48 protein-coding genes and 1 pseudogene are annotated in these 43,471 nt (G+C 72.3%); 30 read left to right on the top strand and 19 right to left on the bottom strand.

The window, feature by feature from the left end:
• Window positions 1-168: pseudogene (locus HN013_RS28870) on the bottom strand (nucleopolyhedrovirus P10 family protein); the annotation flags it as partial.
• A 279-nt stretch (window positions 169-447) separates the two neighbouring features.
• Between HN013_RS28870 and HN013_RS28865 the strand changes: the two are divergent.
• Genes HN013_RS28865 through amaP form a run of 5 tightly spaced genes read left to right on the top strand, consistent with a single transcriptional unit; the run spans window position 448 to window position 2,776 of the window.
• Window positions 448-930, top strand: coding sequence for an Asp23/Gls24 family envelope stress response protein (locus tag HN013_RS28865; protein ID WP_171171414.1), 483 nt, complete (start codon window positions 448-450; stop codon window positions 928-930).
• Between the two features lie 55 nt (window positions 931-985).
• Window positions 986-1,189: a hypothetical protein gene (locus HN013_RS28860; protein WP_171171412.1), complete on the top strand. Its 204-nt coding sequence runs from the start codon at window positions 986-988 to the stop codon at window positions 1,187-1,189.
• A 12-nt stretch (window positions 1,190-1,201) separates the two neighbouring features.
• Window positions 1,202-1,567, top strand: a complete 366-nt coding sequence (locus HN013_RS28855) for a hypothetical protein (protein WP_398980941.1) — start codon at window positions 1,202-1,204, stop codon at window positions 1,565-1,567.
• On the top strand, window positions 1,564-2,172 hold the full coding sequence (locus HN013_RS28850; protein ID WP_171171409.1) for a DUF6286 domain-containing protein: 609 nt from the start codon (window positions 1,564-1,566) through the stop codon (window positions 2,170-2,172). The genes HN013_RS28855 and HN013_RS28850 overlap by 4 nt, the downstream gene beginning before the upstream one ends.
• A gap of 7 nt (window positions 2,173-2,179) precedes the next feature.
• On the top strand, window positions 2,180-2,776 hold the full coding sequence (gene amaP / locus HN013_RS28845; RefSeq protein WP_171171407.1) for an alkaline shock response membrane anchor protein AmaP: 597 nt from the start codon (window positions 2,180-2,182) through the stop codon (window positions 2,774-2,776).
• Window positions 2,777-3,102: 326 nt separating this feature from the next.
• Here amaP and HN013_RS28840 read toward each other — a convergent pair whose 3' ends face one another.
• From HN013_RS28840 to HN013_RS28830, 3 genes are read right to left on the bottom strand one after another with little or no spacing between them, the layout of a single operon-like run.
• The gene (locus HN013_RS28840) at window positions 3,103-3,858 is read right to left on the bottom strand and encodes an SDR family oxidoreductase (protein WP_171171405.1); all 756 of its coding nucleotides are present in this window, start codon (window positions 3,856-3,858) and stop codon (window positions 3,103-3,105) included.
• A 31-nt stretch (window positions 3,859-3,889) separates the two neighbouring features.
• Entirely contained in the window at window positions 3,890-4,750 is an 861-nt protein-coding gene (locus HN013_RS28835; protein WP_171171402.1) for an SURF1 family protein, read from the bottom strand.
• A gap of 35 nt (window positions 4,751-4,785) precedes the next feature.
• Window positions 4,786-5,973 (bottom strand): DEDDh family exonuclease, encoded by a 1,188-nt coding sequence (locus HN013_RS28830; RefSeq protein ID WP_249375536.1) that lies wholly within the window; start codon window positions 5,971-5,973, stop codon window positions 4,786-4,788.
• A 175-nt stretch (window positions 5,974-6,148) separates the two neighbouring features.
• Here HN013_RS28830 and HN013_RS28825 point away from each other — a divergent pair, with 175 nt between their 5' ends.
• On the top strand, window positions 6,149-7,036 hold the full coding sequence (locus HN013_RS28825) for a sterol desaturase family protein (protein WP_171171400.1): 888 nt from the start codon (window positions 6,149-6,151) through the stop codon (window positions 7,034-7,036).
• The gene (locus HN013_RS28820) at window positions 7,033-7,749 is read left to right on the top strand and encodes a lysoplasmalogenase (protein WP_171171398.1); all 717 of its coding nucleotides are present in this window, start codon (window positions 7,033-7,035) and stop codon (window positions 7,747-7,749) included. The genes HN013_RS28825 and HN013_RS28820 overlap by 4 nt, the downstream gene beginning before the upstream one ends.
• On the opposite strand, the gene HN013_RS28815 is transcribed toward HN013_RS28820, so the two are convergent.
• A complete protein-coding gene (locus HN013_RS28815; RefSeq protein ID WP_171171396.1) occupies window positions 7,710-9,227 on the bottom strand; it encodes a S8 family serine peptidase in 1,518 nt (505 codons plus the stop codon). The genes HN013_RS28820 and HN013_RS28815 overlap by 40 nt on opposite strands.
• A gap of 666 nt (window positions 9,228-9,893) precedes the next feature.
• Between HN013_RS28815 and HN013_RS28805 the strand changes: the two genes are divergently transcribed.
• The 3 genes from HN013_RS28805 (at window position 9,894) to moaA (ending at window position 12,962) form a co-directional block, all read left to right on the top strand.
• Window positions 9,894-10,211, top strand: coding sequence for a DUF485 domain-containing protein (locus tag HN013_RS28805; protein ID WP_171171425.1), 318 nt, complete (start codon window positions 9,894-9,896; stop codon window positions 10,209-10,211).
• Window positions 10,208-11,848, top strand: coding sequence for a cation acetate symporter (locus HN013_RS28800; RefSeq protein WP_171171391.1), 1,641 nt, complete (start codon window positions 10,208-10,210; stop codon window positions 11,846-11,848). The genes HN013_RS28805 and HN013_RS28800 overlap by 4 nt, the downstream gene beginning before the upstream one ends.
• 115 nt (window positions 11,849-11,963) lie before the next feature.
• A complete protein-coding gene (gene moaA / locus HN013_RS28795) occupies window positions 11,964-12,962 on the top strand; it encodes a GTP 3',8-cyclase MoaA (protein ID WP_171171390.1) in 999 nt (332 codons plus the stop codon).
• 10 nt (window positions 12,963-12,972) lie between these two features.
• Here the strand turns inward: moaA and HN013_RS28790 are convergent, their stop codons facing one another.
• Together HN013_RS28790 and HN013_RS28785 are read right to left on the bottom strand one after the other, a co-directional pair.
• Window positions 12,973-13,200 (bottom strand): hypothetical protein, encoded by a 228-nt coding sequence (locus tag HN013_RS28790; protein ID WP_171171388.1) that lies wholly within the window; start codon window positions 13,198-13,200, stop codon window positions 12,973-12,975.
• A 224-nt stretch (window positions 13,201-13,424) separates the two neighbouring features.
• On the bottom strand, window positions 13,425-13,787 hold the full coding sequence (locus tag HN013_RS28785; RefSeq protein ID WP_171171386.1) for a DUF3099 domain-containing protein: 363 nt from the start codon (window positions 13,785-13,787) through the stop codon (window positions 13,425-13,427).
• A 235-nt stretch (window positions 13,788-14,022) separates the two neighbouring features.
• On the opposite strand from HN013_RS28785, the gene HN013_RS28780 reads away from it, so the two are divergent.
• Window positions 14,023-14,301 (top strand): GlsB/YeaQ/YmgE family stress response membrane protein, encoded by a 279-nt coding sequence (locus tag HN013_RS28780; RefSeq protein ID WP_171171384.1) that lies wholly within the window; start codon window positions 14,023-14,025, stop codon window positions 14,299-14,301.
• A gap of 110 nt (window positions 14,302-14,411) precedes the next feature.
• Here HN013_RS28780 and tyrS read toward each other — a convergent pair whose 3' ends face one another.
• From tyrS to HN013_RS28765, 3 genes are all read right to left on the bottom strand, one after another.
• The gene (gene tyrS / locus HN013_RS28775; protein WP_171171382.1) at window positions 14,412-15,830 is read right to left on the bottom strand and encodes a tyrosine--tRNA ligase; all 1,419 of its coding nucleotides are present in this window, start codon (window positions 15,828-15,830) and stop codon (window positions 14,412-14,414) included.
• 128 nt (window positions 15,831-15,958) lie between these two features.
• Complete coding sequence (locus tag HN013_RS28770; protein ID WP_171171380.1) at window positions 15,959-17,365, bottom strand: metallopeptidase TldD-related protein; 1,407 nt, start codon at window positions 17,363-17,365, stop codon at window positions 15,959-15,961.
• A 49-nt stretch (window positions 17,366-17,414) separates the two neighbouring features.
• Window positions 17,415-18,935, bottom strand: a complete 1,521-nt coding sequence (locus tag HN013_RS28765; RefSeq protein WP_171171378.1) for a TldD/PmbA family protein — start codon at window positions 18,933-18,935, stop codon at window positions 17,415-17,417.
• Between the two features lie 193 nt (window positions 18,936-19,128).
• On the opposite strand from HN013_RS28765, the gene fabG reads away from it, so the two are divergent.
• From fabG to HN013_RS28750, 3 genes are all read left to right on the top strand, one after another.
• A complete protein-coding gene (fabG, locus tag HN013_RS28760; RefSeq protein WP_171171376.1) occupies window positions 19,129-19,848 on the top strand; it encodes a 3-oxoacyl-[acyl-carrier-protein] reductase in 720 nt (239 codons plus the stop codon).
• Window positions 19,849-19,853: 5 nt separating this feature from the next.
• Window positions 19,854-20,624, top strand: a complete 771-nt coding sequence (fabI, locus tag HN013_RS28755) for an enoyl-ACP reductase FabI (RefSeq protein WP_171171374.1) — start codon at window positions 19,854-19,856, stop codon at window positions 20,622-20,624.
• A gap of 188 nt (window positions 20,625-20,812) precedes the next feature.
• Window positions 20,813-21,244 carry a hypothetical protein gene (locus HN013_RS28750; RefSeq protein WP_312018746.1) on the top strand — a complete coding sequence of 144 codons (432 nt, stop codon included), beginning with the start codon at window positions 20,813-20,815 and terminating at the stop codon, window positions 21,242-21,244.
• Here HN013_RS28750 and HN013_RS28745 read toward each other — a convergent pair.
• The gene (locus HN013_RS28745; RefSeq protein WP_171171372.1) at window positions 21,229-21,954 is read right to left on the bottom strand and encodes a FadR/GntR family transcriptional regulator; all 726 of its coding nucleotides are present in this window, start codon (window positions 21,952-21,954) and stop codon (window positions 21,229-21,231) included. The two genes, HN013_RS28750 and HN013_RS28745, sit on opposite strands and share 16 nt — an antisense overlap.
• 37 nt (window positions 21,955-21,991) lie before the next feature.
• On the opposite strand from HN013_RS28745, the gene HN013_RS28740 reads away from it, so the two are divergent.
• From HN013_RS28740 to HN013_RS28730, 4 genes are all read left to right on the top strand, one after another.
• Window positions 21,992-23,332 (top strand): MFS transporter, encoded by a 1,341-nt coding sequence (locus HN013_RS28740; protein WP_171171370.1) that lies wholly within the window; start codon window positions 21,992-21,994, stop codon window positions 23,330-23,332.
• Between the two features lie 33 nt (window positions 23,333-23,365).
• Complete coding sequence (locus HN013_RS33800; RefSeq protein ID WP_283247723.1) at window positions 23,366-23,482, top strand: SGM_5486 family transporter-associated protein; 117 nt, start codon at window positions 23,366-23,368, stop codon at window positions 23,480-23,482.
• A 265-nt stretch (window positions 23,483-23,747) separates the two neighbouring features.
• On the top strand, window positions 23,748-24,020 hold the full coding sequence (locus tag HN013_RS28735) for a hypothetical protein (protein WP_171171327.1): 273 nt from the start codon (window positions 23,748-23,750) through the stop codon (window positions 24,018-24,020).
• A 73-nt stretch (window positions 24,021-24,093) separates the two neighbouring features.
• On the top strand, window positions 24,094-24,612 hold the full coding sequence (locus HN013_RS28730; RefSeq protein ID WP_171171368.1) for a histidine phosphatase family protein: 519 nt from the start codon (window positions 24,094-24,096) through the stop codon (window positions 24,610-24,612).
• Between the two features lie 218 nt (window positions 24,613-24,830).
• Here HN013_RS28730 and serB read toward each other — a convergent pair whose 3' ends face one another.
• Together serB and HN013_RS28720 are read right to left on the bottom strand one after the other, a co-directional pair.
• A complete protein-coding gene (gene serB, locus HN013_RS28725) occupies window positions 24,831-26,063 on the bottom strand; it encodes a phosphoserine phosphatase SerB (protein WP_171171366.1) in 1,233 nt (410 codons plus the stop codon).
• A gap of 77 nt (window positions 26,064-26,140) precedes the next feature.
• Entirely contained in the window at window positions 26,141-27,835 is a 1,695-nt protein-coding gene (locus tag HN013_RS28720; protein WP_171171363.1) for a streptophobe family protein, read from the bottom strand.
• 232 nt (window positions 27,836-28,067) lie between these two features.
• Between HN013_RS28720 and HN013_RS28715 the strand changes: the two genes are divergently transcribed.
• Entirely contained in the window at window positions 28,068-30,668 is a 2,601-nt protein-coding gene (locus HN013_RS28715) for an FHA domain-containing protein (protein WP_171171361.1), read from the top strand.
• 117 nt (window positions 30,669-30,785) lie between these two features.
• Here HN013_RS28715 and HN013_RS28710 read toward each other — a convergent pair whose 3' ends face one another.
• Window positions 30,786-31,508 carry a transglycosylase SLT domain-containing protein gene (locus tag HN013_RS28710; protein ID WP_171171360.1) on the bottom strand — a complete coding sequence of 241 codons (723 nt, stop codon included), beginning with the start codon at window positions 31,506-31,508 and terminating at the stop codon, window positions 30,786-30,788.
• A gap of 362 nt (window positions 31,509-31,870) precedes the next feature.
• Window positions 31,871-32,569, bottom strand: a complete 699-nt coding sequence (locus HN013_RS28705) for a nitroreductase family protein (RefSeq protein ID WP_171171350.1) — start codon at window positions 32,567-32,569, stop codon at window positions 31,871-31,873.
• A 107-nt stretch (window positions 32,570-32,676) separates the two neighbouring features.
• Between HN013_RS28705 and HN013_RS28700 the strand changes: the two genes are divergently transcribed.
• The 4 genes from HN013_RS28700 (at window position 32,677) to HN013_RS28685 (ending at window position 35,366) form a co-directional block, all read left to right on the top strand.
• Window positions 32,677-33,840, top strand: a complete 1,164-nt coding sequence (locus HN013_RS28700; RefSeq protein WP_171171348.1) for a GAF domain-containing sensor histidine kinase — start codon at window positions 32,677-32,679, stop codon at window positions 33,838-33,840.
• A complete protein-coding gene (locus HN013_RS28695) occupies window positions 33,833-34,516 on the top strand; it encodes a response regulator (protein WP_398980928.1) in 684 nt (227 codons plus the stop codon). The genes HN013_RS28700 and HN013_RS28695 overlap by 8 nt, the downstream gene beginning before the upstream one ends.
• A gap of 166 nt (window positions 34,517-34,682) precedes the next feature.
• A complete protein-coding gene (locus HN013_RS28690; protein ID WP_171171346.1) occupies window positions 34,683-34,931 on the top strand; it encodes a chaplin in 249 nt (82 codons plus the stop codon).
• Between the two features lie 186 nt (window positions 34,932-35,117).
• Window positions 35,118-35,366, top strand: a complete 249-nt coding sequence (locus tag HN013_RS28685; protein ID WP_171171344.1) for a chaplin — start codon at window positions 35,118-35,120, stop codon at window positions 35,364-35,366.
• Window positions 35,367-35,435: 69 nt separating this feature from the next.
• Here HN013_RS28685 and HN013_RS28680 read toward each other — a convergent pair whose 3' ends face one another.
• Complete coding sequence (locus HN013_RS28680; protein ID WP_171171342.1) at window positions 35,436-36,251, bottom strand: hypothetical protein; 816 nt, start codon at window positions 36,249-36,251, stop codon at window positions 35,436-35,438.
• A gap of 90 nt (window positions 36,252-36,341) precedes the next feature.
• Here HN013_RS28680 and HN013_RS28675 point away from each other — a divergent pair, with 90 nt between their 5' ends.
• The 4 genes from HN013_RS28675 (at window position 36,342) to HN013_RS28660 (ending at window position 39,666) form a co-directional block, all read left to right on the top strand.
• Complete coding sequence (locus tag HN013_RS28675) at window positions 36,342-37,151, top strand: ABC transporter ATP-binding protein (protein WP_171171340.1); 810 nt, start codon at window positions 36,342-36,344, stop codon at window positions 37,149-37,151.
• A 71-nt stretch (window positions 37,152-37,222) separates the two neighbouring features.
• Complete coding sequence (locus HN013_RS28670; RefSeq protein ID WP_312018745.1) at window positions 37,223-37,645, top strand: NfeD family protein; 423 nt, start codon at window positions 37,223-37,225, stop codon at window positions 37,643-37,645.
• Between the two features lie 147 nt (window positions 37,646-37,792).
• Window positions 37,793-38,728 (top strand): SPFH domain-containing protein, encoded by a 936-nt coding sequence (locus HN013_RS28665; protein ID WP_171171338.1) that lies wholly within the window; start codon window positions 37,793-37,795, stop codon window positions 38,726-38,728.
• Between the two features lie 161 nt (window positions 38,729-38,889).
• Window positions 38,890-39,666 carry a sulfite exporter TauE/SafE family protein gene (locus HN013_RS28660; protein WP_171171336.1) on the top strand — a complete coding sequence of 259 codons (777 nt, stop codon included), beginning with the start codon at window positions 38,890-38,892 and terminating at the stop codon, window positions 39,664-39,666.
• A 36-nt stretch (window positions 39,667-39,702) separates the two neighbouring features.
• Here the strand turns inward: HN013_RS28660 and HN013_RS28655 are convergent, their stop codons facing one another.
• Together HN013_RS28655 and HN013_RS28650 are read right to left on the bottom strand one after the other, a co-directional pair.
• Window positions 39,703-40,209 (bottom strand): HNH endonuclease, encoded by a 507-nt coding sequence (locus HN013_RS28655; protein ID WP_171171335.1) that lies wholly within the window; start codon window positions 40,207-40,209, stop codon window positions 39,703-39,705.
• Window positions 40,210-40,702: 493 nt separating this feature from the next.
• A complete protein-coding gene (locus HN013_RS28650; RefSeq protein ID WP_312018744.1) occupies window positions 40,703-41,245 on the bottom strand; it encodes a YbhB/YbcL family Raf kinase inhibitor-like protein in 543 nt (180 codons plus the stop codon).
• A gap of 115 nt (window positions 41,246-41,360) precedes the next feature.
• On the opposite strand from HN013_RS28650, the gene HN013_RS33410 reads away from it, so the two are divergent.
• The 3 genes from HN013_RS33410 to HN013_RS28635 all read left to right on the top strand — a co-directional run bounded on the left by HN013_RS33410 (window position 41,361) and on the right by HN013_RS28635 (window position 43,022).
• Window positions 41,361-41,837 (top strand): ribonuclease domain-containing protein, encoded by a 477-nt coding sequence (locus tag HN013_RS33410; protein ID WP_312018743.1) that lies wholly within the window; start codon window positions 41,361-41,363, stop codon window positions 41,835-41,837.
• Window positions 41,834-42,274 carry a barstar family protein gene (locus tag HN013_RS28640; protein WP_171171331.1) on the top strand — a complete coding sequence of 147 codons (441 nt, stop codon included), beginning with the start codon at window positions 41,834-41,836 and terminating at the stop codon, window positions 42,272-42,274. Before HN013_RS33410 ends, HN013_RS28640 begins: the two co-directional genes overlap by 4 nt.
• 85 nt (window positions 42,275-42,359) lie before the next feature.
• Window positions 42,360-43,022, top strand: coding sequence for a DNA-3-methyladenine glycosylase (locus HN013_RS28635; protein ID WP_171171329.1), 663 nt, complete (start codon window positions 42,360-42,362; stop codon window positions 43,020-43,022).
• A gap of 132 nt (window positions 43,023-43,154) precedes the next feature.
• Here the strand turns inward: HN013_RS28635 and HN013_RS32490 are convergent.
• On the bottom strand, window positions 43,155-43,471 hold a 317-nt coding region (locus HN013_RS32490), incomplete at its 5' end, for a hypothetical protein (protein WP_212764930.1).

The following is a 43,471-nucleotide window of genomic DNA, read 5'->3' as shown; positions in this document are numbered from 1 at the left end:
GGGGGAGCCCGCGATGCGCAGCCGGCCGAGCCGGACGCCGGGCAGACCGTCCGCCGCGCGGCGCAGCACCCCGGCCGCCGCCGCCTCCGTGATCCAGGCCCGGTCGGCCGCGTCCCCCAGGGGCAGCAGCCTGCCGAGCCCCAGCTGGCGGCGGACCGCCCGGGCCAGCGCGCCCGGACCGTCGGCGTCGTCCGGGTCGGCCGGTCGGCCCGGTCCGGTCTGCGTGTCCACGGTCAGTCCTGTCGTCCGGTTGCCGGAGGACACCAGCCTGCCGCATCCGGGCCCGTTCGGCGCGCCGAACGGCGCGAAAGCGGGGAAAGGACCGCGAGGGTGCCCGGGATGCCGCACACACCGCGAAGATCCCCTCGGCAAGGCCTATGGTGGCAACAGGATCGGTGATGTTTTTTCCTCCTCGGAAGATTTCTCTGGGAAGCGAGGCGAACGACCATGACCGACACCGCAGGGCGCGGCCGGGCCGAAGGAACGGGCCCGGAGGGCCGAGAAGGACGCGAAGGCGCGGCCAAGGAGTACGTGGCCCCCGCCGACCGGGGCCGTACCACCATCGCCGACGGCGTCGTCGAGAAGATCGCCGGACTGGCGGCCCGTGACGTGGTCGGCGTACACGCGATGGGCGGTGGTCTCGCCCGGACGTTCGGCGCGGTGCGCGACCGGGTGCCCGGGGGCGGCAAGTCCGTCACGCGCGGGGTGAAGGCCGAGGTCGGCGAGGTCCAGACCGCGGTCGACCTGGAGATCGTCGTCGACTACGGCTTCGCCATCGCCGACGTGGCCCGCGCGGTGCGCGAGAACGTGATCTCCGCGGTCGAGCGGATGACCGGCCTGGAGGTCGTCGAGGTGAACATCGCCGTGAGCGATGTGAAGCTGCCGGACGAGGAGGACGAGGAGCCGCCGCCGGCGCCGAGGATCCAGTGAGCCGCACCGCGACCGGTCCGCGGGGCCGGCCGTCCGATTCGTTGAGGAGCGCACGATGAGCATGGCCGTGGTCGGCTTGATCGTCGGCATGGCGCTGGGATTCGCCGGGTACTTCGGCGGCTTCGGTGCCTTCCTGCTGGTGGCGGCGCTGGGCGCCGTCGGGTTCGTCGTGGGCCGGTTCCTCGAAGGAGACCTGGAGCCCGGCGACTTCTTCCGGCCGCGCGACCGCGACCGCGAGCACGACGGCCGGCGGAGGTAGGCGGTGCCGGGAGTGCGGGCCGTCGAGCCGGGTGACCGCGGGGCGACCCGGATCGCCGACCGCGTCGTCGCCAAGATCGCCTCGCAGGCCGCGCGCGAGGCGCTGGCCGACGGGCCGGGCGGGTCCGGCGACGAGGACGGCGGCCGTGGGACGCCCCCCTACGCGTCCGTGACCGTGCACGAGGAGGCGGCGCGGGTACGCGTCTCGGTGGAGCTGGGGTACCCGGCGGACCTGGGGGCGCGCTGCCGCGCGGTCCGGCAGCGGGTCGTCGAGCGGGTACGGACGTTGGCGGGCATGGAGGTGCCGGAGGTCGTGGTCACGGTGGAGCGGCTGCACTCGCCGCACATGGAGCGCGCCGGTGTGGAGCGGGTGCGATGAGCGACCCCGAGGTTCCCGAACCGCCGGACGAACCGCCCGAGGCCGAGGAGCGGCAGGACGGCGGACGCGCGGGCCGGTTCTGGTCCGCCCGCCGGCTGCCCGCGATGCTGGTCGCCCTGGCCGTGCTGGCCGTGGCAGGCCTCTTCCTCTACGACGTGGCGGCCGTCCGCGCGGGCCGGCCGGCCATGGGCTGGCGCCGGCGGCTCGCCCGCGAACTCGCCCACCGGCACCTCGACAACGGCTGGATCGTGACGGGCGCCGTCGTCGCCCTGCTGGCCGGGATCTGGCTGATCGTGCTGGCGGTGACCCCCGGCCGGCGGGCGGTGCTGCCCATGCGGCGCGAGACCCCCGACCTCCGCGCCGGGCTCGACCGCAGGGCGGCGGCGCTCGTGCTCAGGGACCGGGTGATGGAGATCTCCGGCGTGCAGTCCGTCCGGGTCGACGTCGGCCGGCTCGCCATCCGGGCCCGCGCCCAGGCGCACTTCCGGGACCTCGACGAGGTGCGCACCGACGTGGACGGCGTCCTGGCCGACGGGGTACGGGAGTTGGGCCTCGCCCGGCGGCCCGTGCTCTCCGTCCGGGTGCACCGCCCGGCGAGGCGGTGAGCGCGCCGTGCTGAAGACCGTCAACCGTGTGCTGCTGGGCCTGACCGGCGTCCTCCTCGTGGCGCTCGGCGCCGCCGTGCTCGTCGGCGCCCTCGACCTGCCCCGGCACTGGGACTTCTCGCTGCCGTCCGCCTGGCCCTTCGGCGGCCCCGACGACGTGCTGCTCACCGACGCCGACCGGCGCAGGTGGCGCGGGCGCGACTGGTGGTGGCCCGTGCTGCTCGCCGCCCTCGCCGTCCTCCTCCTGCTCGCCCTGTGGTGGCTGTTCGCCCAGTTGCGCCGACGCCGGCTGCGGGAGATCGTGATCGACTGCGGCGACGGCGAGGTCGCCCGGCTGCGCGGCCCGGCCCTGGAGGAGGCACTGGCCGCGGAGGCCGGGGCACTGGACGGCGTCGACCGCGCCCACGTCGTCCTCACCCGCCGCCGGGGCGAGCCCGAGGCCCGGGTGACCCTGACCCTCGCCCCGCACGCGGCCCCTGCGGCGGCCCTGCGGCAGCTGGACGCGGAGGCGCTCCGGAACGCCCGTATGTCGACGGGGCTGGAGCGGCTGCCGGCGAAGGTACGGCTACGGGCCGTGCGGCACCGCGCGGAGCGGGTGGGGTAGCGGGCGCCTCCTGCCGTCCGGGCGGCAGGCCCTGTAGGAACGCCGATCTGGTGAACCTCTGCTTGGGCGCTCCTTGCCGTCCGGGCGGCAGAGCCGGAGGCCGCGTCGGCCCGGGCCCAAGGCGTCGCGGCCGCGGAGGCGGAGGCCGCCAGGTCCCGGGGGCCGGCGGAGGCTGGCCCCCCTGCCGCCCGAGCGGCCGGCCCTGTGGGAACGCCGGCCTGGTCAACCTCTACCGGGCGCTCCCTGCCGCGCCCGGGCGGCAAGCCCTGCCGGGCCGCCGGCCCGGTGAACCTCTGCCGACGCGCCCTGCCGCCTGGGCGGCAGGCTCAGAAGCCGTGCCGCGCACCGCCGTCGACCGGCAGCATGACGCCCGTGAGATAGGACGCGGCCGGTGACAGCAGGAACGCCGCCACCGCGCCGAACTCCTCCGGCGCCCCGTACCGGCGCAGCGGGATCCGCTCGGCGTGTGCGGCCCTGGCGGCCTCCGCGTCCTCGGCGAGGGCGTCGAGCTCGCGTACCCGGTCGGTGTCGATGCGGCCGGGCAGCAGGCCGATGACACGGATGCCGCGCGGGCCGAGTTCCGTGGCGAGGGACTTGGCGAAGCCGGCCAGGCCGGGGCGCAGTCCGTTGGAGACGGTGAGGCCGGGGATGGGTTCGTGGACGGAGGAGGAGAGGACGAAGCCGATCACGCCGCCCTCGGACAGCTCCTCGGCGGCGGTCCGGGCGAGGCGCACGGCGCCGAGGAAGACGGACTCGAAGGCCGCCCGCCACTGGTCGTCGTCGGTGCCGGCGGCCGAACCGGCCGGGGGGCCGCCGACGCTGACGAGGACGCCGTCGAAGCGGCCGAAGCGCTCGCGGGCGACGGCGATCAGCCGGGCCGCCGTCGCGGGGTCCGCGTTGTCGGCGGCCACACCGACCGCGTTCGGGCCGAGTTCCGCGGCCGCGGCCTCGGCCGCCGCCGCGTCCCGGCCGGAGAGCACCACGCGCGCCCCGTCGGCCACCAGTTGGCGCGCGGCGGCGTTGCCGAGTCCGCGGGTCGCGCCGGTGAGTACGTACACCCGGTCCGTCAGTCCAAGATCCATGCGGTCAGTGTGCCGGGTGTTGGCCGGTCTGTCAGTCGGTGGCAGAAGAGACGGTGGTGACACCGGTCTTCTTCTGGGACTCCGGGGACTCCGACTGCTTCTCCTCGGCCTCGGGCTTCGCATCGTCCGCCGCCTGCGCGGCTGCTGCCGCCGCCGCGGCCTGGTCGCGGCGTTCGCGACGGACCAGGATGATCCAGCCGACCGGTACGAAGGCCGAGAACAGCCACCACTGGACGGAGTACGCCATGTGGTTGCCGATGCTGCTGTGGTCCGGGTCGTCGATGGTCTGCGGCTGCCCCTCGGGCGCGGGGGAGATGAGCTCCATATAGCCACCGAGCAGCGGGCGGTGGAGCTGCGCGGCCTGCCGCTCACTGTTGATGATCATGATCATCCGGGGCGGCAGCCCCTTGGTGTCCCGGATGCCGCTGCCCGGGTCCTCGTCGGCCCGCAGCCGTCCGACGAGATCGACCGTGCCGGACGGCGGGGCGGGAACCTTGGGGAACTCCCGCTGCCCGGCGTCGGCCGGGACCCAGCCGCGGTTGACCAGGATGGCCTTGCCGTTGTCCAGGACGAACGGCGTGATGACCATATATCCGGACTTACCGGAGTTGTCGGTGCGGAGCCGCGCCACCACTTCGCCCTTGGTGTCGTACCGGCCCCTGGCCGTGCCCCGGCGCCACACATTGTCGTGCGGCACCTCGCGTCCGGGCGCGGTGAGGTCGGTGACGGGCGCGGGCGGGCGGGTGAGGCTGCGTTCGATGCGGTTGTTGCGCGCCACCCGTTGCTCATGGCGGCCGAGCTGCCAGAAGCCCAATTCGATCATCACCGGGATGAGGACGAGCCCCACGAGCGTGAGGATCACCCACTGCCGGGTCAGCAGGAAGCGGTACACCTATGTGACGGTACCTGGTGGCCGCGGCCCTGCTGTCACGGGGTGCCGGGCCGGGCGCCGGACGCCTCTCCCGCCGGGACGACGTGCGAGAGCAGCTGGACGAACGCCGCCTCGTCCACGACGGGCGTCCCGAACCGGCGGGCCTTGACGCTCTTGGAGGTGTGGGCCTCCGGGTCGTTGGTGACCAGCAGACTGGTCAGCCGCGAGATGCTCGTCGCCACGTGCAGCCCGGCCTCCGTGGTCCGGTCCTCCAACAGCTCGCGGTCGATGGAGGTGTCGCCGGAGAACGCCACCCGCATGCCCTGGATGAGCTGTTTGCCCGGTTCGTACCGCCCGGGGTTGGGGTACGGGCAGGCGGGCCGACGCCGGCTGGGCCGCCAGCTCGCGGGGCCGCCGCCGTGCCGGGTCGGCTGGTAGCCGATCGTCGTCGAGCGGACGGCCGACGGCCCGTCCGACCACTCCGTCAACGGCTGGCACGCCAGCAGCGGCAGCCGCAGCCCCGCGTGGGCCGCCAGCTCCAGGCTCGGCCGGAACGCCTCGGCCAGCACCCGCGCGTCGTCCAGCGCGTGGTGGGCCTGCCGTTGGACCACCCCGTAGTGCGCGGCCAGCGACTCCAGCCTGTGGTTGGGCAGCGGCAGCCCCAGCTCCTTGGAGAGCGCGATGGTGCACAGCCGCTGACGCACCGGGACCTCGGCCCGCGCCCGCGCGTACTCCCGGGCGATCATGGACCAGTCGAAGGCCGCGTTGTGCGCCACCAGCACCCGTCCGTCGAGCCGCTTCGCGAACTCCCCCGCGATGTCCTCGAACAGCGGGGCGTCCGCGAGGACTTCGGCGGTCAGACCATGGATCCACACCGGACCGGGATCGCGCCGCGGGTTCACCAGGCTGTACCAGGTGTCCTCCACCCGACCGCGCGCGTCCAGCCGGTACACGGCGGCCGACACTATCCGGTCGTCCCGGGCGAGACCGGTGGTCTCCACGTCGACGACCGCGTATCCCTCGGGATACGCGGCNCACACCGGACCGGGATCGCGCCGCGGGTTCACCAGGCTGTACCAGGTGTCCTCCACCCGACCGCGCGCGTCCAGCCGGTACACGGCGGCCGACACTATCCGGTCGTCCCGGGCGAGACCGGTGGTCTCCACGTCGACGACCGCGTATCCCTCGGGATACGCGGCCGGCCACGGGGTGGGCGATGCGGCTGCGGTGCGGTCTTCGAGCATGGTCACAGAGCTTACGGGCCCCCACTGACAGCGTCGGCGCCCCCCGGGGCACCCGATCGCGGAGGCCCGGCCGCCGATTCCCCTCCGGCCTCCTCGAACTCCCGGTAACCCGCGATCGGTACCCGAGGGTAACAACCTCTAGCGGCAGGCCCGTAGAGGTGCTTATGGTGCGGTTATGCCGCACCTTCCGGATGTCGTGTTGTGGTCAGTCCCCGCCTTCGCCCTGCTCACCGCGATCGAAGTGGTGAGCTACCGGATCCATCCCGACGACGAGGCCGAGGGCTACGGGACCAAGGACGCGGCGACCAGCATCGGCATGGGCGTGGGAAGCGTCCTCTTCGACGCGCTCTGGAAGATCCCGATCGTCGCGATATACAGCGCGATCTACGAACTCACGCCGCTGCGGATACCCGTGGTGTGGTGGACGCTGCCGCTGATGCTGTTCGCCCAGGACTTCTTCTACTACTGGTCGCACCGCGGCCACCATGTGATCAGGATTCTGTGGGCGTGCCATGCGGTGCACCACTCCAGCCGCAAGTTCAACTTCACCACCGCCCTCCGCCAGCCGTGGACGACCTGGACCGTCTGGCCGTTCTACGTCCCGATGATCGCCGTCGGCGTGCACCCGGCCGTGGTGGCCTTCTGCTCCGGGGCCAACCTCGTCTACCAGTTCTGGGTGCACACCGAGCGGATCGGCAAGCTGCCCCGGCCCTTCGAGTACGTCCTGAACACCCCCTCGCACCACCGGGTCCACCACGCCTCGCAGGGGGGCTACCTGGACCGCAACTTCGGCGGGATCCTCATCATCTGGGACCGGCTCTTCGGCTCCTTCGTGCCGGAGGGTGAGCGGCCGGTCTACGGGTTGACGAAGAACATCGACACCTTCAACCCGCTGCGGGTCGCCACCCACGAGTACGCCGCCATCGCCCGCGACGTCCGCGTGGCGCGCGGCTGGCGGGAGCGGGCCGGCCGGGTGTTCGGCGGGCCGGGCTGGCAGCCGCGCCCGCGGGACACGGCGCCGCGACGGCGGGCCCGGGCCACGGCACCGGAGCGCGTCGGATGAGGGCCTTCCGCAGGCCCCGGCCCGCCTTCGCCGCGGCCGCGGGCGTCCACCTGGGAGCGCTCCTCACCGGCTCGCAGCCCGTCGCGCGCGCCACCAAGCCGGTGCTGATGCCACTGCTCGCGGAGTACGTGCTGCACCGCGGCGGCCCCCGGCTCCTGGCGCTCGCCCTGCTGTTCGGCTGCGCCGGGGACGCCCTGCTCCAGACCGGCGGGGATCTCGCGTTCCTGCTGGGGATGGGCTCGTTCGCGGCCGGACACGCCTGCTACCTCGCGCTGTTCGCCCGGCACGGCGGGCCGGGCGGCGCCCGCGCGCGCCGCCTCGCGGCCGGTTATGCCACCGCCTGGGCCGGGACGGTCGCCCTGCTGTGGCCGGGCCTGCCGGCGGAACTCCGCCTGCCCGTCGCGCTCTACAGCCTGCTGCTGACGGCGACGGCGCTCGGCGCCGTCCGCACCCGGCCGCGGGCCGCGCTGGGCGGCGCGCTCTTCCTGCTCTCGGACACCCTCATCGCGAGCGGTCTCGCCGGGTGGCCGCAGCCGCCCGCCCCCCAGTTCTGGATCATGCTGACCTATCTGGGGGCGCAGTACCTGCTGGCGGACGGGGTGCTGCGAGCCGCCGCCGACAACACCGAGGGGACCGGGCGCCGGCCCGGTCCCCTCCGTACGTCAGCCGTGCGTCACTTCTTCACTGCCGCCAGGGCGTCGACAATGCCGTAGCCGTAGTGGCTGTTGATGTTCTTGGTGCCGGTGCAGGGAGCGTCGGCCGGGGCGGTCGCCGGGCAGCCCGGGTTCTTCGCCTGGGCCTTGAGGATCCACTGGATCTCGGCCGGGTTGGACTTGGGGTGCGTGCTCTTCAGCAGCGCCGCCACACCGGCCACGTGCGGGCCGGCCATCGAGGTGCCCTGGAGCCAGGCGTAGTCGCCGCCGGGCATCGTGGAGAGGATGCGGCCGTCCTTGGCGGGGGCGTTCGGCACCTGGCGGACGTCGCCACCGGGGGCCGCGACGTCGATGACGCCCTGGCCGTAGTTGGAGTAGTACGACTTCAGCGAGTTGACACCGGTCGCGGAGACGGTGACGACACCGGGCAGCTGGGCCGGGACGTCCAGGCAGGTGGACGGGTCGACGTCACGCGACACGGGCTTGGTGTCGTTGGGGCTCGACGTGTCCTTGATCTTCTTCGCGGCCAGGTCGAAGTTGGAGTTGCCCGCGGAGGCCACGTTGACGACGCCCTTGCGGTCGGCGTACGCGGTGGCGCGCCCGACCGCGTCGGCTATCGCCTTCTGGTCGGGGTCGTCGGCGCAGTTGAACAGCCACGGGTCGACGTAGTAGCTGTTGTTCGTCACCTCGATGCCGTGGTCGGCGGCGAAGACGAACGCGCAGACGACGCTCTCCGCGTAGAAGAAGCTGCCGCCCTTGGTGCTCACCTTGATGGCGGAGACCTTGGTGTTCGGGGCGACGCCCGCCACACCGACGCCGTTGCGGGCCGCGGCTATGGTGCCGGCGACATGCGTGCCGTGGTAGTCGGACTTGGCGTCGTACGGACGCCAGGCGCCCGCGCTGGTGTCCGCCTTGCCGGTGACGCAACTGGCCGACTGGGAGCGGGAGAAGTTCGGCGCGAGGTCGGGGTGGGTGTCGTCGACACCCGTGTCTATGACGCCGACGGTGACCTTGCGGCTGCCCGGGTTGATCTTCGCGGCCTTGTCCGCCTTGATGGCCGGAAGGTCCCACTGGAGGCTCTCCAGCGGTTCCTTGCCCGCCTTGGCCGTACGGGCCGCCGCCAGCGCGTTGGACTTCGACAGCTTGAGCTTCTCGGGCTTGCCGACGTCCGTGGTGGCCGCCGGGGTCAGGGGAGCGGTCCGCGAGGCGCCGGCCGACTCCACCCCGGGCACGGCGCGCAGCGCCTTGGCGAACTCCGGGTTCTTGGAGTGCGCGACGATGACGCCGATCTTGTCGTAGGACTCCACGATGCTGCCGCCGTTGCGGCCGACGGCCTTCTTCACCTGGTCGAGCGTGGCTCGCTGGGTACCGGTGTTCACCACGTACGACAGCAGCGGACCGTCCGTCCGGACCTTGGCCTGCGTGCCCGGCGCGGCGGCCGAGGCGGTGCCGGGGAGGAAGCCGAGCGAGGCGGTGAGGGCCAGGCCGACGGGCAGCGCGAGGGCGGCGTGCCGGCGTCTGGGGCGGAGCTGAGCCATGGGTACTCCACATCATCCGGGGTGCCGTCCGGACACCGGGCGCGTCCGGACGGGTACATGACGAGTGAAGCTAGCGCCGATCATGGGCAATGAGCAATGAATTCCCCAAGAAAGCTGTCGCAAGCCCTTGGAACAGGACAGTCCGTCCGCTGTCCCCCCGGGTCCCGACACTTCGTCGTACGCCCCGCAGCCCCTGTTGACGTGGAGTCAGGAGGGGCCCGAGGGGCGTGGGGTGGAGGATCACCTTCCGTCGACGCTCCGCAGGGTGTCGATGCTCAGCAGGGGCAGCGGCACCCGCGGCCCGTACCAGCGGCCGGCGGTGGGGACCGCGGCGGGCCGGGTGGTGGGCACGGCCGCTATCGGGGCCGTCAACCTGATGATTCCGAACGGGCGCCGACCGGGGGACTGCGGATGAGGACGCGACTCGGTGCTCACGCCAGGTCAACGAGGGCGTCCCCGGCCGGTATTGCCCGCTCGGCCCGCGCTGCGTTATTTGGCGTCGTCCCCCTGTCGCATACTGCGGTGTCCCTCTACGATGCGTGATCCGAATCACAACGATCAAGCGCACCCCGCACCCCACCGTCAGGAGAGACCGTGGACTCAGAAGAGGTCGCGGAGACCCCGTCCACCCCAGCCCACCGGGAGGGCGCCCCCGCCCGTCCCGGCATCCCCGGCCAGCCCGACCGCTTCACCGCAGTCCAGGAGAGCGCCGAGTTCGGCGAACTGCGCCGGGCCCACCGCTCCTTCGCCTTCCCGCTCACCGTCGCCTTCATCGGCTGGTACCTGCTGTACGTCCTGCTGTCCAACTACGCGGGCGACTTCATGGGCACCACGGTGGCCGGTCATATCAACGTCGCGCTCGTCCTCGGACTCGCCCAGTTCCTGACCACCTTCCTCATCGCCTGGTGGTACGCGCGGCACGCCGCGGCCCGCATCGACCCCAAGGCCGAGGCCATCAAGGCCCGTATGGAGGCCGCCGAATGACCGGCGCACCGACCGCCGTCCACCCGCTGGCCGCCGCCGCCGGCGGCGCCGGGGAACACCGCACCCTGATCATCACCCTGTTCGCCGTCTTCGTCGCCATCACCCTGGGCATCACCGTCTGGGCCGGCCGGCAGACCAAGGGAACCGAGGACTTCTACGCGGGCGGCCGGTCCTTCACCGGCTTCCAGAACGGCCTCGCCATCTCCGGCGACTACATGTCCGCCGCCTCGTTCCTCGGCATCGCGGGCGCCATCGCCCTCTTCGGCTACGACGGCTTCCTCTACTCCATCGGCTTCCTCGTCGCCTGGCTGGTCGCCCTGCTGCTCGTCGCCGAGCCGCTGCGCAACTCCGGCCGCTTCACCATGGCCGACGTACTCGCCCACCGGCTGAACCAGCGGCCCGTGCGCACCGCCGCGGGCACCTCCACCATCGTCGTCTCGATCTTCTACCTGCTGGCCCAGATGGTCGGCGCGGGCGCGCTCGTGGCCCTGCTGTTGGGCGCGAGCGGCGAGGGGTCGCGGCGCTGGATCATCGGCCTGGTCGGGCTGGTGATGGTGCTGTACGTGACGATCGGCGGGATGAAGGGCACCACCTGGGTGCAGATCGTCAAGGCGGTCCTGCTGATCGCCGGCACCCTGCTGATCACGATCCTGGTGCTCAACAAGTTCGACTGGAACCTCTCCCAGCTGCTCGGCGCCGCCGCTGACAAGAGCGGCAAGGGCAAGGCGTTCCTGGAACCGGGACTCCAGTACGGCAAGGACGGCACGTCCAAGCTCAACTTCATCTCGCTGGGCATCGCGCTCGTCCTGGGCACGGCCGGACTGCCGCACATCCTGATCCGCTTCTACACCGTGCCCACCGCCAAGGCGGCCCGGAAGTCGGTGAACTGGGCCATCGGCATCATCGGCGCCTTCTACCTGATGACCATCGCGCTGGGCTTCGGCGCCGCCGCCCTGGTCGGCTCCAAGACGATCATCGCCTCGAACGAGTCCGGCAACACCGCGGCGCCCCTGCTCGCCGAGGAGGTCGGCGGCGGCGCGGGCTCCACCGGCGGCGCCATCCTGCTCGCGGTGATCTCGGCCGTCGCCTTCGCCACCATCCTCGCGGTGGTCGCCGGCCTCACCCTGGCGTCCTCCGCCTCGTTCGCGCACGACCTGTGGGCCAATGTGATCCGCAAGGGGAAGACCGGCGAGAAGGAGGAGCTCCTCACCGCCAAGATCGCGGCCGTGGTGATCGGCGGGATCTCCATCGCGTTGGGCATCTTCGCCCACCGGCTGAACGCGGCCGCCCTGGTCGCCCTCGCCTTCGCCGTCGCCGCCTCGGCCAATCTGCCGACGATCCTCTACAGCCTGTTCTGGAAGCGCTTCACCACCCGGGGCGCCCTGTGGTCGATCTACGGCGGCCTCGTCTCGTCCGTCACCCTGGTGATCTTCTCGCCGGTCGTCTCGGGCAACCCGAAGGCCCTCTTCCCCGGTATGAGCTTCGACTGGTTCCCGCTCGGCAACCCCGGCCTGGTCTCCATCCCGCTCGGATTCGTGCTCGGCTGGCTGGGCTCGCTGCTCTCCCGGGAGGCGGCCGACCCGAAGAAGTACGCCGAACTGGAGGTCCGCTCGCTCACCGGCTACGGCGCGCACTGACCGTCCCTCCCACGATGCCCCGGAGCCCGGCCGTTCAACGAACTGTTGAAGCTCCGGGGCATCGCGTACGCTGCGGACCATCGGCACCAGCGGGATCAGCGGGAGGGGCAGCGCCGTGCTCATCGACACCTACGGTCGCGTCGCCACGGACCTGCGCGTCTCCCTGACGGACCGGTGCAACCTGCGCTGCACGTACTGCATGCCCGAGGAGGGCCTGCGGTGGCTCGCCAAGCCGGAGCTGCTCACCGACGACGAGACCGTCCGCCTGGTCGGGATAGCCGTCACCCTGCTCGGCGTCACCGAGGTCCGCTTCACCGGAGGCGAGCCGCTGCTCCGCCCCGGCCTGGTGGACATCGTCGGGCGGTGCGCCGCCCTCGGCGCCGGAGGGACCCGTCCCCGGCTGTCGCTCACCACCAACGGCATCGGCCTCGCCCGTACCGCTCCCGCGCTCAAGGCCGCAGGACTCGACCGGGTGAACGTTTCCCTCGACACCCTGCGGCCGGACGTCTTCGCCACGCTGACCCGCCGCCGGCGCCACCACGACGTCCTCGACGGCCTCGCCGCCGCCCGGGCCGCCGGACTGGACCCGGTCAAGGTCAACACCGTGCTGATGCCCGGGCTCAACGACGACGAGGCCCCCGACCTGCTGGCCTGGGCCGTGGACAACGGCTACGAGCTGCGCTTCATCGAACAGATGCCGCTCGACGCCCAGCACGGCTGGCGCCGCGAGCAGATGATCACCGCGGGCGACATCCTGACGAGCCTGCGCACCCGCTTCGACCTCACCCCCGAGCCCGGTGCCGAGCGCGGCTCCGCCCCCGCCGAGCGCTGGCTGGTGGACGGCGGCCCGGCCCGGGTCGGCGTCATCGGCTCGGTCACCCGCCCGTTCTGCGCGGCCTGCGACCGGACCCGGCTGACCGCCGACGGCCAGGTGCGCACCTGTCTGTTCGCCACCGAGGAGACGGACCTGCGCGCGGCCCTGCGCTCGGGCGCGGGCGACGAGGAGATCGCCGGGCTGTGGCGCCGGGCGATGCGGGGCAAGAAGGCGGGCTCGGGCCTCGACGACCCGGCCTTCCTCCAGCCGCGCCGCCCGATGTCCGCGATCGGCGGCTGACCCCCCGGCGTCAGCGGTCGCCCGCCGCGGCCTCCCACTCGTCGAACCGCACCACGTCCTTGAGGAAGCCCCGCACACCCAGGAAGCCGGACAGGTGCTCGCGGTGCTCGTCGCAGGCCAGCCAGGTCTTGCGGCGCTCGGGAGTGTGCAGCTTGGGGTTGTTCCACGCCAGCACCCATACCGCGGGAGCGCGGCAGCCCTTGGCGGAGCAGATCGGAGCGGTGTCAGGGAAGTTCACGTATCAACTCTACGTAATCCCCGCCGCGTCACGCCGCGCGGGCGTACGGGCACGACGACGCCGGGCAGCCACGGGGGAAGCCGCCCGGCGTCGATCATTCGCTCCGACGGGGGATGCGGAGCGCCTACGAAGTATGTCACGGAGAGCCCCATGGAGGGCACCGAAAGACATGATTGATTTGAGGTTTTCCTGAGCTTGTTCCACCGCTTTACGTGGGTCAAGAGTCAGTCCTGACCGCCTTGTTGATCAGCGCGCCCGTTCCCACCAGCGGACTCCTCGGCTCCGTCCGGGCCGGACGGCAGCGCGGGGCGGCTCGGCGTGGGGATGAACGTCCCCGGAAGTGAAGGAGCGTTCTCCCGGCCCGCGTTGGCGATGACGACCGCGATGTACGGCAGCAACAGGCCCAGCGCCAGCGTGCCGAGCGCGACGTAGCGCTCCACGTTCCACAGCACCACGGTGAGGACGACGGAGATCGTGCGGATCCCCATCGAGATCACATAGCGGCGCTGCCTCCCGCGCACGTCGTCGGCCAGCCCCTGCCGGGCCCCGGTGATCCGGAAGGTCTCCGTACGTCCGCGCTTCCGCATCACATCCACCACCCGATCGACCCCATCGCCTCCGGTCGGTCCGTTCCTCGCACCGGCGTGTACTCAACGTTACGCCGCGGCCTCCCGCGGGACGAGAGCGGGGCACCCCCGATCCGCGCCGCCGTCCGGCGCTCGACGTACGGCCACGGCGTACGGAGGGGTTCGACGTGCGCCGGACGGGTGGCGGGCCGACACTGGCGTGAGCACGCTACGCAGCGTCGCACGAGGAGGCGGCATGAACTGGTTGTGGGCCATCATCGTCGGTCTCGTCCTCGGCCTGATCGCCAAGGCGATCCTGCCGGGGAAGCAACAGATCCCGCTCTGGCTGACGATCATCTGCGGCATGATCGGAGCCCTGCTGGGCAACTGGGTCGCCTCGGTCCTGGGCGTCCACCACACCAAGGGCATCGACTGGATCCGGCATCTGCTCCAGCTGGCCGGCGCGGTCCTTGTGGTGGCCATCGGGGACCGGGTGTGGGCCGGGGTGCGGGGCAGGCGGGGAGCACGGACCTAGCGGTCCGCGCACGCCCCGGCCGCCGCCCCGGACGCAGCGGGGGCCGGACGGACCGGTCTGCGGTTTTCCACAGACGGCCCGCCCGGCCCCCGGGACGGGAAGCGCGGGCCCTACAGCCCCCGCAGCTTCGCGACCCGGCGTCCCGTCTTGAGGTAGACGGCGCCCGACGCGGCCGTCAGCCCGGCGCCCGTCAGCAGCTCGGGCACCACCTCGGCCAGCGGCCGGATCGCGTCCGCCTCGGCCAGTACGATCGCCTGCTGCCCGCCGTCGGTCTCCACCACCAGGCGCAGGCCGTTCTGCTTGGCGACCCGGCGCGCCGCCGAGGCGCTCGGCTGGAAGCCCAGGACCTTGCTCAGCACGGCCGTGACCGGCTCCGCGCCGTGCTCGGCGACCTCGACCACCGGCAGGTCACCGACGTCGGTGAACGTCTTCTTCGAGAACTGGGCGACGAACCCCGCCCGGGCGGCCATGGCGGCCTCGACGCCGTAGAGCGCCGCGACGACCTCGCCCGCCAGGACCTTCTTCAGGTCCATCGGGTGCAGCGAACGCTCCTGGATCCGGGAGAGCGCGAGGGAGATCTCCGCGTCCGTCCACTCCGTCCAGGCCTTGAGGTAGGGCTCCATCAGTCGGTCCGGCACCGACATGATCTTGCCGAAGACATCGTCGGCGGGGGCGGTCAGCCCCACGTAGTTGCCCTTGGACTTGGACATCTTGGCGCCGGTGCCGTCCGTGCCCTCGATCAGCGGCATGGTCGCCACCAGCTGCGGCCGCTGTCCGCGCAGCTCCATCAGCTTGCGGCCCATCTGCAGGTTGAGCAGCTGGTCGGCGCCGCCCAGCTCCACGTCGCAGTCCAGCGCCACCGAGTCCAGGCCCTGCGCGATCGGGTACAGCAGCTCCGACATGGTCAGGCCCGAGCCCGCGGCGAGGCGGTTGCGGAAGTCCTCGCGCTGGAGCAGCTGCGAGACCGGCACCTGGTTGAGCAGGCCCAGCAGCTCAGGGAAGGTGTAGGGGGCGAGCCACTCGCTGTTCTGGACGAAGCGGACCTTCTCGAAGTCGAAGAAGGGCCGCACCTGCTCGCGGTAGCCCGCGAGGTTCCGCTCGATGTCGTCGTCGGTCAGCGGCGGGCGCTCGGCCGTCCGGCCCGTCGGGTCGCCGATCTTGGCGGTGAAGTCGCCGATCAGCAGGGTGACGTCGTGGCCCATCCGCTGGAAGCGGTTGAGGACGATCATCGGCACGGTGTGGCCGAGGTGGACGTCGGCCGCCGTCGGGTCGATGCCCAGCTTGATGTGCAGACCCTTGCCGGCGGCCCGGCGCTCGTCGATCCGCTCGGCCAGCTTGTCCGTGCCGGGCAGCACCTCCACCGCGCGGCCGGCGATCAGCTCGGCCTGCTCCCGCGCCGAGAGGTCCGACAGGTCCAGATAACGCCGCTCCTTGGTCTCGGTGAGCAGCTGCTCCACCGTCGAGTCGAGGGAGAGGTCCTGTGCGAGGAGCTCACTGGCGCGGGCGACGGATTCGCCGAGGCGTGTCATGGCGTTCCTGAGATCTGTAGCGGACGGGTTGTCCCCGGCGCCCTACGGGCACGGGGGGCGGGACAGGTCGGTCGTGCGCCAGTCTATTCGGCCCGTGCGCGGCGACCTCGCCCGTACCGCCCCCGCGCTCACACCCCCTTGCTGACGGAGCTCATGTTGAAGTCGGGGACGCGCAGCGCCGGCATCGCCGTCCGGGGACAGGACTTGGCCATGTCGCGCGGCACCGTGCGCTCGGTGCGGCCCGCCTCGACGGCCCGGGACAGCAGGTCCACCGGGGACTCGTTGAAGCGGAAGTTGTTCACCTCGCCCACCACCTCGCCGTCCCGCACCAGCAGCACACCGTCCCGGGTCAGCCCGGTGACCAGCAGCGACGCCGGGTCCACCTCGCGGATGTACCACAGCGAGGTGAGCAGCAGCTCAGGACCGTCGTGCCCGCTCGCGGCGACCATCTCGTCCAGGGACCGGGTGCCGCCCGCCTCCAGGATCAGATTGTCCGTGTACGGGGCGACGGGCAGGCCCGTCAGCGCGGCGGCGTGCCGGGTGGTGAACAGCCGCTCCAGCACCCCGTCGCGGATCCAGTCCGTCGCGGTCAGCGGCAGGCCGTTGTCGAACACCGACAGCCGCACGTCCGAGCCGTCCGTCAGCACGAAGGGCGCGCACTCCAGGCCCGGCGCGCCCGGATCGCTGCGCAGGGTCAGCGGCAGGCCGGACAGCTTCTCGCCCACCCGCGTCCCGCCGCCCGGGCGCGCGAACGCCGTCCGCCCCTCCGCCGCGTCCCGCGCGTCGGCCCGCACCTGCTGGCAGGCCACCAGGTCCGCCACGGCCGACGGCGGCAGCAGCGTCGGGTACCGCCCGGCGGGCAGCTCGCTCCGGCCCCGCGCCGCCCAGCCCAGCCGCCGGGCCAGCGCCGCGTCCAGCTCCAGGGGGTCGACGTCGGTGAAACCGTCCGTGGCCCGGGACATCCACGCGGAGCCGTCGCCGTTCGCGCCCTTGGCGTTCAGCTCCACCCGGCCCATGGGCTGGTCGTGGCGGAGCCGCAGCCCGGCGGAGGTGCCCAGGTAGGACGTGACGACCTCGTGCCGGGCGTAGCCGTACAGCTCGCGGCCGGCCGCGCGGGCCCGGGCGAAGGCCTCACCGAGCGCCGGGGCGAACGTGTCGAAGACCGCGGCGGACGTCTCCGCCGGCGGCTCCGCGAACCCGGGGGAGTGCGGCACACCCGTCACCGGCGGCCCCGCGTCCTCCGCCGGAACCGCCCCCCGCGCGGCCTCCTCGGCCGCCCGCACCAGCGGCTCCACCTCGGCGGCCGTCACGGCCGAGCGCGACACCGCCCCCACCGCCGTGCCCCGCCCGCCGGCCACGGTCGCGATCACCGTCACCATGCGCCCGCGGGCCGTGCCGTTCGTGGTCGGCGCGTTGCGCGCCCAGCGCAGGTCGGCCGAGGAGCGCTCGGCCACGATCACCGCACAGCCGTCGGAGCGGGAGAGCGAGAGAGCCCGCTCCACGATGTCCTGCGGCGCGGTCCGACGAGATGTCACTTCCGGCCCTCCGGCGTCGTCTCGGTTCCGTACGGCGAACGAGCGCCCCTCATCGGCCCGCCTCCCGCACCGTGTTGAGCACGTTCACCCCGCGGAAGAGCGCCGACGGACAGCCGTGCGACACCGTCGCGGTCTGCCCCGGCTGCGCCTTGCCGCAGTTGAACGCGCCGCCCAGGACATACGTCCCCGGGCCGCCCACCGCGGCCATCGAGCCCCAGAAGTCGGTGGTCGTGGCCTGGTAGGCGACGTCGCGCAGCTGGCCGGCGAGCCGCCCCCGCTCGATCCGGAAGAAGCGCTGCGCCGTAAATTGAAAGTTGTACCGCTGCTGATCGATCGACCACGACCGGTCGCCGACCACGTAGATGCCGCGGTCCACCCCGGAGATCAGCTCCTCCGTCGACGGTCCGTCCGCCGCGGGCCGCAGTGAGACGTTGGCCATCCGCTGCACCGGCACGTGGGACGGCGAGTCCGCGTAGGCGCAGCCGTTGGACCGGCCCAGGCCGTGCAGCCGGGCGATCCGGCGGTCGAGCTGGTAGCCGGTGAGCACCCCGTCCCTGATCAGGTCCCAGGACTGGGCGGCCACGCCCTCGTCGTCGTAGCCGATGGTCGCCAGGCCGTGTTCGGCGGTCCGGTCGCCGGTGACGTTCATCAGGGGCGACCCGTAGGGGAGTTGGCCCAGCAGGTCGGGGGTGGCGAACGAGGTGCCGGCGTACGCGGCCTCGTAGCCGAGCGCGCGGTCGAGTTCGGTGGCGTGGCCGATCGACTCGTGGATCGTCAGCCAGAGGTTGGACGGGTCGACGACCAGGTCGTACGCGCCGGGCCGGACGCTCGGTGCGCGCACCTTCGCCGCCAGCAGCTCCGGCATCTCCGCCAGTTCCGCGTCCCAGTCCCAGCCGGTGCCGGTCAGGTACTCCCAGCCCCTGCCCACCGGCGGGGCCAGGGTGCGCGTCGACTCCACACCGCCCGCCGGGTCCACGGCCACCGCCGTCAGCCGGGGGTGCACCCGGACGCGCTGCTGGGTGGTGACCGTGCCCGCCGTGTCCGCGTAGAACTTGTTCTCGTGCACGGTCACCAGGGACGCGTCGGCGTGCGCCACCCCGTCGGCGGCGAGCAGCCGTTGACTGAAGTCGGCCAGCAGGGCGGTCTTCTCCCCGGCCGGTACGGCGAAGGGGTCCACCTCGTACGAGGAGACCCAGGTCCGCTCCGCGTGCACCGGCTCGTCGGCCAGTTCGATCCTCTCGTCGGAACCGGCGGCCGCGGTCACCTTCGCCGCCAGCCGGGCCATCGCGACGGCCTGTCCGGCCACCCGGGCGGCGGCGTCCATCGTCAGGTCGGTGCCGGCGGCGAACCCCCAGGCGCCGCCGTGCACCACCCGTACGGCGTAGCCCAGATCGGTGGTGTCCGAGGAGCCGGCGAGCCGGGCGTCCCGCAGCCGCCAGGAGGCGTGCCGCACGCGTTCGAAGCGGAAGTCGGCGTGGTCGGCGCCCAGCGCGCGGGAGCGCGCCAGGGCGGCGTCGGCGAGGGGGCGGAGGGGGAGTGCGAGAAATGACGCGTCGATGGAATGCGGCACGGAACCTCCCGGATGTCGTCGCCGTGCATCATGCCCGCACAGCGGCCCGGGCAGGCGAGCAATCTGTAGAGATCCAACAGGGACCGGCCGCGGCGCCTGTCAGGGCCCGATTGTCTCTCCGGCGACCTCTACCGATACGTTCATGTAGTCCAGCTCCGTCCATGTATGGATACGCAAACGGAAGGGTGATCCTTTGAGCCGCTCGGTTCTCGTCACCGGAGGAAACAGGGGCATCGGCCTCGCCATCGCGCGTGCCTTCGCCGACGCGGGGGACAAGGTCGCCGTCACCTACCGCTCGGGCGAGCCGCCGGCCGCTCTCATGGATCAGGGGGGCCTTGCGGTGAAGTGCGACATCACGGACCCGGAGCAGGTCGAGCAGGCGTTCAAGGAGATCGAGGAGAAACAGGGCGCGGTCGAGGTGCTGGTCGCCAACGCCGGCGTCACCCGCGACCAGCTGCTGCTGCGCATGTCCGAGGAGGACTTCTCCACCGTCCTGGAGACCAACCTCACCGGGACGTTCCGCGTCGTCAAGCGCGCCTCCCGCGGCATGCTCCGCGCCCGCAGGGGCCGCGTGGTGCTGATCTCCTCCGTCGTGGGCCTGATGGGCTCGGCCGGGCAGGCGAACTACGCCGCCTCCAAGGCCGGACTCATCGGCTTCGCCCGCTCCCTCGCCCGTGAGCTGGGCTCCCGCAACATCACCGTCAACGTCGTCGCGCCCGGCTTTGTGGACACCGACATGACGCGCGTGCTCAGCGACGAGCAGCGCGCGGGAATCGTCACCAACGTCCCGCTGGGCCGCTACGCGCAGCCCGAGGAGATCGCCGCCTCGGTCCGCTTCATCGCCTCCGACGAGGCCGCGTACATCACTGGAGCCGTCATTCCTGTCGACGGCGGATTGGGCATGGGTCACTGATCGCCATGAGTGGAATCCTCGCAGGCAAGCGCATCCTGGTCACGGGTGTCCTCACCGAGCAGTCGATCGCCTTCCAGGCCGCCAAGGTGGCCCAGAACGAGGGCGCCGAGGTCGTCCTGACCGGGTTCGGCCGGCTCTCCCTGGTCGAGCGCATCGCCAAGCGGCTCCCGAAGCCCGCCCCGGTGATCGAGCTCGACGTCACCAACCAGGAGCACCTGGACGGTCTCGCGGACAAGGTGCGCGAGCACCTCGGGGACGACGTGCCCCTCGACGGCATCGTGCACTCCATCGCCTTCGGGCCGCAGGGCGCCTTCAACTTCCTCGACGCCACCTGGGAGGACGTCTCCACGGCCGTCCAGGTCTCGGCGTACTCCTACAAGTCGCTGGCCATGGCCCTGCTGCCGCTGATGCCGGCCGGCAGCTCGATCGTCGGCCTGACCTTCGACGCGCAGATCGCGTGGCCGAAGTACGACTGGATGGGCGTGGCCAAGGCGGCCCTGGAGAGCACCAACCGCTACCTCGCGCGTGACCTGGGTCCCAAGGGGATCCGCTGCAACCTGGTCTCGGCCGGCCCGATCAAGTCGATGGCCGCCAAGTCCATCCCGGGCTTCGAGTCGCTTGCGGACGTGTGGAACCACCGCGCCCCGATCGGCTGGGACCTGGCCGACCCGGAGCCGGCCGGCCGCGGTGTCGTCGGCATGCTGTCGGACTTCTTCCCGCGCACCACGGGCGAGATCGTGCACGTCGACGGCGGTGTGCACATGATGGGCGCCTGACGCCCGCACCGCTGTCCACGGCCGGGGGCCGCGGCCGGTCCCCCCACGGGACCGGCCGCGGCCCCCGGCCGTGTCCGTACCGCTCCCGAACCCCTCCCGAGTCGAGAACCGGACCGTTCGCCCGCACACTGGGAGGACCGGGCCGCCCCCATGAGCACGCGGGGGCAGGCCGGGGAGGAGGTACGGCCGTGATACGCGCTTCCCGCATCCGCGCGGCGTTTCCCGCCCGGAGCCGCCCCGTCGCACGGGCCGCCGCCCTGCTGCTGACCGCGGCGGCGCTCGCGGGCCCCTCCGCGCCGCTCCCGCTCGCCGCGCACCCGCGCCCGGCGCCCTCCGGTCCCGGCTCCGCGGCCGGTGCGGACTCCGTGGCCGGTCCGGGTCCCGCGGCCCGCCCCGAGGCGGAGTGCCACACCCGGATCCGCGGCTCGCGCGCCACCGCCGACTGCTACAACGGCAACGCGGCCCCCGACCGCGTCCAGCTGCACCTGCGATGCGCCCGCTGGTGGGACCCGGCCATGGACACGGCACCGGTCGCCGTCGGTCCCACCCGCCACGTCACCCTCACCCAGCGCTGCTGGCTGCGCATACGGGAGGCGTGGGTCAGTCACACCCCCGACTGACCGCCCGGCTCCCCTTCCGGGATCCCCCCGACTTCCCCGGTGTCCTCCTCCCGGAGCACGTAGGGGTGCGCGCTCGCCTCCGCCGCGGCGGCCGCGGCGTCGCCCGCCCGGATGGCCGCCACCAGCCTGCCGTGGTCCGTCAGCGCCCGGGGCCTGGGCTCGGCCCCGACGTCCGCCCTCAGGAACTCCCGTACCACGAAGCCGAGATCGGCGTAGAGCGCGGCCAGCACCTCGTTGTGCGCGGCGGCGACGACCGCGGTGTGGAACGTCGCGTCGGCCTCGACGAAGCGCTCCAGCTCACCCGACCGCCACGCCTCCGCGCGCCGTTCCAGCAGGAGGTCCAGCTGGGCCAGGTCCTGGTCCGTGCGCCGCTCCGCCGCCAGGGCCGCGGCCTTGGTCTCCAGGGCGCTGCGCAACTCCGCCACGTGCAGCGGATCGGCCCGGGCGAAGCGCCGGCTCATCACACCGGCCAGCTCGCTGGTGGCGACGACATAGGTGCCGGAGCCCTGCCGGATCGCGAGCAGCCCGTTGTGCGCGAGGGCGCGCACCGCCTCGCGGACGGTGTTGCGGGCGACGCCCAGCCGCTCGACGAGTTCGGGCTCGGTGGGGATGCGGGAGCCGACCGGCCACTCGCCGGAGGTGATCTGCGTCCGCAGCTGGGTGATCACCTGATCGACCAGCGGGGCCTTGCGGGGCGAGGTCAGTGGCATGGCGCTCCATTCATCCCATGATTATATGATTGCCTCTATGACGGGTGCAGCAGGCGAGGAGCCCACCACCACAGCGACGTCCGGCCCGGCCCCCCAGCATGTGGTGGCAGAGGTCCCGGGACGGTCCGGATCGCCCTGGCGGCGGCGGGCCCTGGCCGTCGGCCTGGTCCTGGCGGCCCTCAACCTCCGGCCGGCCGTCACCAGTCTCGGCTCCCTCATGGAGGAGGTGCGCGACGGCCTCGGCATGAACGGCACCGTCGCCGGACTGCTCACCTCCATACCCTCTCTCTGCTTCGCGCTCCTCGGCCCCGCCGCGCCCCGGCTCGCCCGTCGCTGGGGACCCGCCACCATCGTCTGCGCCGGCCTCGCAGCCATCGCCACCGGCCTGGCACTGCGTCCCTTCATCGGTGGCACCGCGGGATTCCTGCTGCTCAGCGCGCTCGCCCTGGCCGGTATCGCGGTGGGCAACGTGCTGATGCCCGTCGTGGTCAAGCGGTGGTTCCCCGACCGGGTCGGCCCGATGACCGGTCTGTACTCCATGGCCCTGACGGGTGGCGCGGCCGCCACCGTGGCCAGCACGGTGCCGCTGACCGACGCGCTGGGCGGCGGCTGGCGCCCGGGCCTCGCGGTGTGGGCCCTGCTCGCCCTCGCCGCCGCGCTGCCCTGGTGGGCCATCTCCCGCCGGCCGGGCGAACGGGGCGAGGGCGCTTCCGGGGGACCCGGGGCGGGCACACCGGAGGCGTCCGGCTCCGACGCGGCCGGCGGGCCGGGCGCCTCCGGTGTGCCCGCCCCGCGCATCACCAGCAGCCCCACCGCCTGGGCGCTGGCCGTCTTCTTCGGACTCCAGGCCACGGGCGCGTACATCACCATGGGCTGGATGCCCCAGATCTTCCGTGACGCGGGGGTCTCGGCCTCGACCGCCGGGCTGCTGGCGGCTGTGACGATGCTGATGGGCGTCCCCTTCTCCTTCCTGCTGCCCCGCCTCGCGGCCCGGCTGCGGCATCAGGGCGTCCTGGCCCTGGCCCTTGTCGCCTGCGGTCTCGCCGGGTATGCCGGGCTGTGGCTCGCGCCGGTCGGCGGCTCCTGGGCGTGGGCGGTGCTGCTCGGCATCGCCAACAGCTCCTTCCCACTGGCCCTGACCATGATCGGGATGCGGGCGCGGACCGGGGCGGGGGTCGTCCGGCTGTCCGCCTTCGCACAGAGCGTCGGCTACCTCATCTCCATCCCCGGGCCACTGCTGGTCGGCCGGCTCTACCAGCAGACCGGCGGCTGGGGCCTGCCGATCGCCCTGCTGGCCGCGCTGATGGTGCCGCAGGCCGTCGCCGGTGTGCTGGCCGGGCGCGACCGGTGCGTCGAGGACGAGTTCCGACCCCGGTGACCGGCCGGGGGCGGGGACTGGGACACTGTTCCCATGCCCGTCCTCGAACCCAATCCCCAGAACGGTCAGAAGACTTTCCTGACCATCCTCGGTGTGATGCTCGGCATCACCGTCGTCATCGGCATCATCGCGACCATCGCCGCGGGCTGACCGCCCGGAACTCCGGCGACTCCGGCTGTCGTCGCCGTCGGCTCCGTGTTCCGAAGCATGCGATGTGCTCAGCACATTTCGCCGTATTTCGTCGCGTCACCGTCGGGGCCTCACCCGGGCGATGGTGGTGCTGGCCCCCCTGTCCCCTAGGGGGTCCACGTCCGGGAAGAGTGGGTGGCTTCCCGGATGGGACGCGGCGGTCCCGCTCCGTAGATTCGTAGTACACCGCGACGCAGCGGTGCACCGGACCTTCGGAGGAGAACTCATGCTCGCCGGCAGGCACACCCGCACCCCAGGCACCGCGCAGACCCGCCTGCCGTGGTGGGCCGTGGCGCTGCCCGCACTGGCCTTCACCGCTCTCTTCGTCCTGCTGGGCGCCCCGGCCCCGTCGGCGTCCGCGACCCCGGCGTCCGCGACTCCCGCGTCCGCCGAGGTCTCCGCGGCGCCGTCGGCGGAGAGTGTCCGGGCCGAGGGCGCGGGGCCCGTCGCCCAGGTCGTCCGCCTCGCCCGGCGCACGCTGGACCACTGGATACCGTGAGGCGTTACCCCGAGGAGGGCAAGCCTCCCAACACCCCGCGCCTCGCGGCTGGTTTCATGCGAAGCTGGACGGCATGAGCGCCGACATGACCCGCAGGATCGTCCTCTTCCGCCACGCCAAGGCCGAATGGTCCGACGTCGACGACCACGAGCGTCCGCTCGCCGACCGCGGCCGCAAGGACGCTCCCGTCGCAGGCCGCTGGCTCGCCGGTTCGGGCATCGTCCCCGATCTGGCCCTGTGCTCGACCGCGGCCCGGACCCGCGAAACCTGGAAGCTCGCCGTCCCCGAGCTCCCCCAGCGCCCCCGGACGGTCTACGAGGACCGGATCTACGAGGCCTCGCTCGGTGAGCTGATCGCCGTGATCAACGAGACCTCCGACGAGGTGGCCGACCTCCTCCTGGTGGGGCACAACCCGGGCATCCACGGACTGGCGGACGCGCTGTCCGGCGATGCCGACGGTGACCTGATGCCGCGGATGAACCGCTCGGGATTCCCCACCTCCGGTATCGCGGTGATCGCCTTCACCGGTTCGTGGAAGAGCGTCGAGCACGGGGTCGGCCGGCTGGTCGCCTTCTGGACTCCGCACGCCTGAGGCCACCGGACGGGCGCGGGCCGGGCGCGGTCCGGGAAGGCCGGTCCGTCCGGGACGGCTCCGTACGGGGAGCGCCGGGGAGACCGGGAGCCGTGGTCCTCGGGAGCGGCCGCTCGGGAGCGGCGTGGGCGTGCCGATCCGGCGTGGGAGTGCCGATCCGGGGGTGACACCCGCGGCGGAGGAGCACAGGAGGATCCGGGGTGTCCTGCGTCCCGCTCTCACTCGTGCGTGTTCGCCGCCTCCACCTCTTCCCGGGTGACGCCGAGCAGGTACAGCACCGTGTCCAGGAATGGCACGTTCACCGCCGTGTGCGCGGCCTCCCGCACCACCGGCTTGGCGTTGAACGCCACGCCCAGCCCGGCCGCGTTGAGCATGTCGAGGTCGTTCGCGCCGTCGCCGACGGCCACCGTCTGCGCCAGCGGCACCCCGGCCTCGGCGGCGAACCGGCGCAGCAGCCGCGCCTTGCCCGCCCGGTCCACGATCTCGCCGGTGACGCGGCCGGTCAGCCTGCCGTCCACGATCTCCAGGGTGTTGGCCGAGGCGAAGTCCAGCCCCAGCCGCTCCCGCAGGTCGTCCGTGACCTGGGTGAATCCCCCGGACACCACGCCCACCTGGAAGCCCAGCTGCTTCAGGGTACGGATCAGGGTCCGGGCCCCCGGCGTGAGCCGCACCTCGGCGCGTACCTTGTCGACCACCGACTCGGGCAGCCCCTCCAGCAGCGCGACCCGTGCGTGCAGCGACTGTTCGAAGTCCAGCTCGCCGCGCATCGCCCGGGCGGTCACCTCGGCGACCTCGGCCTCGCACCCCGCGTGGGCCGCGAACAGCTCGATGACCTCGTCCTGGATCAGCGTCGAGTCGACGTCCATCACGACCAGGCGCTGCGCCCGCCGCTGCAACCCGGCCGCCACGACGGCCACATCGACCCCGAGCTTCGCCGCCTCGGTGGCCAGCGCCGTGCGGAGCGCCTCCGTCCCGGCGCCGGAGACCGCGAACTCCACCGCCGTCACGGGGTACTTGGCGAGCCGGAAGATACGGTCGATGTTGCCGCCCGTGCCGGTGATCCGGGCCGCGATGGCGGCGGTGGACTCCGCGGTGAGCGGGTGGCCCAGCACCGTGACGTGGGAACGGCCCGTACCACGCGGCCTGTTGTCGCCCCGGCCCGAGATGATCTCGGTCTGGAGGTGCATGGACTCGGCCCAGCTGTGCACCGTCGCGCGCAGTCCGCCCTCGGCCGGGGCGCCCCCGGTGGGCGCGGTGACCAGCGCGCACAGCGTTATCCGGCCTCGCGTGACGACCTGTTCGATGTCCACGACGTCGACCGCGTAGGCGGCGAGCGTGTCGAAGAGCCCGGCGGTGATGCCCGGCCGGTCCTTTCCGAAGATCTTGACGAGGAGAGTGGGGGCATCATCACCGACGACAGCGGTGGCAGGCGGGGTCAGCGGTGCGCTCATGGTCCTTCTACCGTATCCGGTGCCCGCGTGACGGCCGCAGGGGGAGGCGGACACCGGCGGCACTGTTCACCGCGCGGCTACCGGCGCGGCGGCCGCCCGTCCGGCCCCGGCAACCCCCGCCGGGGTGCCGGCGGCGGAGGCGGCGGGGGAGGGGGCGGAGCCCCGTACGACCCGGACGGGCGACCCGACGGCCGGTCCGGCGGGGGAGCGGGCCGCGGTCCGGGCCGCCGGCCGGGCTCCGGGCGCAGGTACGGATTGGTCTCGTCGTGGGACGGACGGTAGCCGGGGGACGGCCGGTGCGGACCGGGCACCTCACCGGGTACCTCCCCGGGCGCCTTCCCCGGCATCTCACCGGCCAGTTCCCCGGGCACCCCACCGGACGACGGCCCCGGTCCCCGGCCGGGCCCGCCGGAGGCGCGCGCGTACGGCGCGGCCCGCCGCCCCGCGGCACCCGTGGCGCAGGCGAGCAGCCCGCCCACCACTCCGGCCACCAGGCCCCACACCGCTCCCAGCACCCCCGCGAGCACCCCGTTCCCGCGCAGGTCGAGCCCGGCCCCGGCGGCGTCGACGCCGAGCACGGACAGGCTCGCGTCCGCGCTCACCCGGGTCCCCAGGACCAGCAGCGGCAGCGCCACGGCCATGACCGCCCCCAGCGCCAGGCCGCACCGCCCGGCGTATCCCACGGCGCTCCGCGCCCCCCGGGGCGTCCGGACCGCCGTGAGCACCCCGGCCAGCAGCACCGCCAGCGCGCAGGCCACCGGCAGCAGCCACACCCGGCTGTCGAGCTCCGCGAGGCGGCCCACGGTGACCGACCGGTCGGCGCCCCCGCCCAGCAGCTCGTCGAGCGGATCCGGCAGCACCTGGAGCAGGCTTCCGTCCGCCCGGCCGTGCCAGGGGACGAAGAGGCCGAGGGGCAGGCCCAGCCAGACCCCGTTGGGCGCCCCGAGCAGGGTGGCCCCGGCCACCCGTTTCGGGTGGTCGTCGCCGGCCGCCGCGACCAGCGCCGCGGCCCAGCCCGCCGCGACGGCCAGCACGAGGACGCCGCACAGCGCGGAGGCCGCCGGACGCACCCACCGGTGCAGGGCGCCGGCGCCGCGCGGCAGCGGGGTGCGGCGGGCGACGAGCACGGTGATCAGCAGGACGAGCGCCACCCAGACCGCGCCGCCCAGCAGCGAGGGCCCGCTCCGCACGGAGAAGCCCACGTCGGCCTTGGCGCGGGCCAGGCCGGCCAGCCGGTCGGGAAGGGCGCCGCCGATGTCCCCGATGCCCGGGATCTCCAGCTTCGGACCGTCGCCTCCCGCGCCCCCGAGGCCGAGGCCCTCACCCTCGAAGGTGATGGTCGAGGAGCCCGCCCAGGCGAGCCCGCCGAGCAGCAGCAGGAAGACCGCGGCCACCGCGCCCGCCCGCACGGCGAGTTCACGGCCGCGCACCGTCAGTCCGCCCGTCCGCAGCGACCGGGCGAAGGACCGGCCGAGCACCAGGGCCCCGACGAGGCTCACCCCCAGGGGCATGATGTCGATGGTGGTGTGCGCCCCGGCGCCCTTGAGCCCGAACGCTTCCATCGCCCCCGACGGAGCGACGGACCCGCCGACCGCGAGAACGGTCACGGCGGCCGTCATCGGCCCGAGCGATCCCGCCGCGTCCGCGCCCAGCAGATGCAGCCCGAGCGCCGCCACCCCGGCCATGGCGAGGAAGGCCCAGCTCACTCCCGCCACCGCGATGATGATCAAGCGCACGCCGCGGGCCGGGCGCCGGTCACTGGTGATGGTCATCACGGCCCCCCGGTCCGTACCTTCGCCCCTCCCCGGTCCCGGATCCGTGTGACTCCCGCCCGGCCGTGGGTGATTACCACTCTCCGGTGGTGTTTCCGGCCCGTCAACGGCGCCCGGAAAGCGGGGGGCGTCAATCCCCGACTTTCGATCGGGGGACTGCGCCTGAAATAGTTCCTCCCGATGTTCGCCATCCCTAGACTCCCTGTGCAGGGGGTACATCGGGGGACAAGTAGTGGGGCATGGAGTGCCTGAACTCGTACTGGAATTGAATGGACAGACCTGGACGCTGGACCCGTCCCGGTCGTACACCCTCGGACGCGATCCGCAGGGCGACATGGTGCTGGAGGACGCCCGGGTCTCATGGCGGCACGCCATCGTCCGCTGGGGCGGGCGCAGTTGGGTGATCGAGGACCAGGGCAGTACCAACGGCACCTATGCGCAGGGGCAGCGGATCCACCAGCTGGAGATCGCCCCCGGCTCGGTCGTGCACCTGGGCAACGCGACGGACGGCCCGCGGCTGAACGTCGGGGCCGCGACACCGGCCGCCGACCTGTACAGCGCGCAGACCGCGTTGGCGGGTCAGCCGGGCCAGGCCGCCCCGGCGCCCCAGCAGCCGGACCCGTGGCAGCAGCCTCCGCAGGGGGTGCCCCAGCAGTACCAGCAGCCGTACCAGCAGCCCCAGGGCGGCTGGCAGCAGCCGCAGGGCGGACAGGCGGCCTGGCAGCAGGGACAGCAGCCCCAGCAGGCCCAGCCGCACATCCCGCACCAGGCGTCCTCGCCGGAGCAGGGCCGGCCGCCCCAGGGCGCCGCCGCCGGCGCCCCGCCCGTCTACGGCGACCGCAGCCCGACGACCTTCCACCAGCTGGCGCAGAACCGGGTCATGCGCATCGGTCGTGCCCTGGAGAACGAGCTGGTCGTCGCCGACCTCCAGGTCTCCCGCCACCACGCCGAGTTCCGGGCCACCCCCGACGGCCGCTTCGAGATCGTCGACCTGGGCAGCCACAACGGCACCTACGTCAACGGCCAGCCGGTCCGCCAGCAGATCATCGGCCCCCAGGACATCGTCGGTGTCGGTCACTCCACCTTCCGGCTGGTCGGTGACCGGCTGGAGGAGTTCGTCGACACCGGCGAGGTCTCCTTCTCCGCCCGCCACCTCACGGTCACGGTCGACGGCGGCAAGCAGATCCTCAAGGACGTCTCCTTCGGTGTCCCCGAGAAGTCGCTGATCGCGGTCATCGGCCCGTCCGGCTCCGGCAAGTCCACCCTGCTCAAGGCGCTGACCGGCTACCGGCCGGCCAACCAGGGCGACGTCCTCTACGACAACCGGAACCTCTACAAGCAGTTCGCCGAGCTGCGCCAGCGCATCGGTCTGGTCCCGCAGGACGACATCCTGCACAAGGAGCTCACCGTCCGGAAGGCGCTCCGCTACGCCGCCAAGCTGCGCTTCCCCGGTGACACCGCGCCCGCCGAGCGCGAGGCCCGGATCGAGGAGGTGCTGCGCGAGCTGAAGCTCGACGTCCACAAGGACAAGAAGGTCACCTCGCTCTCCGGCGGTCAGCGCAAGCGCGTCTCCGTCGCCCTGGAGCTGCTGACCAAGCCGTCGCTGATCTTCCTGGACGAGCCCACCTCCGGCCTCGACCCGGGCATGGACCGCGATGTGATGCAGCTGCTGCGCGGCCTCGCCGACGACGGCCGTACCGTCCTGGTCGTCACGCACTCCGTCGCCGAGCTGGCGCTCTGCGACAAGCTGCTCGTCATGGCGCCCGGCGGCTCGGTCGCCTACTTCGGTCCGCCCGAGGAGGCGCTCAACTTCTTCGGGTACGACACCTGGGCGGACGTCTTCTCCGCCTTCGAGAACTACCGCGACTACGACTGGGCGGGCCGCTGGAAGGGCTCGCAGCACTACCAGATGTACGCCGCGGACATCGACGCCGTCGCACCGCAGTCCGTGCACGTCCAGCCGCAGATGGTCCGGCCGCCCATCGCCCAGAGCTGGGTCTCCCAGCTGTGGACGCTGATGCGCCGCTATGTCTCGGTGATCGCCTCGGACCGCGGCTTCATGGGGCTGATGCTCATCCTGCCCGCCGTCCTCGGCGGCGTGAGCTGTGTGATCCCGTCCGACTTCGGGCTCTCGGCACCGCCCAAGGGCCACAACCAGGACGCCGGCACGATCATGCTGATCCTCGCGGTCGGCATGTGCTTCTCCGGAGCAGCCAACTCCGTCCGTGAGTTGATCAAGGAACGGGTGATCTACGAACGGGAGCGCGCGGTCGGCCTCTCCCGCTCCGCCTATCTGATGTCGAAGGTCATCGTCCTCGGCGCGATCACCGCGGTGCAGGGCGTGATCATCTGCGCCATCGGCTTCTCCGTCCGGAAGCTGCCGGAGGAGGGCCTGATCCTCAAGGCGCTCCCGGCCGCCGAGCTCTGCCTGGTGATCATCGGTCTCGGCTTCACATCCATGATGATCGGCCTGGTGATCTCCTCCCTGGTGAAGACCGCGGAGAAGACCATGCCGCTGCTGGTGATGTTCGCGATCGTCCAGGTCGTCTTCACCGGCATCATGTTCAAGGTCTACGACGCACCGGGCGTCGAGCAGGTCGCCTGGCTGATGCCCTCCCGCTGGGCCATCGGCGCCGCCGGCGCCACGCTGGACCTCTCGCACCTCATGGCGCCGTTCGACAAGCACAACCCGACCAACCTCGACCCGCTCTGGGAGCACTCCGTCTCCCAGTGGGGCATCGACCTGTTCGTCCTCCTCGCCCTCGGTGTCGTATGCGGATTCGTCGTGGCCCGGCTGCTGCGCCGGCACGAGCCCGAGGTCATGCGGAAGTAGAACTCAGGGAAGGCGCAGGAAGCCGCGGGAAATCGCGGGGAATTGCGGCAGCAAAAAGGGCGGTGACACCCGGGGAACCGGATGTCACCGCCCTTTTCTTCGGACGTGCCGCTCGGATCAGTAGGCCGAGTTGACGTTGTCCATGGAGCCGTAGACCGCGGCCGCGTAGTTGCAGGCGGCGGTGATGTTGGCGACCGGGTCGTAGATGTCCCAGGAGGTGCCCTCGACGTGGTACGCCTTGAAGGTCGGGTCGATCACCTGGAGCAGGCCCTTGGAGGGGGTGCCCGCGACGGCGTTCGAGTCCCAGTTGTTGATGGCCTGCGGGTTGCCGGTCGACTCCCGCATGATGTTGCGGTAGATGCCGTCGTAGCTGCCCGGGATGCCCTTGGCCTTCATGACGTCCAGGGCCTCGCGGATCCAGCCGTCGAGGTTGTTCGCGTAGGTCTTCGGGGCCGGGGCGGCGGGCGCGGCCGGCGCGGCGGGCGCGGCCTTGACCGGCTGGCGCTCGGCGGAACGGCTCGCGGCCTCCTTGTCGGCGCGCTCCTTGTCCGCCTTGGCCTTCGCCTCGGCGGCGGCCTTCTTCTTGGCCTCCGCCTCCGCACGGGCCTGGCCGGCGGCGGCGTCCGACTGCTTCACGAGCTCTTCGCGCTGGCCCTCGGTACCGAACGCCGTGGCGTTCCACGCGACGGGCTTCACGCCGACCGCCTGCTGCTCACCCTCGGCGGAACCGCCGGGGACGACGGCGAGCGCGAGCGCCGCCACACCGGCCGCGGCGATGCCCGCCGCGGAGAACTTGTGGACCTTGGTGAGACGGCTATAGCCGGAGATGGTGGAGCGCATGACTGAGCTGAACCTCTTCCAATCGCGTGAGTCGCAGTGGCCGGATCGGCGCGGATGAAGCGCCGTTTCTCGATCTACGGCGCCCTGCGACTGGGCAATTGTTAGCGGCTGCAAAAAGCTGTGGCAAAGGTGTGACGTACTATCCGACTTCGTTGTCGGCCGTCCCGGAACCGACCCACGACTCGCGCCCCGCACCCGCTCAGCCCCGCCTTTACGGCGGTTTTACCCCCTTACTACCGAGTGTCGTAGGTGATGTGCGTCCTATGCGCGGCGTCACACCGAGCAGCGCCCCATCACACCCGGTGTGACCACCACCGCACCCTGTGTACGCGGTTTTCGGGGAGAGCCCCCGCGGCCTCCGCTCAGACCTCGACCAGAACCTGCTCCAGGCTCTTGCGCACCAGGTCGGGAACCCGGCAGTCGTCCGCCGGATACCCCACCGGGATCACCGCGAAGGCCTTCTCGTTCACCGGCCGCCCCAGCGCCTCCGCCAGGAACCGCATCGGACTGGGCGTGTGCACCAGCGCGGCCAGCCCCGACAGATGCAGGGCCGACAGCAGCATCCCGACCGCGATGCCGACCGACTCGTCCACGTAGTAGTGCTTGCGCCGCACCCCGTCCTCGCCCAGCCAGTAGCGCTGCTGGAAGACCACGATCAGCGCCGGCGCGTCCGTCAGGTGCGGCTTCACCTCGTCCGTGCCCAGCGGCCGCAGCGCCGCCAGCCACTCCTCACCGAGCCGCCCGGCGTACGAGACGCGCTCCTCCTCCTCGGCCGCCTCCCGGATCCCTCTCCGCACCTCCGGGTCCTTGACCAGGACGAACGTCCACGGCTGCTGGTGCGCCCCGGACGGCGCCGTGGCCGCGCACGCGATCGCGTCCCGCACCACCTGCTCCGGCACCGGATCGGCGGAGAACTGGCGCACGGTCCTTCGGCCCGCCATGCGCTGCCGGAGCTCGGCGGCGCGGGCGAGCGACTCGTCGGCGGGCATCCGCCCCGGCCGGTAGGGGACCGGCCGGTAGGGCTCGCCATGGGTGGGTGTCCACTGCGTAAGTGACGACATGCCCCGAGTCTGGCGGCGGCAGGGCCCTCCGGCCTAGGGCCCGGGACCCAACCGTCCGCCGCCGCCGGGCCGATCCGCGGCGGATCACCGCTGGGTACCGTGAACGCATGAGCCAAGGCCCACGCTCCGGCCTGCCCGCCGTGAGCACCGCGATCCTCGCGATGAGCAGACATCTCGAAGTCCGCGACGTCCTCAAGACCATCGTCGTCTCCGCCCGCGAACTGCTCGGCGCCGAGTACGCCGCCCTCGGGGTCCCCGACGACCACGGAGGGTTCGCCCAGTTCGTCGTCGACGGCGTCAGCGACGAGGAGTGGAAGGCCATCGGGCCGCTGCCCCGCCAGCACGGCATCCTCGCGGCGATGCTCCAGGAGAAGGCGCCGCAGCGCCTGCCCGACGTCCGCGCGGACCCGCGCTTCGGCGGCTGGCCCTCCGCCCACCCCGAGATGTCCGACTTCATCGGCATGCCGATCGCCGACGGCGACGAGAACCTGGGCGTCCTCTTCCTCGCCAACAAGGCGCACCGGGGGACCGACGGGCAGACGGCCCCGACGGGAGGCTGCGCCTTCACCGAGGAGGACGAGGAGCTCCTCTCGGTCCTCGCCCAGCACGCGGCCATCGCGCTGACCAACGCCCGTCTCTACGAGCGCAGCCGTGAGCTGACCATCGCCGGGGAGCGCGCCCGCCTCGCCCACGAGCTGCACGACGCCGTGGCGCAGAAGCTCTTCTCCCTGCGTCTCACCGCCCAGGCCGCCACGGCCCTGGTGGACCGCGACCCGGCCCGCGCCAAGGAGGAGCTGCACCAGGTCGCCCTGCTCGCCGCCGAGGCCACCGACGAGCTGCGCGCCGCCGTCGTCGAGCTGCGCCCCGCCGGCCTGGACGAGGACGGCCTCGTCGCCACCCTGCGCACCCAGATCAAGGTGCTCGACCGGGCCCACGCCGCGCGCGTCTCCTTCGCCTCGCAGGGCATGCGCGCCCTCCCGGCCGCCCAGGAGGAGGCGCTGCTGCGCGTCGCCCAGGAGGCCCTGCACAACGCCCTGCGCCACTCCGGCGCGGAGCACGTCGACGTCGCCCTCTGCCGCCGGGGGCAGGGCGCCGTGCTGCGGGTGGCCGACGACGGAAGCGGATTCGACCCCTCCGCGGTCCGTCGCGCGGGCCGGCATCTGGGCCTGGTCTCCATGCGGGACCGGGCGAACGGGGTCGGCGGCAGGCTGAAAGTTGTCTCGGAGCCCGGCGAGGGCACCGCGATCGAGATGGAGGTGCCCGGTGGCTGAAGTGCGGACCGAAGGGAAACGGCAGGGCGTGAGCGACGGGCGGACGATCCGGGTGCTGCTGGTGGACGACCACCAGGTGGTCCGCAAGGGGCTGCGCACCTTCCTGGAGGTCCAGGACGACATCGAGGTGGTCGGGGAGGCCGCCGACGGCGCCGAGGGCGTGGCGCGGGCCGAGGAGCTCAGCCCCGACGTGATCCTCATGGACGTGAAGATGCCCGGCATGGACGGCATCGAGGCGCTGCGCAGACTGCGCGCCCTGGACAGCCCCGCCCGGGTGCTGGTGGTCACCAGCTTCACCGAGCAGCGCACGGTGATCCCGGCCCTGAAGGCCGGCGCCGCGGGCTATGTGTACAAGGACGTGGACCCCGAGGCGCTCGCCGGTGCCATCCGGTCCGTGCACGCCGGGCATGTGCTGCTCCAGCCCGAGGTGGCGGGCGCCCTGCTGACGCAGGACGACACCGGCGGCACCCAGGGCAGGGGCAACGCGCTGACCGAGCGGGAGCGGGAGGTGCTCGCCCTGATCGCCGACGGCCGGTCCAACCGGGAGATCGCGCGGGCGCTCGTGCTGTCGGAGAAGACCGTCAAGACGCACGTCTCCAACATCCTGATGAAGCTCGACCTCGCCGACCGCACACAGGCGGCCCTGTGGGCGGTACGGCACGGCATCGGCGACTGACCGGCGGCTGCGGGCCCCGTCACCGGAGCGTTTCATTCCGACCGTTGATTCATGCGGTCGTGTGATTGTCGGTGTGTCCCAGAAACCGGATCGGCGGTGGCCCGTTCTTGATGACGTAACCGCGGCGGCTGGCCGTGGCAACGTTCCAGGAAGGTCAGAAGAAGAAGTGAAGAACATGAAGAAGGCCGCTGCCGTCACGATCGCGGCCGGCGGTCTCGCCCTCGCCGGTGCCGGCATCGCTTCCGCCCACGGGGGTGCGCCCGCCGCCGGCGCCATCTCCAAGAACAACCCCGGCGTCGTCTCCGGCAACGTCGTCCAGGTGCCCGTCACCGTCGGCGCCAACCTGTGCGGCAACACGGTCAACGTGGTCGGCCTGCTGAACCCGGCGCACGGCAACCTCTGCGTCAACGACTGACGATCCGTCGACGCTCACCCGGACGGTCGGTCGGCCCCGCCCCCGCGGGGCCGACTTCCGAGGGTGATCAATCGTCCGAATGAGGGCAAACTCTGCGGTCGGCCGTGCCGTCGGCAGGGTGGTGGCGTTCATCAGGGCGCGACTCCGTCACCGGGGCCGCGAGGTCACCAGCAAAGGAAGACACCCATGAACCGTGCCAAAAAGGCCGCCCTCGTTCTGGCCGCCGCAGGCGTGGCCGCCGGCGCTTCTGTCGGCACCGCAGTCGCTCACGATGGTGCCACCGCCCACGGCGTCGCCAAGGGCTCGCCCGGCGTCATCTCGGGCAACGTCATCCAGGTTCCCCTGGACGTCCCGATCAACCTGTGCGGCAACACGATCGACATCCTGATCGGGCTCCTGAACCCGACGTTCGGGAACGTCTGCGTCGTCAAGTGACGCTCCGGAGGGCCCCGCGAACCACATGGCTCGCGGGGCCTCCCCCTGTCCGGGGCCGGGAACCGGGCCCTACGGCCTGTCCCGCTCCCGGCGCTCCACCGGGGCGTTGTACGCGGCCACCTGGGCCCGCCGGGCCGTCCGCTCCACCGGACGCAGCGCCGCCGCCCGGGCCGCGATCCCGGACGCGCTCACCGCACCGCCGTGCTCATGACTTCCGCCGTCCCCCGTGCCGTACGCGAGGGCGACCAGCGCGCCCACCCGCTGGGCGAGCTCCAGCACCCGCGCCGCGCGCGGCGGGTATCCGGGCGCCAGGATCTCGCGGCCCCGTCCGGCCCGCGCCCGGTAGGCCTCCAGCGCGGCCCGGGCCACCGGGCCCGATCCCGCCACGTCGAGCCGGGTCAGCACCGCGGTCGCCTCGCGCAGCGCCTCGGCCAGCTCCCGCTCGGCCTCCCCGAGCGACGGCACGTCGGCGGGCGGCGCGTCCCGCACCGGCGAGCAGCGCCAGACGACCTCCACATGGATGTCGGCCGCGTCGGGCCCGGACCCGGCGGCGCGGACCTCGGGCACCAGCCCAAGACCCGCCTCCGGGGCGATGACCGCCTCCTCCGCCTCCAGGGCAAGGGCGTTGAACTCCGGCGGCCCGGTCAGGCCCAGGGGATGGCCGGGCACGGGCAGGGCCAGCCGCAGTCCGGTGGCCCCCAGCGCGCGCAGCCGGCCCAGGGCGAGGGTCAGGCCCACCGGACCGGACTCGCCCGGCAGTCCGGTCACCCGGTGCACCGCGTCGTCCCCGGTGATGTGATGCGCGGCGTCATCGGGTGAGACATAACCGGCAAGAAGGGCGTTTCCCCACGCTGTGAGCCGCCCCGAACGATGTTCATCGAGCATGGGAACCAGCCTAGGGACTGCCGATGACGGCCGGTGGCGTAGGTTTTCCTCGGGGGCTGCGCCGACAGGCGCCAGCGACGACGAACTGCAATGGGAGACAACGCGCTCATGAGCGATGTGCTGGAACTGGTGGACGTATCCGTGGTCCGCGAGGGCCGGGCTCTGGTGGACCAGGTCTCCTGGTCGGTCAAGGAGGGGGAGCGCTGGGTCATCCTCGGCCCCAACGGCGCGGGCAAGACCACCCTCCTCAATGTCGCATCCAGCTACCTGTTCCCGACCAAGGGCACGGCGCGCATCCTCGGCGAGAAGCTCGGCTCCGTGGACGTCTTCGAGCTGCGCCCGCGCATCGGCATCGCCGGCATCGGCCTCGCCGACAAGCTGCCGCGCAGCCAGACCGTCCTGCAGACGGTGCTCACCGCCGCCTACGGGATGACGGCCACCTGGCACGAGAACTACGAGTCCGTGGACGAGCAGCGGGCCCGCGCCTTCCTCGACGTGCTGGGCATGACCGAGTACCTGGACCGCAAGTTCGGCACCCTCTCCGAGGGCGAGCGCAAGCGCACCCTCATCGCCCGCGCGATGATGATCGACCCCGAGCTGCTGATGCTGGACGAGCCCGCCGCGGGCCTCGACCTCGGCGGCCGCGAGGACCTGGTGCGCCGGCTCGGCCGGCTCGCCCGCGACCCCCTCGCACCCTCCATGATCATGGTCACCCACCATGTCGAGGAGATCGCCCCCGGCTTCACCCACGTCCTGATGATCCGTCAGGGCAAGGTGCTCGCCGCCGGCCCCATCGAGCTCGAACTCACCTCCCGCAACCTCTCGAAGTGCTTCGGGCTCCCGCTGGTCGTCGAGAGCCGCGGCGACCGCTGGACCGCCCACGGCCTGCCGCTCTCCTGAGCCCCCGGAAGCCCTCCCGGGGTACCGAGGAGCCCTGTCGGTGACACCGTCCGCGCGCCTACCATGACCATGTGAACACATGGGCGTGGTGGCTCGTGGCCGCCGTCGGGCTGGGCATTCCCCTGGTCGTCACCGCGATGCCGGAGTTCGGCATGCTGGCGATAGGGGCCGTCGCCGCTTCCGTCACCGATGCCCTCGGGGGCGGCACGGTGACCCAGTTCATCGTCTTCGCCGTTGTCTCCGTCGCCCTGATCGCCGTGGTGCGGCCGATCGCCAACCGGCAGCGCGCCGGCCGCCCCGAACTGCGGTCCGGGGTGGACGCCCTGAAGGGACGACAGGCCGTCGTCCTGGAACGGGTGGACGGCAGGGGCGGCCGCATCAAGCTCGGGGGCGAGATCTGGTCGGCGCGCTCCCTGGACGGCGAGCGCAGCTTCGAGGTGGGGCAGCAGGTGGACGTCGTCGAGATCGACGGGGCGACGGCGGTGGTGATGTGAGGTGATGTGAGACGCCGTGCGGAGGGAAGGGAGGGGGCGGGGAAGTGACCGATCCCGGTCCGGCACCTGCACGGCACCGCCGGTTCTGACAGACTCCCTCATCACGATCGACGAACCCGACCCACGACAAAGGCACGAGGAGCCACGATGGCGATCATCATCGTCCTGATCATCCTGGTGGTGCTCGTCTTCATCGCCCTCATGAAGACAGTGCAGGTCATCCCACAGGCGAGCGCCGCCATCGTCGAGCGCTTCGGCCGGTACACCCGCACGCTCAACGCCGGCCTCAACATCGTCGTCCCGTTCATCGACTCCATCCGCAACCGCATCGACCTCCGCGAACAGGTCGTGCCGTTCCCCCCGCAGCCGGTCATCACCCAGGACAACCTCGTCGTCAACATCGACACCGTCATCTACTACCAGGTGACCGACGCGCGGGCCGCGACCTACGAGGTGTCCAGCTTCATCCAGGCCATCGAGCAGCTCACCGTCACCACCCTCCGCAACATCATCGGTGGCATGGACCTGGAGCGGACCCTCACCTCCCGCGAGGAGATCAACGCGGCCCTGCGCGGCGTCCTCGACGAGGCGACCGGCAAATGGGGCATCCGCGTCAACCGCGTCGAGCTCAAGGCCATCGAACCGCCCACCTCCATCCAGGACTCAATGGAGAAGCAGATGCGCGCCGACCGTGACAAGCGCGCCGCGATCCTCACCGCCGAGGGCATCCGCCAGTCGCAGATCCTCACCGCCGAGGGCGAGAAGCAGTCCGCGATCCTCCGCGCCGAAGGTGAGGCGAAGGCCGCCGCGCTCCGCGCCGAGGGCGAGGCCCAGGCCATCCGTACGGTCTTCGAGTCCATCCACGCCGGCGACCCCGACGAGAAGCTGCTCTCCTACCAGTACCTCCAGATGCTTCCGAAGATCGCCGAGGGCGACGCCAACAAGCTCTGGATCGTGCCCAGCGAGATCGGCGACGCCCTCAAGGGCCTCAGCGGAGCCGTCGGCAACTTCGGCCCCATGGGCGGCGGAGGCGGCAAGGCCGCCAAGGAGAGCCCGCGCCGCGAACGGCCGCCGATCGACTGAGCGACCGGGCGACCGAGTGCCTGACGCCCGGCCCGGTCGGCCGCCGGGCCCGACGTGCCCCAACTCTCCTACTGTGTGATCGATTTACCGGCCTGTCTCGTGCATGATCGGTACGGCACCCCGACCTCTCACGGCGGGGAGGCGTCTACCGATCTAAGGAGATGGCCTTGTCCATCTGGGAAGCACTCGCGGTCTTCGCGGCCGGCATAGGTGCCGGCACCATCAATGTCATCGTGGGCTCCGGCACCCTGTTCACCTTCCCGGTGCTGCTCGCCACCGGACTGCCCCCGGTCACCGCCAACGTCTCGAACACCCTCGGCCTCATCACCGGAAACCTCAGCGGCGTCATCGGCTACCGCCGCGAACTGCGCGACCAGCGCGCCAGAATCGTCCGCTTCGGCATCGCCGCGCTGATCGGCGGCCTCGCCGGAGCGATTCTGCTGCTCGCCCTCCCGTCGAAGGCGTTCGACGCCATCGTCCCCGCACTCATCGGCGTCGCCCTGGTGCTCGTCGTCCTCCAGCCCCGGCTGGCCCGCGCCCTCGCCCGGCGCCGTGAACGCAACGGCACCGAGCCGCGCGCCGACGGCGGCGCCGCCCTCTTCACCGGCCTGCTGCTGGCCAGCGTCTACGGGGGCTACTTCGGCGCGGCGCAGGGCGTCATCTACCTGAGCCTGATGGGCATACTGCTCAATGACGACCTCCAGCGCATCAACGGACTGAAGAACGCCCTCGCCGTCGTCGTCAACGGCGTAGCCGCGCTGTTCTTCCTGTGCGTCGCCGACATCGACTGGACGGCCGTGCTGCTGATCGCCGCCGGCTCGACGCTCGGGGGCCAGCTGGGCGCACGCGTCGCACGGCGGCTGCGGCCCCAGATGCTGCGGGGCGTCATCGTGGCGGTCGGCGTCGTCGCCATCGTGCAGCTGCTGCTCCGGCAGTAGGGGCGCCCCCGGACAGAACCCGGGGCGCCCCGGCCGTCACGCCGCGGGAACCGCAAGCCACTCCGGGAGCCGCTCCCCGTCGTACGCCCCGACAGACAGCAGCAACGCGTCCGACGGCGTGGGCTCGAACGGACGCCGCAGCAACCGCATCCCCGCCTGCTCGGGAGTCCGGTCCGCCTTGCGGTGGTTGTCCTCCGCGCAGGAGGCGACGGTATTCAGCCATGTGTTCCCGCCGCCGTGGGAACGGGGCAGCACGTGGTCCACCGTCGTGGCACGCCGCCCGCAGTAGGCGCACCGGTGGCGGTCGCGCACCAGCACACCCCGCCGGGACCACGGAGCACGTCTTCGGAACGGCACCCGTACGTACCGCCGCAACCTGATCACTTGAGGCACCGGTAGTTCCACGGAGGACGAGTGGAGGTGCAGACCGGGGCGGGCCCGTTCCACAACGGCCTTGTCCTGCAGCACGAGCACCACCGCGCGCCGCAGCGAGACCGTCGCCAGCGGCTCGAAGCTCGCGTTCAGGACCAGCGTCTCCCGCATTCCGTTCCACCTCCCGGCCGTCACCCCCGCCCCGGTGGCGGAGATGGCTCAACTGTGCCGGTAGGGCGGAAGAGCGACAACGCAATTTCCGTGGGCACCGGGGGAGTTGAGGGAAGGCCGGGGGAGTTGAAGGAAAGGAGGAAGGAAGGGGCAGGAGCCGGACACGCGGGGGACGCTCCGGGCCCTTCCCCCGTGTCGAACGCGGGCCCGGAGCGCACGGCAGCGGACGCGGCCGCTCCGGGCCCACGCCCGGAACTCCGGCAGACGGCCGGCGCGAACGCGCACGACCTTCCCCGCCACTGCGGTATCCGCTGCCCGACGGCCGCATGCGAAGCCGTCGGCACACACCACTGTGCGGGCCGCGCAAGCCGCCGCGCAACGGAATTTCCGGCCGACCGGGACGAACCGGCCGGTCCGGTGGCGGAACGGCCCGGCAATGAACGAACCGGTGGCGAATGGTCCGGTGGCGACCGGTCCAGTGGCGAGCCGCGGGTCAGCCGGCCGCGGGCGTCTCGTACTCGCCGACCAGCTGCGCCCGGGCCAGGGTGTGGAAGCGCAGATTGAAGCCGACGACGGCGGGGGAGACCTCCGCGTCCGGGCCCAGCTTCTCCTGGTCCACGGCGTACACCGTGAAGACGTAGCGGTGCGGGCCGTCCCCGGGCGGCGGCGCGGCACCGCCGAAGTCGCGCGTCCCGTAGTCGTTCCGGACGTGCACGGCCCCCTCGGGCAGCCCCTTCATCGCCCCGCTGCCGGCACCGCCCGGCAGCTCGGTCACGGTCGCCGGGATGTCGAAGAGCACCCAGTGCCAGAAGCCGCTGCCCGTGGGGGCGTCGGGGTCGAAGCACGTCACGGCGAAGCTCTTGGTCCCCTCCGGGAAGCCCTCCCAGCGGAGGTGGGGGGAGAGATTGGCGCCACTGAGCGCCTGCGCGTCGGCGAGGCGGGCCCTCGCTGTCACGTCGTCGCTGGCGACGGTGAACGAGGGGACGGGCGGCAGGAAATCGTGGGGCAGCGGCGGACGGCCCTGCTCATCGGACACGGATGACACGGTGACACCTCCAGAAACGCGCGGACACGTGAAATGCCAGCCTAACGAGGCGAGGACGGCCGGGGCTGAGACCATAAGACGTGTGCTTCGACGTGTGTTCCCACAGGTGTCCCGACGATGCGGACGACGACCGGCCGGCCGTGCCCTGCGCACCCTGACCGTCCTCCTCACCGCCCTGCCCCTGTTCCTCCTCCCCGCCTGTTCGTCCGGCGGCCACGGCTCGTCCGGAAAGGCGTCGACGGCCCCGGGTTCCGCCGGCGGTGGAACCCGGGGCACCGGCCCCACCCCCGCCTGGGCCAAGGGCATGAAGACCGTCACTCCGGACAGACTCCCTCCCGAGGCCCGGCGCACCCTCGAACTCATCGCGAAGGGAGGACCGTTCCCGTACGCCAAGGACGGCACCGTCTTCGGCAACTACGAGAACCGGCTGCCCAAGCAGCCGCGCGGGTACTACCACGAGTACACCGTCCCCACCCCCGGGGCGCAGAACCGCGGTGCCCGCCGCATCATCACCGGCAGCCACTCCGAGCGCTACTACACCGGCGACCACTACAAGACCTTCGAAGCGGTGGTGCAACCATGACCGGCACGACCCGTCAACTGCCCGACCCCGGCGTCCCCGGACTCCTCGACGGCACGGTCCCGCCCGGGATCTACCGCCTGCCCGTCACCGAGTCCCCCTCCCACGCCGCCGCCCTCGCCACCGGGACCGGCTGGCGGGCCGCCCGGCTCCGCCTCCGCGACGTCGACGACAAGGCGTCCTTCCTCGACCGGTGCGCCGCCGACCTCGGATTCCCCGGCTGGTTCGGCCACAACTGGGACGCCCTCGCGGACTGCCTGACCGACCTGTCCTGGTGGCGCAAGGACGGAGAGCCCCGCGGCTACCTGCTCCTCGCGGAGGACTGGGATGCCTTCCACAAGGCCGCTCCGGACACCGCGGCGACGGCGTGGACGATCCTCGACGACGCGGTCGGCTTCTGGCGTGACCGGGAGAACCCCATGGCGGTCCTGCTCGCCTGACCGGCGACGCCTCGTGGAGCCTCCTAGTGGAGGGGGCGCCGCCGTCCCCGCCAGGTCCCCGCCCGTTCCAGTACGCTCGGCCCGCATGTCCACCGACCACGACCGCACCCCCCTCGCCCGCGCCTTCTTCGACCGCCCCGTGCTGGAGGTCGCACCGGATCTGCTCGGGCGCACCCTGGTCCGCACGAGCCCCGACGGGCCGATCGAGCTCCGCATCACGGAGGTCGAGGCGTACGCGGGTGAGGTGGACCCCGGTTCCCACGCCTACCGGGGACGCACGGAGCGCAACGCATCCATGTTCGGACCGCCCGGACACGCATACGTCTACTTCATCTACGGGATGTGGTTCAGCCTCAACCTGGTCTGCGGTCCGGAGGGCATGGCGAGCGGTGTCCTGCTGCGGGCCGGCGAAGTACTCACCGGCCACGACCTGGCCCGCGCCCGCCGCCCGAAGTCGCGCAACGACCGCGACCTCGCCCAGGGCCCGGCCCGCCTCGCCACCGCCCTCGACGTCGACCGCAGCCTGAACGGCAGCGACCTCTGCGCCGGCCCGAGCGCACCCCTGTCCGTCCTCGAAGGCACCCCCGTCCCGGCAGACCACATCCGCAACGGCCCCCGCACGGGCGTCGGCGGCGAGGGCGCCCTGCACCCCTGGCGGTTCTGGGCCGACGGCGACCCGACGGTCAGCCCCTACCGGGCCCACGTCCCCCGCAACCGCGGCAAGACCCGCACGACCAGCGGCGCTTGACCGGTTGGCGGCAACCGCCCGAGACCGGTCGGAGACCGGTGCTTGACTCCCGGAGCGCGAGCGCCTAACGTAGCCCGAGCCGCTGGAGACGGGCAGCGCCGTGAGCGTCTGTACCGGTGGGCGGCACAACCACTACGACGAGGGATCCCCGACGGGGTCTTGTTTCGCTGCGCTTTTGCGTGCCGAAATGAAGACTTCACGGCTCGATTGGGAGCCGGCGGGAAATTCCGCTAACGTAGTGGACATCCCCTCCGACGGGAAATCGGATCTTAAATCCGGGCCGGGAACGGCACGGAAAAGGATCTGATAGAGTCGGAACACGAAATACCGGAGGGAAGCGCCCGGAGGAAAGCCCGAGAGGGTGAGTACGAAGGAAGCGTCCGTTCCTTGAGAACTCAACAGCGTGCCAAAAGTCAACGCCAGACTATAAAACAACCCCGTCCACGGGC

The organism is Streptomyces sp. I05A-00742 (assembly GCF_013055795.1).
Taxonomy (GTDB): Bacteria; Actinomycetota; Actinomycetes; order Streptomycetales; family Streptomycetaceae; genus Streptomyces.
Note: the sequence above shows the minus strand (reverse complement) of the source record. Positions and strands in the feature narration are given on the sequence as shown.

Bases quoted from the DNA above. Each gene is read 5' to 3' on its own strand.
- HN013_RS28865 (WP_171171414.1), top strand. From the start codon at position 448: ATGACCGACACCGCAGGGCGCGGCCGGGCCGAAGGAACGGGCCCGGAG.
- HN013_RS28860 (WP_171171412.1), top strand. From the start codon at position 986: ATGAGCATGGCCGTGGTCGGCTTGATCGTCGGCATGGCGCTGGGATTC.
- HN013_RS28850 (WP_171171409.1), top strand. From the start codon at position 1,564: ATGAGCGACCCCGAGGTTCCCGAACCGCCGGACGAACCGCCCGAGGCC.
- HN013_RS28840 (WP_171171405.1), bottom strand. From the start codon at position 3,858: ATGGATCTTGGACTGACGGACCGGGTGTACGTACTCACCGGCGCGACC.
- HN013_RS28825 (WP_171171400.1), top strand. From the start codon at position 6,149: ATGCCGCACCTTCCGGATGTCGTGTTGTGGTCAGTCCCCGCCTTCGCC.
- HN013_RS28820 (WP_171171398.1), top strand. From the start codon at position 7,033: ATGAGGGCCTTCCGCAGGCCCCGGCCCGCCTTCGCCGCGGCCGCGGGC.
- HN013_RS28815 (WP_171171396.1), bottom strand. From the start codon at position 9,227: ATGGCTCAGCTCCGCCCCAGACGCCGGCACGCCGCCCTCGCGCTGCCC.
- HN013_RS28800 (WP_171171391.1), top strand. From the start codon at position 10,208: ATGACCGGCGCACCGACCGCCGTCCACCCGCTGGCCGCCGCCGCCGGC.
- HN013_RS28785 (WP_171171386.1), bottom strand. From the start codon at position 13,787: ATGCGGAAGCGCGGACGTACGGAGACCTTCCGGATCACCGGGGCCCGG.
- HN013_RS28780 (WP_171171384.1), top strand. From the start codon at position 14,023: ATGAACTGGTTGTGGGCCATCATCGTCGGTCTCGTCCTCGGCCTGATC.
- tyrS (WP_171171382.1), bottom strand. From the start codon at position 15,830: ATGACACGCCTCGGCGAATCCGTCGCCCGCGCCAGTGAGCTCCTCGCA.
- fabI (WP_171171374.1), top strand. From the start codon at position 19,854: ATGAGTGGAATCCTCGCAGGCAAGCGCATCCTGGTCACGGGTGTCCTC.
- HN013_RS28745 (WP_171171372.1), bottom strand. From the start codon at position 21,954: ATGCCACTGACCTCGCCCCGCAAGGCCCCGCTGGTCGATCAGGTGATC.
- HN013_RS28740 (WP_171171370.1), top strand. From the start codon at position 21,992: ATGACGGGTGCAGCAGGCGAGGAGCCCACCACCACAGCGACGTCCGGC.
- HN013_RS33800 (WP_283247723.1), top strand. From the start codon at position 23,366: ATGCCCGTCCTCGAACCCAATCCCCAGAACGGTCAGAAGACTTTCCTG.
- HN013_RS28735 (WP_171171327.1), top strand. From the start codon at position 23,748: ATGCTCGCCGGCAGGCACACCCGCACCCCAGGCACCGCGCAGACCCGC.
- HN013_RS28730 (WP_171171368.1), top strand. From the start codon at position 24,094: ATGAGCGCCGACATGACCCGCAGGATCGTCCTCTTCCGCCACGCCAAG.
- serB (WP_171171366.1), bottom strand. From the start codon at position 26,063: ATGAGCGCACCGCTGACCCCGCCTGCCACCGCTGTCGTCGGTGATGAT.
- HN013_RS28720 (WP_171171363.1), bottom strand. From the start codon at position 27,835: ATGACCATCACCAGTGACCGGCGCCCGGCCCGCGGCGTGCGCTTGATC.
- HN013_RS28710 (WP_171171360.1), bottom strand. From the start codon at position 31,508: ATGCGCTCCACCATCTCCGGCTATAGCCGTCTCACCAAGGTCCACAAG.
- HN013_RS28705 (WP_171171350.1), bottom strand. From the start codon at position 32,569: ATGTCGTCACTTACGCAGTGGACACCCACCCATGGCGAGCCCTACCGG.
- HN013_RS28700 (WP_171171348.1), top strand. From the start codon at position 32,677: ATGAGCCAAGGCCCACGCTCCGGCCTGCCCGCCGTGAGCACCGCGATC.
- HN013_RS28685 (WP_171171344.1), top strand. From the start codon at position 35,118: ATGAACCGTGCCAAAAAGGCCGCCCTCGTTCTGGCCGCCGCAGGCGTG.
- HN013_RS28680 (WP_171171342.1), bottom strand. From the start codon at position 36,251: ATGCTCGATGAACATCGTTCGGGGCGGCTCACAGCGTGGGGAAACGCC.
- HN013_RS28675 (WP_171171340.1), top strand. From the start codon at position 36,342: ATGGGAGACAACGCGCTCATGAGCGATGTGCTGGAACTGGTGGACGTA.
- HN013_RS28665 (WP_171171338.1), top strand. From the start codon at position 37,793: ATGGCGATCATCATCGTCCTGATCATCCTGGTGGTGCTCGTCTTCATC.
- HN013_RS28660 (WP_171171336.1), top strand. From the start codon at position 38,890: ATGGCCTTGTCCATCTGGGAAGCACTCGCGGTCTTCGCGGCCGGCATA.
- HN013_RS28655 (WP_171171335.1), bottom strand. From the start codon at position 40,209: ATGCGGGAGACGCTGGTCCTGAACGCGAGCTTCGAGCCGCTGGCGACG.
- HN013_RS28640 (WP_171171331.1), top strand. From the start codon at position 41,834: ATGACCGGCACGACCCGTCAACTGCCCGACCCCGGCGTCCCCGGACTC.
- HN013_RS28635 (WP_171171329.1), top strand. From the start codon at position 42,360: ATGTCCACCGACCACGACCGCACCCCCCTCGCCCGCGCCTTCTTCGAC.